53 protein-coding genes and 1 tRNA gene (2 of these 54 cut by a window edge) are annotated in these 57671 nt (G+C 33.6%); 20 read left to right on the top strand and 34 right to left on the bottom strand.

Annotated elements, in window-relative coordinates; all coding sequences use genetic code 11:
• The 4 genes in view from BLP60_RS05895 to BLP60_RS05880 are tightly spaced (at most 33 nt apart) and all read left to right on the top strand, a layout consistent with a single transcriptional unit that may run on beyond the window.
• A protein-coding gene (locus tag BLP60_RS05895) for an ATP-dependent helicase (protein WP_092064888.1) crosses the window boundary here: on the top strand, positions 1-138 show its 3' end. It extends 1986 nt beyond the left edge of the window; only the last 138 of its 2124 coding nucleotides appear in the window; the start codon falls outside the window, past its left edge; the stop codon is at positions 136-138.
• 2 nt (positions 139-140) lie between these two features.
• Positions 141-1079 carry a thiamine-phosphate kinase gene (gene thiL / locus BLP60_RS05890; protein ID WP_092064886.1) on the top strand — a complete coding sequence of 313 codons (939 nt, stop codon included), beginning with the start codon at positions 141-143 and terminating at the stop codon, positions 1077-1079.
• Between the two features lie 33 nt (positions 1080-1112).
• Positions 1113-2912 carry a translation elongation factor 4 gene (gene lepA / locus BLP60_RS05885; protein WP_200779110.1) on the top strand — a complete coding sequence of 600 codons (1800 nt, stop codon included), beginning with the start codon at positions 1113-1115 and terminating at the stop codon, positions 2910-2912.
• Positions 2913-2928: 16 nt separating this feature from the next.
• Positions 2929-3831: a hypothetical protein gene (locus BLP60_RS05880; protein WP_092064883.1), complete on the top strand. Its 903-nt coding sequence runs from the start codon at positions 2929-2931 to the stop codon at positions 3829-3831.
• Between the two features lie 10 nt (positions 3832-3841).
• Here BLP60_RS05880 and BLP60_RS05875 read toward each other — a convergent pair whose 3' ends face one another.
• A complete protein-coding gene (locus BLP60_RS05875; RefSeq protein WP_092064880.1) occupies positions 3842-4837 on the bottom strand; it encodes a FecCD family ABC transporter permease in 996 nt (331 codons plus the stop codon).
• 72 nt (positions 4838-4909) lie between these two features.
• Between BLP60_RS05875 and BLP60_RS05870 the strand changes: the two genes are divergently transcribed.
• Positions 4910-6250 (top strand): cobyrinic acid a,c-diamide synthase CobB, encoded by a 1341-nt coding sequence (locus tag BLP60_RS05870; RefSeq protein WP_143338917.1) that lies wholly within the window; start codon positions 4910-4912, stop codon positions 6248-6250.
• A gap of 13 nt (positions 6251-6263) precedes the next feature.
• Complete coding sequence (locus BLP60_RS05865) at positions 6264-7244, top strand: precorrin-8X methylmutase (protein ID WP_092064874.1); 981 nt, start codon at positions 6264-6266, stop codon at positions 7242-7244.
• Here the strand turns inward: BLP60_RS05865 and BLP60_RS05860 are convergent.
• The 11 genes from BLP60_RS05860 to fusA all read right to left on the bottom strand — a co-directional run bounded on the left by BLP60_RS05860 (position 7231) and on the right by fusA (position 20014).
• Positions 7231-7740 (bottom strand): tetratricopeptide repeat protein, encoded by a 510-nt coding sequence (locus tag BLP60_RS05860; RefSeq protein ID WP_092064871.1) that lies wholly within the window; start codon positions 7738-7740, stop codon positions 7231-7233. The two genes, BLP60_RS05865 and BLP60_RS05860, sit on opposite strands and share 14 nt — an antisense overlap.
• The gene (locus BLP60_RS05855; RefSeq protein WP_092064868.1) at positions 7737-8552 is read right to left on the bottom strand and encodes an LpxI family protein; all 816 of its coding nucleotides are present in this window, start codon (positions 8550-8552) and stop codon (positions 7737-7739) included. The genes BLP60_RS05860 and BLP60_RS05855 overlap by 4 nt, the downstream gene beginning before the upstream one ends.
• Positions 8549-9340, bottom strand: coding sequence for an acyl-ACP--UDP-N-acetylglucosamine O-acyltransferase (gene lpxA / locus BLP60_RS05850; protein ID WP_092064865.1), 792 nt, complete (start codon positions 9338-9340; stop codon positions 8549-8551). The genes BLP60_RS05855 and lpxA overlap by 4 nt, the downstream gene beginning before the upstream one ends.
• On the bottom strand, positions 9340-9804 hold the full coding sequence (gene fabZ / locus BLP60_RS05845) for a 3-hydroxyacyl-ACP dehydratase FabZ (RefSeq protein WP_092064862.1): 465 nt from the start codon (positions 9802-9804) through the stop codon (positions 9340-9342). The genes lpxA and fabZ overlap by 1 nt, the downstream gene beginning before the upstream one ends.
• Before the next feature lie 3 nt (positions 9805-9807).
• Positions 9808-10830 carry a UDP-3-O-(3-hydroxymyristoyl)glucosamine N-acyltransferase gene (lpxD, locus tag BLP60_RS05840; RefSeq protein WP_092064859.1) on the bottom strand — a complete coding sequence of 341 codons (1023 nt, stop codon included), beginning with the start codon at positions 10828-10830 and terminating at the stop codon, positions 9808-9810.
• The gene (locus BLP60_RS05835) at positions 10830-11366 is read right to left on the bottom strand and encodes an OmpH/Skp family outer membrane protein (RefSeq protein WP_092064856.1); all 537 of its coding nucleotides are present in this window, start codon (positions 11364-11366) and stop codon (positions 10830-10832) included. Before BLP60_RS05835 ends, lpxD begins: the two co-directional genes overlap by 1 nt.
• A gap of 23 nt (positions 11367-11389) precedes the next feature.
• Positions 11390-14047, bottom strand: a complete 2658-nt coding sequence (gene bamA, locus BLP60_RS05830) for an outer membrane protein assembly factor BamA (RefSeq protein WP_092064853.1) — start codon at positions 14045-14047, stop codon at positions 11390-11392.
• Positions 14037-14711: an ABC transporter ATP-binding protein gene (locus BLP60_RS05825; protein ID WP_092064850.1), complete on the bottom strand. Its 675-nt coding sequence runs from the start codon at positions 14709-14711 to the stop codon at positions 14037-14039. The genes bamA and BLP60_RS05825 overlap by 11 nt, the downstream gene beginning before the upstream one ends.
• Entirely contained in the window at positions 14704-15927 is a 1224-nt protein-coding gene (locus tag BLP60_RS05820; protein WP_092064847.1) for a lipoprotein-releasing ABC transporter permease subunit, read from the bottom strand. Before BLP60_RS05820 ends, BLP60_RS05825 begins: the two co-directional genes overlap by 8 nt.
• Before the next feature lie 8 nt (positions 15928-15935).
• Positions 15936-17441, bottom strand: a complete 1506-nt coding sequence (lysS, locus tag BLP60_RS05815) for a lysine--tRNA ligase (protein ID WP_200779109.1) — start codon at positions 17439-17441, stop codon at positions 15936-15938.
• Positions 17442-17956: 515 nt separating this feature from the next.
• Complete coding sequence (fusA, locus tag BLP60_RS05810) at positions 17957-20014, bottom strand: elongation factor G (RefSeq protein ID WP_092064841.1); 2058 nt, start codon at positions 20012-20014, stop codon at positions 17957-17959.
• A gap of 188 nt (positions 20015-20202) precedes the next feature.
• Here fusA and BLP60_RS05805 point away from each other — a divergent pair, with 188 nt between their 5' ends.
• Both BLP60_RS05805 and BLP60_RS05800 read left to right on the top strand, forming a co-directional pair.
• Positions 20203-21150, top strand: a complete 948-nt coding sequence (locus tag BLP60_RS05805) for a ParB N-terminal domain-containing protein (RefSeq protein ID WP_092064838.1) — start codon at positions 20203-20205, stop codon at positions 21148-21150.
• Entirely contained in the window at positions 21140-22225 is a 1086-nt protein-coding gene (locus BLP60_RS05800; RefSeq protein WP_092064835.1) for an SPL family radical SAM protein, read from the top strand. Before BLP60_RS05805 ends, BLP60_RS05800 begins: the two co-directional genes overlap by 11 nt.
• Before the next feature lie 25 nt (positions 22226-22250).
• On the opposite strand, the gene BLP60_RS05795 is transcribed toward BLP60_RS05800, so the two are convergent.
• A complete protein-coding gene (locus tag BLP60_RS05795; protein ID WP_092064832.1) occupies positions 22251-22769 on the bottom strand; it encodes a hypothetical protein in 519 nt (172 codons plus the stop codon).
• A gap of 193 nt (positions 22770-22962) precedes the next feature.
• Here BLP60_RS05795 and BLP60_RS05790 point away from each other — a divergent pair, with 193 nt between their 5' ends.
• The 5 genes from BLP60_RS05790 to BLP60_RS05770 are packed head-to-tail and all read left to right on the top strand — an operon-like array spanning position 22963 to position 30001.
• A complete protein-coding gene (locus BLP60_RS05790; protein ID WP_092064829.1) occupies positions 22963-24552 on the top strand; it encodes a carboxyvinyltransferase in 1590 nt (529 codons plus the stop codon).
• Entirely contained in the window at positions 24518-24769 is a 252-nt protein-coding gene (locus tag BLP60_RS05785) for a hypothetical protein (RefSeq protein WP_143338916.1), read from the top strand. Before BLP60_RS05790 ends, BLP60_RS05785 begins: the two co-directional genes overlap by 35 nt.
• Positions 24770-24775: 6 nt before the next feature.
• Positions 24776-26191 carry a PAS domain-containing protein gene (locus BLP60_RS05780; protein WP_092064823.1) on the top strand — a complete coding sequence of 472 codons (1416 nt, stop codon included), beginning with the start codon at positions 24776-24778 and terminating at the stop codon, positions 26189-26191.
• Entirely contained in the window at positions 26181-28106 is a 1926-nt protein-coding gene (locus BLP60_RS05775) for an aconitate hydratase (RefSeq protein WP_092064820.1), read from the top strand. The genes BLP60_RS05780 and BLP60_RS05775 overlap by 11 nt, the downstream gene beginning before the upstream one ends.
• Positions 28107-28117: 11 nt before the next feature.
• Positions 28118-30001: a SurA N-terminal domain-containing protein gene (locus tag BLP60_RS05770; protein ID WP_092064817.1), complete on the top strand. Its 1884-nt coding sequence runs from the start codon at positions 28118-28120 to the stop codon at positions 29999-30001.
• A 55-nt stretch (positions 30002-30056) separates the two neighbouring features.
• Here the strand turns inward: BLP60_RS05770 and BLP60_RS05765 are convergent, their stop codons facing one another.
• A complete protein-coding gene (locus BLP60_RS05765) occupies positions 30057-31040 on the bottom strand; it encodes a vitamin K epoxide reductase family protein (protein ID WP_092064814.1) in 984 nt (327 codons plus the stop codon).
• A 229-nt stretch (positions 31041-31269) separates the two neighbouring features.
• Here BLP60_RS05765 and BLP60_RS05760 point away from each other — a divergent pair, with 229 nt between their 5' ends.
• From BLP60_RS05760 to BLP60_RS05745, 4 genes are all read left to right on the top strand, one after another.
• Positions 31270-31977, top strand: coding sequence for a Bax inhibitor-1/YccA family protein (locus BLP60_RS05760; RefSeq protein WP_092064811.1), 708 nt, complete (start codon positions 31270-31272; stop codon positions 31975-31977).
• 8 nt (positions 31978-31985) lie between these two features.
• On the top strand, positions 31986-33029 hold the full coding sequence (lpxK, locus tag BLP60_RS05755; RefSeq protein WP_092064808.1) for a tetraacyldisaccharide 4'-kinase: 1044 nt from the start codon (positions 31986-31988) through the stop codon (positions 33027-33029).
• Entirely contained in the window at positions 32989-35085 is a 2097-nt protein-coding gene (rnr, locus tag BLP60_RS05750) for a ribonuclease R (protein WP_092064805.1), read from the top strand. Before lpxK ends, rnr begins: the two co-directional genes overlap by 41 nt.
• A 215-nt stretch (positions 35086-35300) precedes the next feature.
• A tRNA-Thr gene (locus tag BLP60_RS05745) sits at positions 35301-35376 on the top strand.
• 50 nt (positions 35377-35426) lie between these two features.
• Here the strand turns inward: BLP60_RS05745 and ahbC are convergent.
• Genes ahbC through BLP60_RS05730 form a run of 3 tightly spaced genes read right to left on the bottom strand, consistent with a single transcriptional unit; the run spans position 35427 to position 37853 of the window.
• On the bottom strand, positions 35427-36611 hold the full coding sequence (ahbC, locus tag BLP60_RS05740) for a 12,18-didecarboxysiroheme deacetylase (protein ID WP_092064802.1): 1185 nt from the start codon (positions 36609-36611) through the stop codon (positions 35427-35429).
• Positions 36612-36623: 12 nt separating this feature from the next.
• Entirely contained in the window at positions 36624-36959 is a 336-nt protein-coding gene (locus BLP60_RS05735) for a hypothetical protein (protein ID WP_092064799.1), read from the bottom strand.
• Between the two features lie 3 nt (positions 36960-36962).
• A complete protein-coding gene (locus BLP60_RS05730) occupies positions 36963-37853 on the bottom strand; it encodes a YIP1 family protein (protein WP_092064922.1) in 891 nt (296 codons plus the stop codon).
• A gap of 256 nt (positions 37854-38109) precedes the next feature.
• On the opposite strand from BLP60_RS05730, the gene ahcY reads away from it, so the two are divergent.
• Complete coding sequence (ahcY, locus tag BLP60_RS05725; protein ID WP_092064795.1) at positions 38110-39531, top strand: adenosylhomocysteinase; 1422 nt, start codon at positions 38110-38112, stop codon at positions 39529-39531.
• 36 nt (positions 39532-39567) lie between these two features.
• Here ahcY and metK read toward each other — a convergent pair whose 3' ends face one another.
• The 4 genes from metK to panC all read right to left on the bottom strand — a co-directional run bounded on the left by metK (position 39568) and on the right by panC (position 42660).
• The gene (gene metK, locus BLP60_RS05720; RefSeq protein WP_092064792.1) at positions 39568-40740 is read right to left on the bottom strand and encodes a methionine adenosyltransferase; all 1173 of its coding nucleotides are present in this window, start codon (positions 40738-40740) and stop codon (positions 39568-39570) included.
• Positions 40737-41390, bottom strand: coding sequence for a DUF502 domain-containing protein (locus BLP60_RS05715; RefSeq protein WP_092064789.1), 654 nt, complete (start codon positions 41388-41390; stop codon positions 40737-40739). The genes metK and BLP60_RS05715 overlap by 4 nt, the downstream gene beginning before the upstream one ends.
• A gap of 69 nt (positions 41391-41459) precedes the next feature.
• A complete protein-coding gene (gene panD / locus BLP60_RS05710; protein WP_092064787.1) occupies positions 41460-41807 on the bottom strand; it encodes an aspartate 1-decarboxylase in 348 nt (115 codons plus the stop codon).
• Positions 41800-42660 carry a pantoate--beta-alanine ligase gene (gene panC, locus BLP60_RS05705; protein WP_092064920.1) on the bottom strand — a complete coding sequence of 287 codons (861 nt, stop codon included), beginning with the start codon at positions 42658-42660 and terminating at the stop codon, positions 41800-41802. The genes panD and panC overlap by 8 nt, the downstream gene beginning before the upstream one ends.
• Before the next feature lie 72 nt (positions 42661-42732).
• Here panC and BLP60_RS05700 point away from each other — a divergent pair, with 72 nt between their 5' ends.
• Together BLP60_RS05700 and secA are read left to right on the top strand one after the other, a co-directional pair.
• Positions 42733-43737, top strand: coding sequence for a (Fe-S)-binding protein (locus BLP60_RS05700; protein WP_092064784.1), 1005 nt, complete (start codon positions 42733-42735; stop codon positions 43735-43737).
• Between the two features lie 2 nt (positions 43738-43739).
• Positions 43740-46247, top strand: coding sequence for a preprotein translocase subunit SecA (gene secA, locus BLP60_RS05695; protein ID WP_092064781.1), 2508 nt, complete (start codon positions 43740-43742; stop codon positions 46245-46247).
• 1 nt (position 46248) lies between these two features.
• Here the strand turns inward: secA and BLP60_RS05690 are convergent, their stop codons facing one another.
• The 13 genes from BLP60_RS05690 to rlmN form a co-directional block, all read right to left on the bottom strand.
• Positions 46249-47613: a sigma-54-dependent transcriptional regulator gene (locus BLP60_RS05690; RefSeq protein ID WP_092064778.1), complete on the bottom strand. Its 1365-nt coding sequence runs from the start codon at positions 47611-47613 to the stop codon at positions 46249-46251.
• Positions 47603-48853, bottom strand: coding sequence for a sensor histidine kinase (locus BLP60_RS05685; protein WP_092064775.1), 1251 nt, complete (start codon positions 48851-48853; stop codon positions 47603-47605). The genes BLP60_RS05690 and BLP60_RS05685 overlap by 11 nt, the downstream gene beginning before the upstream one ends.
• A gap of 79 nt (positions 48854-48932) precedes the next feature.
• Positions 48933-49763, bottom strand: coding sequence for a sulfite exporter TauE/SafE family protein (locus BLP60_RS05680; protein ID WP_092064772.1), 831 nt, complete (start codon positions 49761-49763; stop codon positions 48933-48935).
• 124 nt (positions 49764-49887) lie between these two features.
• Positions 49888-50982, bottom strand: a complete 1095-nt coding sequence (locus BLP60_RS05675; RefSeq protein ID WP_092064769.1) for a permease — start codon at positions 50980-50982, stop codon at positions 49888-49890.
• A gap of 2 nt (positions 50983-50984) precedes the next feature.
• Positions 50985-51329, bottom strand: a complete 345-nt coding sequence (locus tag BLP60_RS05670; RefSeq protein ID WP_092064766.1) for an ArsR/SmtB family transcription factor — start codon at positions 51327-51329, stop codon at positions 50985-50987.
• A 283-nt stretch (positions 51330-51612) separates the two neighbouring features.
• Positions 51613-52431: a DUF4405 domain-containing protein gene (locus BLP60_RS05665; RefSeq protein ID WP_092064763.1), complete on the bottom strand. Its 819-nt coding sequence runs from the start codon at positions 52429-52431 to the stop codon at positions 51613-51615.
• A gap of 31 nt (positions 52432-52462) precedes the next feature.
• Positions 52463-52903, bottom strand: coding sequence for a hypothetical protein (locus tag BLP60_RS05660; RefSeq protein ID WP_092064760.1), 441 nt, complete (start codon positions 52901-52903; stop codon positions 52463-52465).
• Positions 52904-52969: 66 nt separating this feature from the next.
• Positions 52970-53326, bottom strand: coding sequence for a hypothetical protein (locus BLP60_RS05655; RefSeq protein WP_092064757.1), 357 nt, complete (start codon positions 53324-53326; stop codon positions 52970-52972).
• A 174-nt stretch (positions 53327-53500) separates the two neighbouring features.
• Positions 53501-54871 (bottom strand): B12-binding domain-containing radical SAM protein, encoded by a 1371-nt coding sequence (locus BLP60_RS05650; protein WP_234970961.1) that lies wholly within the window; start codon positions 54869-54871, stop codon positions 53501-53503.
• Complete coding sequence (locus tag BLP60_RS05645; protein ID WP_092064751.1) at positions 54816-55583, bottom strand: tetratricopeptide repeat protein; 768 nt, start codon at positions 55581-55583, stop codon at positions 54816-54818. Before BLP60_RS05645 ends, BLP60_RS05650 begins: the two co-directional genes overlap by 56 nt.
• 1 nt (position 55584) lies before the next feature.
• The gene (gene hisG / locus BLP60_RS05640) at positions 55585-56463 is read right to left on the bottom strand and encodes an ATP phosphoribosyltransferase (RefSeq protein WP_434963931.1); all 879 of its coding nucleotides are present in this window, start codon (positions 56461-56463) and stop codon (positions 55585-55587) included.
• The gene (hisI, locus tag BLP60_RS05635) at positions 56463-56846 is read right to left on the bottom strand and encodes a phosphoribosyl-AMP cyclohydrolase (protein WP_092064745.1); all 384 of its coding nucleotides are present in this window, start codon (positions 56844-56846) and stop codon (positions 56463-56465) included. The genes hisG and hisI overlap by 1 nt, the downstream gene beginning before the upstream one ends.
• A gap of 36 nt (positions 56847-56882) precedes the next feature.
• Positions 56883-57671, bottom strand: the 3' portion of a protein-coding gene (gene rlmN, locus BLP60_RS05630; RefSeq protein WP_092064742.1) for a dual-specificity RNA methyltransferase RlmN. 243 nt of this gene lie beyond the right edge of the window; only the last 789 of its 1032 coding nucleotides appear in the window; its start codon lies off the right edge, out of view; its stop codon occupies positions 56883-56885.

The following is a 57671-nucleotide window of genomic DNA, read 5'->3' as shown; positions in this document are numbered from 1 at the left end:
CGAACAGGAGCCTATTGCTCTCATAAAATATTTGGTCAAGGTAAAATAATTGCTCATATTCCACCTAATAAATACAAAGTACACTTTCCCAAATGTGGTTTAAAAACAGTAATCAAAGACTTTTTAGAATTTGAATAAATATGCAAGAAGAAGATTTTTTATATTTAATAGATAAATTTTTTCCCAATATAGGGGCACGAGTGATTATCGGCAGAGGGCATGACTGCGCCCTAGTCCAAAGCGATAAACTAGCCCTTAGTTCAGATCTATTCTTAGAAAATACTCACTTTTCATTAAATTATTTTAAACCAGAAGACATTGGTTATAAAGCCTTGGCCATAAACTTAAGTGATTTGGCCGCATGTGGAGCAAAACCTATTTTTTTTCTCCTCAATCTTATTTGGCCTTCTTACTTAGATCTTAACTTTGCCCAGAAAATGTTTGCCTCTATGTCCCTTTTAGCCAAACAATATAATTTAACTTTAATTGGAGGAGATCTAAGTAAAGGAGAACGTCTTGGTATTTCTATTACCATCGGAGGAGAATGCTCACAAAATTTTCCTGGCAGAAAAAAAGCTAACCCAGGCGATATAGTCTTTGTAATAGGAGAGATAGGACTTTCCAAAGCAGGCCTTCTTATCCTACAGGAAAATCTACCTAAAAAAGATTTCCCCTTAAGTATAAAGGCCCATCTCCGTCCTAAATTCTACCTCAAAGAAGGAAGATTCTTATCTTCTCAAGTTAAAAGTATGTTGGATATCTCTGATGGCATAGCCAAAGACATACACAGGCTTTTACCTGTAGGACTAGGTCTAAAACTAGAACCTGTCATACCTATAAATAAAGAAATAATAAAACTAGCTAAACTAAAAGACTTTAATTCTCTTTATTTTGTATTAGAAGGGGGAGAAGACTATGGCCTATTGGGAGTAATAGAAAAACATCTTTTCCCCAAAATTCTTTCTAAGATACCTAATTGTTGGCCAATAGGATCTGTTATAAAAGGAGAAACAGGAATTTATAAAGAAAAAACAAAATTAAATCTCCAAGGATTTGACCATTTTGTAAAAAGAAAATAGAAACTACTCCACTTAAGAGAGAAGGAATTTATTATGGATATAAAAAAAATCAGAAATTTCAGCATCATTGCTCACATAGATCATGGAAAGTCTACCTTGGCTGACAGAATCCTAGAAATAACAGGGCTGGTTGGGGAAAGAGAAAAAAAAGATCAATATCTAGATAAAATGGATTTAGAAAGAGAACGAGGCATCACAATAAAAGCCCAAACCGTGCGTATTCCCTACAAATCTAAAGACGGAACAACTTATATCTTAAATCTAATTGATACTCCAGGCCATGTAGATTTCTCTTATGAGGTTTCCAGAAGCCTGGCTGCGTGTGATGGAGCTTTACTAGTAGTTGATGCCACCCAAGGAGTAGAGGCTCAAACCTTGGCCAATGTATATCTGGCTCTAGATCATGATTTAGAAATATTACCTGTTTTAAATAAAATAGATCTGCCAAGTGCAGAACCAGAACGAGTTATAGAAGAAATAGAAGAAGGCATTGGCCTGGACACTTCGAATATTACCTTGGTAAGTGCAAAAACAGGTGAAGGAGTACCAGAACTCTTAGAAAAGATTATAAAATTTATTCCAAGTCCTAAAGGTGATCCTAATGCACCATTAAAAGCCTTAATTTTTGATTCATGGTATGATCCCTATGTAGGAGTTGTAGTGTTGTTTCGCGTAATAGATGGAACTATTGTAAAAGGGCAAGACATTTTAATGTGTTCTACAGGCAAAAAATATGAAGTAATTCGACTTGGAGTTTTTTCTCCTGAAGCTGTGGATATAAATCAGTTGGGACCAGGTGAGGTTGGATTTTTATGTGCTAATATAAAAGAACTTAAAGATGCGCGAGTAGGAGACACTATAACTCATCCTAAAAAGCCCACGCCCAAACCATTCCCTGGATTTAAAAAGATAAAGCCAATGGTTTTTTGTGGTTTATATCCTGTTGACCCAGGAGAATACGAAGACCTAAAATTCGCGTTAGAAAAATTACAATTAAATGACTCCTCTCTATTTTTTGAAGCAGAAACCTCTCAAGCTTTAGGATTTGGATTTAGATGTGGATTTCTGGGCTTACTGCACATGGAGATTGTCCAAGAAAGGCTAGAAAGAGAATTCAAAGTCAATCTCATAGCCACTGCACCTTCTGTAGTTTATCAAGTGGTTAAAGTAGATGGCACAATTCTAGAAGTAGATAATCCTTCAAAGCTTCCCCCCCCTGTAGAAATAGAAGCGATTAAAGAGCCTTTTGTTAAAATGGAAATCCATGTACCTAATGAATATGTAGGTAATGTATTAAAATTATGCGAAGAAAAAAGAGGAATTCAAAAAGATATTCGCTATTTAACAACATCTAGAGTAATAGTAATCTATGAGCTTCCGTTCGCAGAAATTGTCTATGACTTTTTTGATCGCTTAAAATCAGTAAGCAGAGGATTTGCTTCTTTAGATTATGAGGTCATAGATTTTAGACCATCTAATTTGGTAAAATTAGATATTCTCATTAATGGATCTCCTGTAGATGCAATGGCCACGATAGTACACAGAGATAAAGCCTATTATAAAGGTAGAGCATTGGCTTTACGCTTAAAAAAAGTTATACCAAGACAACTTTTTGAAGTAGTTATTCAAGCGGCTATTGGAAATAAAATTATTGCTAGAGAAAGAATTGCTCCATTACGCAAAAATGTAACAGCTAAATGCTATGGTGGAGATATTACTCGGAAAAGAAAACTCTTAGAAAAACAAAAAGAAGGTAAAAAAAGAATGAAACAAATGGGGAATGTAGAAGTACCTCAGGAAGCTTTTCTGGCTGTTTTAAAAGCAGAAGATTAAAATACAGGAGGCAAAAATGCATTTTTCTTTCTTTTTTAGCGGACACCCAATAAAGCCTTTTGGTATTCTTGGCTTAGTATTATGGCTTATTTTGATCCCTTTGGGCTGTTTTAGTCTGTCCTGTATTATTGAAATTTTTTATTTAATTTACAAAAAATCTGTTCTAGATAAATTAAGCAATCAACTAGCTCGCTTAGGTTTTATTTTTCTTAGTGCTATTACTTTAAGCATAGCCATTATATGTCTAGTTCCTGGATTCCAGGACACAGCTTTTAAAAGTTTTTTTATTTTTAAACAAACTTTTCTTATATGTATAGCTACTGCCTTTTTATTAAGTGTGGCTTATATTTTTAGCTGGAAGGCCTTAAAAAATTTAAAAATTTTACATATCTTATTAGGATTTAGTAGCTTAGCTTCCTACAAAATATTTTTAAGCGGAATCTTTTTAATCCTATTTAACTTAGCTTTACCTCAACCCAAACTCTTACCACCCCTTCATTCTCTCTTTTATCCAATCTTAGGACAACTTTTTATTCTCTCTTTTGTCTTTGCCATTAGCGTAGCATGGCCTTATTTGATATTAAGACGCAATAAAGACGATTTTGGAAGAGATTATTATCGTTTTGCTATAAAACACTTAAGCAAATGGAACTTGATTATGCTTGGAGCTAGTTTTATTCCATGCACTATTATATTTTTAATGCTAAAAGAAAAATTCTTATTTAGTCCTCTTTTAGGACCAGCAAGTATGATTATTCTTGGAATGGGTCTTTTGGCAATTTTAAGTGTTATCTTGCTTAAACAAAATCAACCCCTGCGCTATAAAGCCTGGTTTTTTTTAGCACCTCTGCCTGCTTTAGTTATATTAATTTTTAGGTTAATATCTTATGTAGAACTTATAAAAATGTGGAGATTATAAAAAAACAAAATTAAAATTGTTTTTTATTTTTTAAAAGCAAAACACAAAAAAATGGGCCTCCTAAAAGTGCAGTGAGAGCTCCTACAGGGAGCTCTTCTCCGCCTGAAAGTATTATTCTAGCAAGAATATCTGCTCCTAGAGTAAGACATCCCCCTAGAAGAGCACTTAAAGGCAACAAATCTACATAACTTTCTATTTTTAACAAACGCAATAAATGAGGACTAACCAAGCCAATAAAACCAATTACTCCTGCGACACTTACGCTGGCCCCAGCTAAAAAACTAGTAAGAACAAAAAAAAGCATTCGAAATAAATGAGGATTTAAGCCTAAATTATTAGCTTCTATGTCTCCTAAGGTAAGAATATCTAAATGCTTTCTAAAAAACAAAAGCAAACTAAAACCAAAGATAAAAAAAGGAAAAAATATTTTTAACTCTTCCCACGAACGTCCTGCAAAACTTCCCATTAGCCAAAATACTATAGAACTTACGCTTTCCTCATCCAAAGATTTTAAAATAGAAATAAGGGCTGAAAAAAAAGTAGTTAGCACTATCCCAGCTAAAATAAGAGTCTCTGTCCTAAACTCGCCTTGATAAGAAGCAAGATAAAGCACAAAAATCAAAGTTATTAATGCACCAAATAAGCTCATTATAGGCAAAGAATAAATAGAAAACATATTAAATCCAAAAAAAAGACCAAGGGAAGCCATAAATGCAGCACCTGAAGAAATACCCAAGGTAAACGGTTCTGCTAATGAATTATTTAAAATTGCTTGCAAAGTTGCTCCGCTTGAAGACAAGGCAACTCCTATTAAATAGGCTAATATAGTACGTGGCAACCGAATATCCATCAAAATAAGATGGCCTGTAGAATTGGCAGATGTAAAAAGATAGTTTAAAGGGATGGAAACAGGACCTGCCCAAAGGGAAAGAATAAAAAGTAAACAAGAGCAAAATAAAAGAAGTATATAAAATACTTGTTTATTGCTTATAATTTTCCTAGCCATATTTTGTTACTTTTTCAATCTCAATTAATTATTTGTAACCTTATAAACAATAAATGCCTAGGAATTTTTAATATGTCAAAATCTTTCATGCTTGCTGGACTTTCTAGTGGAAGTGGTAAAACAAGTCTTAGTTTGGCCTTAATCTCAGCACTTAGCCAAAAGGGATATGAAATCTTCCCTTTTAAGGTCGGCCCAGATTATCTAGATCCTATGTATTTAAGCAAAGTTGCTCAAAAACCATGCCTAAATTTAGATTTATTTTTCTCTCCTTTGGCTCACATTAAATCCCTTTTAAATACAAAAGGTATTAACTTAATTGAAGGAGTAATGGGCTATTATGATGGAGACAAAACAGGCAAAAATTCTTGCGCAGATCTTGCCTTAGCCCTAGACATTCCTGTTTTTTTAGTTGTCAATCCTCTAAAGTTGGCTCAAACTTTTGGAGCTATAATTTATGGATTAATCAATTTTAAACCTGCAGGCAAACAAATAAAAGGTATTATTTTAAACAATTATTCTTCGGAAAAACAAAAAGAAATCTTTGCAAACATCCTAAAACAAGCAAATCTTCCGCCTTTAATTGGAGCAGTTCCTAAAGGGAAATTGCCAGAATTAAAAAGTAGACATCTGGGCTTAAAAAGTGAAGTGAATTTTTCAAAAACAGAATTAAAACAATTTTCTCAAAACGGAGAAAAATATATCAACTTAGACTACATTTTAAGCTCCTTAAAAAATTCAACAAAAACAACATCTATGGTTCAAAAATCTAAACCAATACAATCTAAACCCAAACTAATGATTATTAAGGACAAAGCCTTTAATTTCTATTATCAAGCCAATTTAAATGCCCTTCAAAGGGCTGGAGTAGAATTGGTCTTTGCATCCAGCTTTGATCAAAATATTTCTTTTAAAAATATTAATGGATTATATATCGGAGGAGGATACCCTGAATTATATGCAAAAGAACTTAGCCAAAATCAAAATCTTATTATAAAATTAAAAGACTTTATTCAACATGGTGGTAAAGTTTATGCCGAATGTGGGGGCTTGGTGTTCCTAAGTAACGGTTTAATTTTAAAACAAAAGAAATATCCTTTCCTAGAAATTTTACCTTTTTGGGTTAAAATGCAACCTAAAAGAGTCAAATTGGGTTATGTACAAGTGAAAGTAGTTCAAGATGCAGGATGGTTTAAGCAAGGCTCTATTTTAAAAGGACATGAATTTCATTATTCTGAAATAATAGAGCCGATACCTAAAAACTTAAACAATGTTTATACAGTATTTGACAGTGCAGGAAACAAACAAAATACCTTTGGTATAAAAATCAAAAATGTACTTGCAAGTTATGTTCATTTGTATTTTGCCCATGATTACAAGGTGATTACAGAGATGATAAATTTTTTAAAACATTAAAAAAGAGGGGAAAATGAACAAAGGAATTATAATATTAAGTCATGGGAGTAGAAATTTAGAGGTGCAAAAAAATTTTCTACAAATGGTAAATCGAATTGCTAAACGCTTACCCACACTTCCTATTAAACCAGCTTTTTTTTCCTTAGCCACACCAAATTTAGAACAAGCAATTAAAGACTTAAAAAGTCAAAAAATTCAAAAAATAATAATATATCCTTATTTTTTAAATACAGGGGTACATATTAAACATGATTTACCCAATCTAATTTCCCAGTTCAAACAAAAATTCCCAAACATTTCTTTTGAAATTACTTCTATCTTAGGAGAAGAGCCTCTTTTAGAAGAGTTGATTTTTGAAAAAATAAGTCTTCAGCTCTGGTCATACAATACAAAAAAACTTCCACAAGAAATAGAAAACCAAAGCTTTGAATTTATCACTCAATTTTTAACAAATACACCCTTTTCTGACGAGGAAAGAAGTGTTTTAACTAGGGTTATTCATGCTACATGTGATTTTTCTTATATTTCCACTTTAAAATTTCATCCTAAGGCTATAAAAATAGGAAACAAACTCATTAAAGAAAAAGCACCTATTTTTTGTGATGTGCAAATGGTCAAAGCTGGTCTTACAACTTTAGAAAATGTATTTTGTTTAATAAATGATCCCAAGATAAAACAAAAAGCTCTAGACAACAGCATAACTAGAGCTGTAGCTAGCTTTAGAGAATGGGGAGATAAATTAAATGATTCATTGATAGTTATAGGAAATGCTCCTACAGCCTTAGAGGAAGTATTGCGTTTATTTTATGAACACAGGATTAAACCAGCACTCATAATCGGAGTACCTGTTGGATTTGTTGGAGCTGCAGCCAGCAAAGAAATGCTTTTAAAGAGTAAAATACCTTATATTACTAACTTAGGCCCCAAAGGAGGTTCTTCTGTAGCAGCAGCTATAGTAAATGGAATAAAAAATCTTAAAACTAAGAAGAACTAGCTTTTCTCTGTTCTAAAATCGCATCTTCTACATTCTGAACCACTTCCTGATAATCCTGTTCCTCTCCAGCTTCATATAAGGCAATAATTGCATTCAGAGTGCGCTGAATGATAGGTTTTTGAATATTGAAATAAGATTTCCATTCCTCTACTGCCTGCTTTAAATTGCCTTCGTAAGCAAAGCTAAGACCCTTATATAAAAGACAAAATTGCTCTTTTGGCCTAATGTCCATTACTTTATCAAAATATTCTCTAGCTTGTTCAAATTCATGTAATCTAAAATAGGCATAGCCACACTTTTTTAAAATATCTACATCTTTACCTTCATCTTTTAAAACAATCTCATAATTTTCTATAGCTGTCCGATAATCACCTTGTTCTAAGGATCTATCTGCTTTTACTAAAATAGGACTAAGACCTGTAAAACCAGATTCTTCTGATCTAAATCTTTTAAAAAAGCCTGTTAAAAAATCACGCCTAGACACTTTAGGCTTCATATTTTACCCTCTTTTATTCCCACAATAGTTAAACCATGTTCATTTGCCAATTTTAAACTTTTATCTAAATCAAAAAACAAACTATATTTAGCTTCAAAAAATAAAGCTGTTGCCTTTGCTTCTATCATAGTTTTAATGGTTTCAAGCCCTAACGCTGGCATATCGATTCGCTCATCTTGGCCAGGTTTAAATGCTTTTAAAACCACACATCCTTTTCCTCCTAATTCTCCTGCTCTCTTTATAGTGGCGTTAGTACCTTCTATCCCTTCTACCGCTATTACTATCTTTTCTTTTACAACCAAACACTGTCCTATATCTAAATTTCCTATTTTCTTTAAAATAGGCCAACCAAACTTAAAAGATTCTAATTCTATTGAGCTGGGTTTTCTAAAACTAAGAATTCCACTCGGTGCGATTAGATCAGGAACGAATTGTTGCGGGCCAACAACTCTAAAACCCTCTGATTCAAATTCAGCAATTAAAGCCTTAAAGATAGCTCCATCATTTAGACTTTTTAACTTAAAGAGAACTTTTGCTGCCCGAAAATCTGGCCTAAGGTTAAGAGCTTTTGGTTTGCTTATAGGACCTGCAAAAATCACTTCTTGGACATGATTTTTTTTCAAAAATTTTATTACCTTTCCCAATTGGCCCAAATTTACCCACAAAAATTCATCTACTCTTGAAGCCAACAAAGGATCAGTATAATCTTTAAAACCAACTCCAACTGTTAAATATCCTTGTTTTAAAGCGCTATCACAAACTTTAAGAGGAAACTGTCCTCCTCCTGCAATCAACCCTAACTTTTTTCTCATTTGTCTTTAGAAAACGAGATAATTCCTCGTTTACTATCTTGAATAAATTTAATCAGTTCCAATACAGTCTTATATTGTCCTAATTCTTCTTTCATCTTGAGAATAGCTTGCTCTTGGGTAAGACCAGACTGCCATAAAATATAAGATGCCTTTTTAAGTGCGTATATCTCCTCACGCAAAAATCCTTTTCGCTTAAGACCAATAATATTCGGCCCATAAGCCTTAGCCCTTTCCCCAGCCACCAACATATAAGGTGGTACATCTTGAGCAACTCCTGTTTTGCCCCCAATAAAAGCATATTTGCCTATATGCACAAATTGATGAACAGCAGATAATCCCCCAATAGTCGCGTAATCTCCAACCACTACATGTCCAGCCAAAGTAGCACAATTAGCTAAAATTACCCCATCTCCAATCTGACAATCATGGGCTACATGAGAATAAGCCATAAAAAGGCAATCACTTCCTACTTTAGTTATCCCACCACCTTCTTCAGTTCCTCGATGAAGGGTTGTATATTCTCTTATTTTATTATTATCTCCAATAATCAACCAAGACTCCTCACCCTTAAACTTTAAGTCTTGAGGTATCTCTCCTACAAAGGCATAAGAGAATATGTGATTATTTGAACCTAACTTAGTATAAGATTTTATCTGCGCAAAGGCATCTATTTGACAATTATTTCCTATTTCCACTTTATCTTCTATAATAACATAAGGTCCAATCTTTATATTTTCTCCTAAAACTGCATTTTTACTTACTATGGCTGTAGGATGAATATCTATCACTACTTATCCTCCCTAGGAACAATGGCAGCAGAAAGTATCCCTTGAGCAGCTACTTGTCCATTAACAAGTGCTTTGCCATTCATCTTCCACAAATTAAGTTTATGCTTTTCATAGGAAACCTCCAAAGAAAGCATATCTCCTGGAAAAACAGACTTTCGAAAACGAACCTTTTCCATACCTGTAAAAAGAAAAATCTTATTCTCTACCTCTTCTGGAATACTTTTCATTACTAAAATCCCCCCTGCCTGAGCTAATGCTTCTAAAATCAGGACCCCAGGCATAACAGGATATGAAGGGAAATGACCTTGAAAAAAAGGTTCATTAATGCTCACGCATTTAATGGCTTTAATATATTTAAAAGGCTGATATTCTAGCACCCTATCTACCAACAAAAATGGATATCTATGGGGTAATAAATCCAAAATATCTTTACTTACAATCTCTCCCTGGACTTTTTCCAGCATTGGTTACTCCTCTAATTTTTCTTCTAACTCAACTATCTTTTTTTCTAAGTATCTAATCTTCTTTTGTAATTCTGGAAGTTTTGGAATAATAACAGAAGAACGCAAAAACAATTTATGAGGCATAGCAGGACTACCACCTACATCTGTTTTAGGTGGTAAATCTTTACCTACCCCAGATTGAGCCGCTACCCTACATCCATCTCCAATTGTAAGGTGACCTGCAATACCTACCTGGCCAGCTAAAATAACTTGATTGCCAATAGAAGTACTTCCAGCAATACCCACTTGGGCAACAAGAATAGAATTTTGACCTATTTTTACATTATGTCCTATTTGAACTAAATTATCTATTTTTGTACCTTTTCCTATCCTCGTTTCTCCTAATGCGGCCCTATCTATAGTTGTATTGGCACCAATTTCTACTTCATCTTCAATCACAACTCGACCTACTTGGGGGAACTTTTCCAATCCTGTTTGCGATTGGGCAAAACCAAAACCATCACTACCAATAACTGAGCCTGCATGAATAATAACCTTACTTCCTATTTTACTTTCAGCCAATAAACATACATTTGCATAAATAACACAATCCGTTCCTATTTTTACCTTTTCTCCAACATAGACACCAGGAAAAATTGTAGTTTTAGCTCCTATTTGAGCCTCTGCTCCTATAAAAACAAAAGGATAAATATTTGCTGTAGGATGTACTTTAGCTGTGGGATGAATAAAAGCCAAATCACTCTGTCCGCTAAAACAACCTTGAGGCTTAGCAAATAATTGTACTGTCCTAGCAAAATCAAGATAAGGATTTGAACTTAAAAGAGCAGTTTCTACCTTTGAAGACAAATCAGGATTTAAAATAATAGCCCCTGCTTTGGTTTTCTCTAAAAGAGACAAGTACTTAGGGTTTGCCAGAAAAGATATTTCATCTTCTCTGGCATCCTCTAAAGTATTTACCCCTCTAATTTCTTTATCCTTACCTTTAAATTCAAGATTTAACTTAGCAGCAATCTCTGACAACAACATTATTTCTTGCCTTTCCCATACTTTTTCTTCCAAGCTTTATTTAACTCTGCCATAATTTCATTAGTAATATTAACTTTTTCATTTGCATATAAAAGACCACTTGCTCTCATATCCCAAATAGCTGTATAACCATTTTTTTTCGCATAATTTTTAATTACTTCTGCCAACAACTGAATAATTGGGCGGCTTAATTTTTGTTCTTCTAGCTTAATTTTCCGTTGATATGCTTGCCAAGTATCTTGATAATCTCTTACTTTCTTTCTGAATTCCAATTCCTTATCCTGCTTGGCCTCTTGACTCAAAACTAACGCTTGTTTCTGCAACTCTTCTCTTAACGCCTGCAATTCTTTTTTTTGTTTATCCAAATCTGCTTTCATGCCTTTGGTTTTCTTTTTAAGCTTAGCCAGTGCTTGTTGACCTGGCTCAGATTGGGAAATTACCTTTTGCATATCTACTACACCAATCTTGGTAGCAGCCATAGCAACTCCTGCCCAAAACAATATTAACCCTACTAATAAACACAATAATTTTTTCATCTCTTAGCTCCTTTTTTAAAATTTTAATAAAATTGGCCAATGCTAAATTCTAATTTCTTTGTCCGCTCACCGTCAAGTTTGTCTAGAGCATAACCATATTCTAAACGCAAGGGACCAAGGGGAGAATACCACCTAATTCCTGTGCCTACGCTTTTATACAAATCTGTATCCATACTCTGGTCTTCATCCCAAGCATTACCTGCATCAAAGAAAAATAGCCCTAAAATGCCCATTTCTTTGTTCAAAGGGAACAATATTTCTACATTGGTAAAAAACTGTTTATTTCCACCTTTGTAATCACCATTATCATATTTAGGCGAAATTTCTCTTCCAGGATATCCTCTAACAGAATTTATACCCCCTAAATAAAAACGTTCAAAAGAAGGGATTTCTTCATCCCCATTTTTAGTAAGATAACCTAATCTAAAATGCCAATGAAAAATAAAATCTTTTATTAACGGCTGATACCAACTAAAATCATAAATACTTTTAATAAAATTATCGTCACCTCCTAAAGCCCCTCCTGCATATTCCAAAGACAAAGAATTCTTTGTACCTTTAGTTGGGTTCAAGTACCTATCTGTAGTATCTCGAGTTGCACTGATATAAAAAATACTTGCCCAATTATCACCTTCCATATCCTTTATAGTCTGGTCAGCATCTTTATCTACATTATAAATAGTATATCTTTCAGCTTTATAATTCCAATTTAAACTCGTATATTCTCCTAAAGGATAGGCAAAGCTTAACTTACCACCAATACTTTTTTTATCGTATTTAAAAAATTCTTCTTTAGAATTAAAAACAGATATTCCTACTCCAAGGTCAGAATCTTTGTAATAAGGATTCCAAAAAGACGCCACATAAGAAGTTCTTCGCCCACTAAAAGTACCAGACAGTCCTACGCTATACCCTTTTCCAAAAAGATTCCTCTGTTGAATCTTTGCAGTAAAAAACATCTTATCAAATGAAGAATACCCTGCTCCAGCAGAAATCATACCTGTTGGTTTTTCTTTTACTTTTACAATCAAATCCATTTGAGAACGATCATCCGTTGGAACTGTCTGAATATCTACTGTTTCAAAATAATCAAGCTTGTTTAAGCGCACATTAGAACGCTTTAATTTTTCTCCACTAAATAAATCCCCATCAGCTAAACGCATCTCCCTTCTAATGACATTATCTCGCGTACTTCTGTTTCCCTCTATAATTACTCTTCTTATATAAACTTTTTGCCCTTTTTGAGGGATATAGGTAACATAAACTAATTTAGTTTTCTTATCAGCCTTAACCTTTACATCACAATCAGCAAAAGCATATCCATAATTCGTATAATAATCAGCAATAGCTTGAAGGTCTTTTCTCAAAATAGACCTATTAAAATACTCTCCATCTTTTGCTAAATCATCCATTTTAATAATCTTTAAAAGAGTCTCTTCGGGAAAAAGCAAATCTCCTTCAAATTTTACACCACCAACTTTATAACGCGCACCTTCAAAGACGTGAAAAGTAATATAAATACCGTCATCTTTAAATTCTACATCAGGCTGCCCCACTTTAACATCAATAAAGCCTCTATTTGCATAATAAGCTTCTAAAGCAGCAGCATCTCTTTCTAAAAGCTCTTCTTTTAATATACCAGAGCCAGTTAACCAGGAGAAAAAGCCCCTTTCTCCTAAAGCCAACTGGTCTTTTAACTCATCGGCGCTTATTTGTTTAGCCCCATCAATAATAATTTTTTTAATATAAAGCTTAGGCCCTTCTTTGATTTTAAAAATCAACCTTGCCTGCTTATTATCAGAGCTCTCAACAACATAAGATACATCTGCCTTATAATACCCCTTCTTACGGTAAAGTTGACGAATTTTTTCCATATCTTCTGCTACAATGGAAGGATTAAATACAGAACCTGTTTTGCTTGAAATAGCCTCTAAAATATCATCTTCATCAATTTCTTTTGCTCCTTCTACAGAAATAGCTCGAATTAAAGGTTTTTCTTTAACTTCTACGATAATCTTTTTCCCTTCTTTAGTATCTTGAACAAAAAATTTAATATCATCAAAATATCCCAATTTATAAAGACGTTTTAATTCTTCATTTATCTTTTTTGGATCGTAAATATCTCCTTTTTGAATCTCTAACCTCAACAAAATAACGTCCTTATCTAAAATTTTATTCCCTCTTACTTCTATACCTACAATCTGCTCTTTTTTTAAAAGCTCTAATTTTATTTTAGAGACTAACTCGTCTACTGCAGGCAAAAGATTTATAAGTCCTTTTCTCACCACAAATAATGCCTTAGGAGACTTAAGGCCATATGCTTCTACTAACCTGCTATCTATACTTAAAGTCTCTCCTATTTTACTAAGACTACCATAAAGTCCATAGTTTGCATCTAAAAGCAAGGTTAAATTCTTAACAGTACTAATATCTAAGTACTCTACATTCTCCTGCTCCAATATCTCCTTTACTCTATTTAAATCAACTACTTCAAATCCTTTTTCTTTTAATCTATCTTTAATTAAAGATGGTAAACTCTCTTTCAAATATTGAAACTCCTTAGGAGCATTTATTTCAAAGGGGAAAACAGCAATTCTAATTTTTTCTGCTGCGTAACCTGACAAATTACTTCCCATAAGAATGAAAAATATTATTATGCTATAAAAAGCCTTAAAGCGCATGAAGCTCTCCTAACTTTAACTGATAAGTTTTTTGCATAAGGGAGGCGAGAGTATGGTTATGGGTTACAACCACAAGAGTAGTTCCCAGTTCCTTATTTAAATGACATAATAAATTCCCTACTTTCACACCATTTGCTTCATCAAGATTGCCAGTGGGCTCATCTGCTAAGATAACCTCTGGTTCTAAAACTATAGCTCTTGCAATTGCTACTCTTTGTTTTTCTCCTCCAGAAAGTACAGAAACTGGTCTGGAAAATTCTTCTAAACCAACCATAGACAAAGCTTCCTTAGCCAAAGAAAATATTCTACTCTTAGAGAGACCTCTTATTATCCCAGGCATAGCAACGTTTTCTAGCACACTAAATTCAGGCAAAAGGTGATGAAATTGAAAAACAAATCCTATTTTTTGATTTCTAAAACAAGCTTTCTGTTTCTCTGAAAACAACCCTATATTTTTGTCTTTAAAAAATATTCTCCCCTTTGTCGGGTAATCTAATGCTCCCATAATATGAAGTAAGGTAGATTTTCCTGAACCAGACGCACCCACAATAGCAACTGATTCTCCTGTATTTATTTCTAAAGTAATGTCCTTTAAAACTTCTACTTTGTCATCTCCAGACAAAAATACTTTTTCAATATGTTCTAAACGATATATTTTACTCATAGCGTAAAGCCACAGCAGGTTCTAACTTTGCTGCCTGTTTGGCTGGATAAAGAGTTGCAAAAAAACACAAAAGGATAGCCACTATGCCTATCAAAATGAGATCTGTACTTTTCAGTAAAATCGGCAAATGATCTAAATAATAAACATCTGCAGGCAACTTTATAAATTGATATCTTTTCAATAAAAAACATATACCCAATCCTAAGATATATCCCAAAAAAGTACCCACAAACCCTATAATTGTCCCCTGAAGCATAAATATCTTTTTTATTCTTTTTGGTGTTGCTCCCATAGAAATCATCACAGCAATATCTTTAGTTTTCTCCATTACTAACATAATAAGCGTTGTAACAATGCTAAAAGACCCCACAAGGACAATCATGGCCAAAATAACACCCATAGCTGTTTTCTCCAACTTCAACGCTGAAAACAAATTTTGGTTCATTTCTATCCAATTTCTAGTATAATACGGATAACCAATCTGTTTTAAAATCTTTTTAGCTAGTTCAGGAGCTTTATACACGTCAAATACACGAATTTCTAACGCACTCACACCGTTAGACTTAATACCTAAAAGCTTTTGAGCTTGTTCTAATGAAATATATCCCAAAGAAGAATCATATTCGTACATTCCTGTTTTAAAAATACCAACAAGCTCAAAAGTAGCCACTTTAGGTGTAAAGCCTGCACTTGTCCTTTTACTACTAGGAGCTAATATATTTACTTTACTTCCAAGAGTTAAATTTAATTGACTAACAAGTTCTTTGCCCAAAATAATCCCAGGGAAAGAAGAATTGTGTTCTAATCTCTTAATCTGACCAGAAATCAAAATCTTTGGTAGCTCAAATACAGGTGCATCTTGAACCCTAATACCTCTTAAAATTAACCCCTTAACCCCACCAGGGCCACTTGCCATTACTTCTGCATACATAAAAGGGGCAACACCTTTTACTTCTGAGACAGACTTTATCTTTTTTATTAACTCAGGATACTCTTGAACCAATCCTTCATAACTACCTACTAAAATATGCGCATTAACCCCTAAAATTTTATCTTTTAAGTTCTGACTAAAACCATTCATTACTCCAAGAACAATAATTAAAGCAGCTACTCCCAGAGCCACTCCTAAAATGGATATTAAGGTAATAACAGAAATAAAGGTCTGTTTTTGTCTAGCTAAAAGATATTTTTGGGCAACAAAGAGTTCAAAGTTCATTAGCTAGATCAGCCTTCTGGTCTAAGAAGAGGGAAAAGAATAACCTCTCTTATAGATTGAGAGTTGGTAAGCAACATTACTAATCTATCGATACCAATGCCTTCTCCACCTGCAGGAGGCATACCATACTCTAAAGCCCTAACATAATCTTCATCCATAAAATGAGCTTCTTCATCTCCAGCTTCTTTTTCTTTTACCTGTTCTAAAAAACGTTCTTTTTGGTCAAACGGATCATTTAATTCAGAAAAGGCATTTGCCATTTCCCGCCCTGCAATAAACAGTTCAAACCTGTCTGTTATGGTAGGATCTTCCTCATTTCTTCGTGAAAGAGGGGAAATATCTGTAGGATAATGATAAATAAAATGAGGTTGAATAAGTTTAGGCTCAACTAATAAATCAAATAGTTTAGCCTGCACCTTTCCCAATTTTTCTCCTTCTACAACCTTTTCTCCTAATTTTTTAGCCAAATTTTTTGCATTTTCATAATTTTGATACTCTTCTGGACGAAGACCACCTATTTTTTCCAGTGATTCATAAAATGAAAGCTTGTTCCACGGAGGGGTTAAATCAATCTCATGTTCTCCGTAAGGTATTTTCGTAGAGCCACAAACATCTTTAGCTAATGAAGAAAATAACTCTTCTGTTAATTCCATAAGCATGGTAAAATCAGCATAAGCCATATAAAACTCTAGCATAGTAAACTCTGGATTATGCTGAGTTGAAATACCCTCATTTCTAAAATTCCTATTTATCTCATATACTCGCTCAAATCCTCCTACTAAAAGACGTTTTAGGTATAACTCAGGAGCAATACGCAAATAAAGTTGCATATCAAGAGCATTGTGATGAGTAATAAATGGTTTAGCTGCAGCACCTCCAGGAATAGGTTGCATCATTGGCGTTTCTACCTCTAAAAAGCCCCTTGCATCTAAAAAATTTCTAATAAAACGAACAATCTTTGAACGCTTAATAAATATTTCTCTTACTTTAGGGTTAACAATCAAATCCACATAACGTTGACGATAACGCAACTCTACATCTTTTAAACCATGATATTTTTCAGGCAAAGGCCGCAAAGACTTAGTAACTAACTCTACATCCTCTGCTTTAATTGTAAGTTCGCCTGTTTTGGTTTTAAATAAAGGTCCTTTTACACCTACAATATCTCCTACATCAAATTTTTTAAAAATATTATATTTTTCTGAGCCTAAAATATTTTTTTGAGCAAAGACCTGGATTTTCCCTGAATGATCTTGAATATGAAAAAAAGTAACTTTTCCAAAAGACCTTAAAGCCATAATTCGACCTGCCACTACAAACACAGAATCTAATTTTTCTAAGTCCTCTTGGCTTAGGTCTTTATACTTATCTAAAATAGGTTTAATATCGTGTTTTTTGCGAAATGTATTGGGATAAATGGCAATTCCCTGCTCTAAAAAACGCTTGGCCTTTTCTTTTCTAGCTTGAATAAGACGATTTTCATCTTGTTGAGAAGAATTTTTTTGTGTACTCAATGTTCTAACCTCTTGACGAAAAATTAAGCATCTATAACTATTTTAATTTCCTCTGCTCGTCAAGAAAAGTAAACTTATACAAATTCGTTAAGCTCCTTCCCTCTTTTCTTCCTCTTAGCTAAAAGTTACTCAAAACTTCTCGATAAATTTTCTTTAAATCCCCAAAAACTCATAAAAAAATGCTAAAAAATCAAACCTACAACAACCATACTTTATTAATAGGGACAAAAAAATTACTTTGTACCTCAGCTCATTGCTTAAATTCTCAAAGAGAAAAATAAAGATATTTTGTCTCCAAAAAAAATTAGAGCATTTGAAAAATTTTTAAATCTAAAAATATTAAGAAATCACTTCAGGGTTCTAGAGGAATAACAACCTTACGAAAGTTGAGAAATTAAATAGACTAAGCTAAAAAAGTTTTCACAATATAAAAATTTTTCATTAAATAGACAGGAAAATAAAAAAGCAGGAGTATGAGCATACTCCTGCTTTTTTATTTTTAATTTAATTGTTTTTTAATCTTCTGCTTTGCTTTCTTCTATAATTTTTTCTGCAATCTGGCTTGGAACTTCTTCATAGTGATCAAACTCCATAGTATAAGTCCCTTGTCCACTAGTCATGGAAGTAAGACTTTGAGCATAACTCAACATTTCTGCCATCGGAACTTGTGCCTTGACTTCAGTAATACCATTCTTTGAATCCGAACCTAAAACTTTACCTCTACGCCCAGAAATATCCCCTATTACATCTCCCATATACTCATCAGGAATATATACTGTTACATTCATAATCGGTTCAAGCAAAATAGGCTTACACTTTTCTACTGCCTTTTTAAAAGCCATTGAACCTGCAATCTTAAAAGCCATTTCAGAAGAATCCACACTATGATAAGAACCATCATACAAAGTAACTTTAAAATCAACTACAGGATAACCTGCTACTACGCCCTTTCTAGCTGCCTCTTGAATACCAGCGTCAACAGCAGGAATATATTGTTTGGGTATAACACCTCCTACAATAGCATCTACAAATTCATACCCTTTACCTCTAGGCAAAGGTTCTAGCCTAATCCAACAATCACCATATTGTCCTCTACCACCTGTTTGCTTTTTATATTTTCCTTGGACCTCTGCCTTACCCTTTATAGTCTCTCGATAAGGAATCTTAGGAGTTTTTAAAACAATACCAACTTTATATCGCCTTTTCACCTTTTCAACTGTTGTTTCTATATGTAATTGCCCCATACCAGAGAGAAGCATATCCCCTGTCTCTTCATTCCTTGTAAGTTCTAAAGTAATATCCTCATCTAAAAGTTTTTGAACAGATGCAAAAACTTTATCTTCTTCTCCTTGTTTTTCTGCAGCCAAGGCATAAGAAATAATACACGGGGCAACATCTGGCTTTTTAAGTTTAAAAGGAGCCTTTTCATCGCACAAGGTATCTCCTGTAGAGGTTTCCTTTAATTTTGCTACAGCTACTATTGCCCCTGGTCCAACTTCTCCTTTTACTGGCACTTGTTTTTTCCCTTCAAAAACCAATAACTGACCCAATTTTTCTTTACTATCTTTGTTAGCATTTAAAAGAGTCATATCTGAACTAAGCACTCCAGAAAGTACTCGCATCACACTTAACTGCCCGGTAAAAGGATCCACAATAGTTTTAAATACAAAGGCAGCCAGTGGCTCATCAGGGCTAGAAGGTCTTTCTTCTCCATCTTCTCCTTCAAAAGGAGCTCGTTCTAATGGTGAAGGCAAAAGCCAATTAATGGTATCCAATAAAATATTTCCCCCTTTATTAACCAAAGCAGCTCCAACACATACAGGAAATAATTCCCTTGCTAAAATTCCCTTTTTTAAACCACTTAAAATTTCATCTTTGCTAAGCTCTCCCTCTTCAAGATATTTTTCCATGAGAGCCTCATCACTTTCTGCAATATCTTCAATCAAAGCAGTCCTAAGTTCTTCCACCTTATCTGCCAATTCTGCTGGGATGTCTCCACTTTTTACCTTGCCATCTTCAGTAAAAAAGAGAGCCTTTTGCTCTAAAATATCTACCACTCCTTGAAAATCTGCTTCTGCACCTATGGGAAGAAACAGAGGTATTGCTTTTATTCCTAAAACATTACTCAAACCTTCATAAGCCTGATCAAAATTAGCTCGTTCTCTATCCATTTTATTAATAAAAATAATAGAAGGAAGCCCTGCCTTTTCAACCTCTGCCCACATTTTCTTAGTTAAAGGCTTAACTCCATCTATAGCATCTAAAACAAACACAACACCATCTGCTGCTGTAAGCAAATATTGAATATCCCCATTAAAATTAGCATCACCAGGCACATCAATTAAATAATGATCTCCTTTTTGCCACTTAAAATAAGCAAAACCAGGTTGAATACTACCGCGTCTTTTAATCTCTTCAGGCTCATAATCTAAACAAGTGGTGCCTTCTTCTATTTTGCCTAGGCGTGAAATAACCTTTGCCTGAAACAACAGCATCTCAGCAACAGAAGTTTTTCCACAGCCACCATGGCCAACCAGTGCATAAGTTCTTTGTTTCTCAAGTTTCTCCCGCATTAATTAGCCCCCTTTCAAAATATTTTTCCCCTCTATTCAGGGATCTATTTACACACCCTATTGACTAAACCCTAAAACTCAGAAGTAAGATTTTAAATTGCACAAATTACTTTTTTCACATATTAATCTTTACTTGGATTTTGTCCTATATGTAGAGAAAAGAAAAGATGTCAAGTGATGGGAACAAAATGTTAGCTTTAAAAGAAAAATTATCCTTAATAGACCCTAATCAGATAATTACAGAAAACCCTTGGATACTCTGGCCTAAAGAGCCTTGCCCAGAGCTTTTAAAAAGTTTAGAATATTTAGGGCAATTAGAGCCAATCCTTATTTTTCAAGAACAGGAAAAAATTTTCCTTATCCATGGATATAAACGAACTTTAGCCTTAAAAAATTTAAAAAAAAATATCTTAGCCTTAAAAATAGAAAAAAAATCTCCCAAAAAGTTGGGCTTCATTTATTATTCTTTAAATAATCTACCTTATCCTGCCCAGTGGGCTTTAGTAAAAGCATTTAGATTTTTTTCTAAATTTAAACTGTCTTCCCAAGAATTAGCAATATTAGGGATCCACCCAAAAGGCCTACAATTAAAGCTGCTTAACAATTGGATAAAACTTCCTAAAAAATGGGATAACCTCCTACAATTGGAGCATCTTGACTTAGAGATAGGGGGCTTAGTTAAAAATTTCTCCCTAAATGAACAAGAGGTTCTTTTTTTATTGTTTAAAGATCTAAAATGGTCTAAATCTAATCAAAAAAAAGTTCTCCAATGGCTAAATGAAATCAGCCTAAAAACTCAAAAACAACTTAACTCACTCTTAGAAGAAATGAACATCTTCACTGTTCTGAGCTCTAACCTATCCCCACAAGACAAGATAAAAAAAATACTAAACCTTGTTTGGAAGTATCGCTATCCACTTTTATCTCAAACACATTCAAAAATACTAAATCATCTCAAAAACCTTCAAGCAGGCACAGGTTGGACTATTGACCATCCATTTCAATTAGAAAATAGCAACCTTATTTTTAAAGGAAAATTTTCAAATCCTAAAGATTTATCCCACGCAATCGAAGAGTTAAAATTGATTGCAAAACAAAATCCTTGGGCAAATTGGGAGAGTTTTCTTGACATCTAAACTTCCTTCTTATTTAAATTTAAAATACCTTTACCTTGATCCAAGCTTATCCACTACTAATCCTATTCTTCAAAATGTAAAAAAACATCTTCCTGACATAAAAATTTTGCCTTTAAGTTCAACGCAATCTTACCAACCTCAAAGTTTAATTTTGAAAAAATTTAAAGGCAAATTTTTACGCTTTTGTCCAGGAACAAGGTATTATAATTGCTGTGGATACAAAATAATTCATTTTGGGGAAAACTGTCCTTTAAATTGCACTTACTGTATTCTTCAAGCCTATTTTCAAGATAAAACTTTAAAAATATGGGCAAATATAGACGATTTATTCCAAGAACTAGATAAAACTTTTAAAACAAACCCTAATCTTCGTTTTAGAACAGGAACAGGAGAATTTACAGATTCGTTGGTCTTAGAACCCCTTACAGGATATGCTCAAAAATTAACCAATTTTTTACAAAACTATTCTAACGTACGCCTTGAGTTAAAAAGTAAAGTAGCAGATTTAAGTTGGACAAATGGTCTTCATAAAATTGACCATATCTTACCAGCTTGGTCCTTAAATGCTCCAGAAATAGTAAAAAAAGAAGAAAAACTCGTAATCCCCTTAGAAGAACGCCTCAGGGCAGCTCAAAAATGTGTATCACTGGGAATCAAAGTTTGCCTTCATTTTGACCCTATAATTTATTATCCAAATTGGGAAAAAGGATATTCAAAAACTATTGAAATGGTATTTGATTACTTAAAACCAGAACATATCTGCTACCTTAGTCTTGGATCTTTTAGAGGAATGCCAGAACTCTTTCATACCATCTCTCAAAAACACCCCAAATCAACTTATATCTACGAAGAATACATTTACGGATTAGATGGCAAGTTAAGATTATTTTTGCCTTTACGCCTCAAAATGTTCTCTTTTATAGTAAAAAAATTAAAAAAAGCTGGCCTTAAAGACCAAATATATTACTGTATGGAATCTGACTTAGTTTGGGAAAAAACTCTAGGATATACCCCCATTAAATTAGGTGGCTTGGATAAACACCTAGAAAAATTAAGTTTTAACAACCTACTTTAAACTTTTTTTAGCTAAATGGACTTACTTATTTACCAAATTGATTATTGGGCCCTGGACAATTTTCTTTTAACAAGCAAACCTCGCACCCCCCCTTATAGGGAAAATAAGTAAATACAGCATATTTATGATTTAAAATACCATTCTTTTTCATTTCTAAACCAACAGAAGCAATTTTACGTCTAATTTGCTTATTAACTTTTGGAACAGGAGCACATTTTAAAGTTGCAAGTTCTGGAATAAACTCTTTTACTGCAGACATAAGCATAGTTTTTGCCATCAAATCCAGTGCATAGCCTTTACTTGGACTTGTGACCCAAGCGGCTTCTATTTCTTTTTCTACCTCTTTGCCTAAAAAAATTATCAAAAAACCTTTTGGCTCGCCCAATGTATATGCATTAAAAAAAGAAAACCACGTTTGCCAATGTTTTGTAATTAGGCCTACCTCTCCTGCATCCAAGTTTGGCTTTCCGCTCATCTCTAAATAAAAAGAAAGGTCTATAGTTAAAAGTACCCCCTTTTTTTTAAGCTCCATCTTTTTTGACATATTCCAGCCCCTTTTATTTCATTTTTAAAAGTCTCTGAACTTTTTAAATAAAAGCCCTTTTAACTACCTATAAGAATCAAAGAAAAATCTTCTCTCTTTAATTCAGTCAATTCTAAAACTCTCATCATTTCCACTTGCCCAATAAAGCTTTTAATAGTAGGAAATACTTACTTTACTTGTCTAGGATATTTTTATGAAAGATAAAAAAAATAGTTCCCCTAATCTAAATGAAGAATTAAAACAAGTAGAAAAAAGGCTCTTACAACTCATCCAAAAACGTACTAAGCTTTTAAGTAAAATTGCTCGCCATAGAATGGAGCAAAATAAGAGCCCTATAGATACGTATTTGGAGAAGACTCTATGGAATATATGGAAGAAACATCTGCAAGGAGAAAATCAAAGATTCTTTAGACAGTTATTTTCTATTTTAAACAATACTAGTTATTCAAAGGCAGAAAGTAAAAAAAGTAGCGACAAGCCTTTTTGTCTTTATCCTAAGACTCATCCTATTAACTTTTCGACTTCTGCTCCTTTATCTCTTTTTCAAGCTACAGTATCTGTAGTCCTTTCTACTATATCTACAACAGAAACTCACATAGAACCATTCCCATTAAATGATCCGTTAGTGGAGCTGATAAAAGCCCTAAACCAAGCTGGCGGCAGAATCTCATGGCAAGAAGACTCCCTTCATGCAGGACCAGCTAATTTAACTTTTGAAGGAAAATCCTTCTTTTTAGGAGAACACGAAACCACTCTCTATTTTATGTTAGCTTTAGCCCTAACTGAAGCAGGCAGTTGCAAACTGAATGCTTCTCCTGGTTTAAAAATATTAAATCTAAAACCACTGCAAGATTTTCTTCCCCAATTAGGAGCCCGATTAACCTCTATAGAGCCTCAAAGCTACAATTTGCCGGCTAGGCTAGAATGTAGTGGTAAAATACCTTCTGAAATCACAATTCCTTCTACTATAAGCCCGTTTTTAGGAATAGGGCTAATTTTTACAAGCCTACTTTTAAATAAAAAGCTCAAAATTACTTTTGCTAACTTACCTAAAGAAATAGTTGAATTAGACTATCTTCTTCAAAAATGGGGAGTCTCTATTCAAACAGAGGATTCCACTATTACTGTAAGTCCATCTGAGTTAAAATGTCCTGTTCCATTTTCTCTAGAAGCAGATCCTCTTCTTAGTGCCCACCTTTTAGTACTGCCGTATATTACATCTGGCTCAGTCAAATTAGAAGGTATCTGGCCAGGCTATTCTCCTAGAGCCAAATTTGTAGAAAAACTTTTTCAAGAAATAGGCCTTAATTTCAATCCTTCTGATTTTACAAGCCAACACAATAAAGCACTTTCTTCTCAGTTTAGCTTTGACCTAGAGGACTTTAAAGAATTTTTCCCCTTTGTCTTAGCCCTAGCCATTATTCAAAAAAATAAAGCTATTATTTATCATCAATTAGAAGATAGTTTGTTGGAACCAGGATTAGAACTTTTAAGCTTTTTAAATTTCAATTTCAAAACCCATCCAGAATATTTAGAAATAGAATATAGTGGAGAAAAAAATAAAACAAACAAGGTATGGACCAGTCCCTCTGCCTTATGGACACTCAGTTATGGTCTTATTTCTTTTAAATTTAAAGGTATTTGTCTTGAAAATCCAGGAAGTATAACTCAAATTTGGCCTAAATTTTGGAAAATTTTTCAAAGTATTCCCTTTGGTCAGGTAGAAAGAAAAATAGAGGAGCAAAAAGGTGAACCAAGTAGACGACGCATCCGCATTGGCTAAAATTAAAAATTTAGAACAAGAAATAGAACATTTTAAGCAAAAACTTTCAGAGTGTGAAAAAAAAATAAAATACTTTAGAGAAAAAGAAGATCATCAAAAAAAAATTTTTTTTGCTCAAGAAATTTTTAATCTCCAACAAGAAAAATTGGTTATTCAAACCGAGATAAAATTCAGACAAAATAAAATCACTAAGCTACGCTTTGAACTAAATTCATAACTTAACATGTTAAAAAATTTTGCAATAATTGGCCCTAAGAAAAAAATTGCTAGCTTTGTACGAGCTTATTTACGTTCCAAAGATGCCTTGCGTCCGTTAGGACGCTTAGTAGCAATAACTATCACTGATGGAGAAGAGTTCATATCCAATTATCCATGCTATAAACATTGGGAAGAAATGCTCAAACATCATGTCATAGATAGCGTTTTTAACTTAGAAACAAACCCTGAATTTATATTCACTCTACGCAAAAAATTACCACCAAATATTCAATTAAGTGAATATTCTCCTTCTTATAGTTTTATCTCTTTACACCTAATGAAAACAGTATATCAAAAAAAAGCAGCTAAAAAAGAAAATTTTCTTTCTCAAATCTTAGAAAATACCCCTTTTGCCACTATCATCTTTAATGCCAAAGGAGAAGTAATCTATTGGAATAAGGCATGTGAAATACTTACTGGCATCCCAAGAAAAATGGTTATTGGGAAGTCGGATGTAGGTCTTGCATTCTATGATGAACCTAGGTCTCTTTTAGGACAAAATATCTTAAAATATGACCATAAAGAATTAAAAAAATTATACAAAGCTAATGACGTGTCCTTAAATTTTTCATCTATTCCCAATGGAGTCACTGTTTCTGGATTTTGGGATCTGCGGGGGAAAATTAAAGGATTCTATCAAATTATTGCAGTTAAGCTTATCCAAAAAGAGAAGGTAGTGGGTTCTTTAGAGATTATTCAAAATATAAGCAACATTTACCAACTCCGTTCTCAAGTTCAAGAATATGAAGAAATATTAGAAGTTCTATTAAATAGTCTACCCTATCCTCTAATCTATACCTTAAATTCAGGAAGGCTTGTTTATGTAAATAAAGCTGGCAAAAAATTATTTCAAAAAAAGCTTAAAAAACAAGGTTATACTATTTTTGATCTATTAAACACCTCTAAAAAAGAAGCTGTTTCTCCTGAGATACTATTATCTGGAGAAGAGAAAAAAGTACTCAATCTAACCCTTCAAAATGAAGAATGGGAGATAACGATTCTTTGTCTCTCAGATAAAGGATATTTGTGGCTTTTTCGAAACTTAACAGAAGCAGAAAGTAAACAAAAGCTTGATTTAGTTCTTTCGTTAGCTGGAGCCATCAGTCATGAATTATCTCAGCCCCTAACTGCAGTAGTTAATGCAGCTGAACTTTTAGCTAATACTCCTCCAAATAATCTAGAACGAATAAAAAAACATCAAAGAATTATTTTAAAAGAAGGAGAAAAACTTTTTCAAATTTATAGCAAATTAAGAAATATTGATAATATTAAATTGACCTCTTATCTTGGCGACACACAAATTCTAGACATCCATCAAGGTAGTGAAGACCTTTTTCAACAAATCTCATCCTCAACAAAAGGAGAAGAAAGTGACACTTAATCTAACCAAAAAAATTATCCAAAAACATCTGGTATCTGGCAAGCTTATTCCAGGAGAAGAAATTGAAATAAAAATTGATCAAACTCTTACTCAAGATGCCACAGGTACAATGGCCTACCTACAATTTGAATCTATTGGTTTAGATAAAGTTCAAACTGATCTCTCTGTAAGCTATGTAGATCATAATACCATTCAAATGGGATTTAGAAATCCAGATGATCACCAATATTTAAGAACAGTAGCAGCTAAATATGGCCTTATTTTTTCTCCACCTGGCACAGGAATCTGTCATCAGCTCCATCTTGAAAATTTTGCTAAACCAGGAAGCACCTTGATTGGTTCAGACAGTCATACGCCTACTGCAGGAGGAATTGGAGCTCTTGCAATGGGTGCAGGCGGTCTTTCTGTGGCCCTAGCCATGGCAGGAGAGCCATATACTATAACAATGCCCAAAATAGTTCGGGTTTATTTAACTGGAAAACTCAAAGGATTTGCCTCAGCTAAAGATATTATATTATTTCTATTAAAAAAATTTACTGTAAAAGGAGGCGTGGGCAAAATTTTTGAATATACTGGTCCAGGACTTAAATCACTCTCTGTACCTGAAAGGGCAACAATTACAAATATGGGAGCAGAACTTGGCCTTACCACTTCTATTTTCCCCTCTGACGAAAATACCAGACGTTTTTTAAAAGCAATGGGAAGAGAAGATGACTTCATAGAACTTGGTCCAGATCCAAATGCAGAATATGATGAAGAGGTGGAAATAGATCTAAGCTCAATAGAACCTCTTGCAGCTACTCCTCATATGCCAGATAAAGTAAAACCTATTAGAGAACTAGCAGGCTTAAAGGTTGACCAAGTTGCTATTGGTTCTTGTACTAATTCATCCTATCTAGATTTAAAAAGTGTAGCTCTTATTCTTAAAAATAAAAAAATAAATCCAGAAACAGACTTGCTCATTGCTCCAGGCTCCAAGCAAGTTCTAAAAATGCTTTTAGACGAAAATTTACTCTGGCCTATCTTGAATGCTGGCGGAAGATTATTAGAATGTGCTTGTGGACCGTGCATTGGAATGGGTGGATCTCCTCCATCTAAAGGAATAAGTGTACGTACATTTAATCGTAATTTTGAGGGCAGAAGTGGAACTCAGGATGCAAAAATATATCTTACAAGTCCAATAACAGCAGCCTTTGCAGCTTTGGAGGGGAAATTTACAGATCCTTGTACGTGGGAAGAGAAAATAAATTTCAAAGAAATATCTCTTCCATTAAAAACTCCGTCTATTAAACACCTTTTTATTTTTCCCCCTGAAAATCAAGCTGAAGTAAGAATTCGCAGAGGTCCCAATATTGTTCCTTTAAAATCCTTTTCTCCTTTACCTGAAAATTTAGAACTTCCAGTTCTAATTAAAGTAGGAGACAATATTACTACAGATCACATCTTACCTGCAGGACCTCAAATTACTGCCTTACGTTCCAATATCCCTGCCATAAGTGAATATATTTATTCCAGAGTAGATAAGGAGTTTGTTCAAAGAGCAAAGCAACACAAACAAGGAATAATTATAGGTGGAGAAAATTATGGACAAGGTTCTAGCAGAGAGCACGCAGCCTTGGCTCCACGCTATTTGGGAGTAAGGGTAGTACTTGCTAAATCTTTTGCCCGCATTCACAGAGCAAACCTTATTAACTTTGGCATTCTGCCTCTTATTTTCGTAGATCCCAAAGACTATGACAAAATTGAGTTAGAACAAATTCTTAGTTTAAATTTAAAACAATTGTCTTGTGGACAAAAAATGTGTATCCAGATTAAAGATTTTTGTATAACTGTCACCAATGACCTCACAACCAAAGAGCTAAACATTATCAAAGAAGGCGGCCTCTTAAACTTTGTGAGGAATAAAAGAAAATAAAGGAGTAATATATGTTAGACCTGATGCGAAAAAATGCCCAATCATGGGGAATAAAAATCCTTTTTGGGCTTATTATTGTGGTCTTTGTTTTTTGGGGAATTGGCAGTTTTAGAAGTAATAAGGCAGCAGTAATTGCTGAAGTAAATGGCAGACCAATTGCCGCCCAAGATTTTAGAATTGCTTATGAAAGAACGTTAAAATCTTTACGGCATAGAAATCCTAATCTCTCTCAAAAAGAAATACAACAAATGCGGTTAAAAGAACAAGTCTTAAATCAACTTATAAATGCTGAACTTCTAAGAGAAAAAGCAAAAGCCCTAGGAGTTGATATCACCTTGCCAGAACTCCGCAAAGCAATTACATCTATTCCTTTTTTCCAAAATAAAAATAAAAAATTTGATCCTAATTTATATAAAAAGATTTTAAAATTAAATGGACTGTCTCCTGCAACATTTGAAAAGGATTACTCTGAGAACCTTTTAATTGAAAAAATGCGCGCCTTTATTACGTTACCAGCCAAAGCTAACTTGGCTGAAGTGTACGATATGTATAAATTTGCTAAAGAGCAAATTCAAATCGAATACCTTTTATTTAAGCTTGATAATTATTTAAATAAAATAAAAATTTCAAATAATGAAATACAAAAATATTATAATGAAAATAAAGATAAATTTATGGATCCAGAAAAAATTAAAATTGCCTATCTCTTACTTACTCCTGAAAACCTAGCCAAACAAGAAAAGGTAAGTGAACAAGAGATAAAAGAATACTATGAGTCTCATAAAAACAGTTTTTTTCAACCAGAAAGAGTAAAAGCCCGTCATATTCTAATTCGACTAAATCCAGATGCATCAAAAAAAGAATTAAAACAAGCTGAACAAAAAATCGCTAAAATAGAAAAGGAACTCCAAAAAGGAAAAAATTTTGCAGAATTAGCCAAACAATATTCTGAGGGCCCAAGTAAAAAAAATGGTGGCGAACTGGGCTGGTTTACCAAAAGAGATATGGTAAAACCATTTGCTGATGCTGCTTTTGCCTTAAAAGTAGGTGAAATAAGTAAGCCTGTACGTACCCAATTTGGACTTCATTTAATAAAATTAGAAGACAAAAAGGCTGCAGGCATACTTCCTTTAAAAGAAGTTAAAGAGCAAATAAAAAATACTATTGCTCAAGAAAAGGCTTATGCTAAAATTCAAGACTTATTAGACTCCGCTTTAACAAGGCTAGCAGCGGGTGAAAGCCTCCAAAAAATTGCCACAGAATTAGGTTTAGAAGTAAAAACAACAAATCTATTTTCTAGAAAAAATATTCCTCAAGACTTAAAAGGATTAAAACCTAAAGATATTCAGGCTCTATTTGACTTGCCAGTTCACGAAACCACTAAAACTCCTTTCAACCTTCAAAACGGTTACCTCTTAGTATCTAAACTAGAAGCAATTTCTCCAAAACCATTGCCTTTAGAAAAAGTGAAAGAAACCATTAAAACCATATTAACCAGGCAAAAAGCTCAAAAATTAGCCCTTGAAGAAGCAACAAAAACTTTAAGTAAATTACAGAAAAAAGAAAAAATTAATATCAGTTTAAAAACATCTAAACCTTTTACTCGACAAGGATTTATTCCTGAACTGGGCTTTAACCCAAGCCTAGCTCAAGAAGCTTTTCTAGGTAAAGTAAACACTTGGTTAGATAAACCGTATGAAGTAATGGCAGGTTATATTTTAGCAAAACCTATCAAACACATTATCCCAAGCAAACAGGATTTTGCCAAAGAACAAGAAAAATGGATGCAAGTGTATCAAAACTTTAAGGCCAAACAATTATTTTCTGCTTTTATAAATTCACTTCATCAAAAAGCAGAAATAAAAATAATAAATCCTCGTTACTTAAAATATTAAAAAAAGGGGCCTTAAGGCCCCTTTTAAAAACAAAATTTTATTATCAACCTACAATCTATTCTATCTCTTCTCCAGGGATATAAAGAATCCTCTCAATAAAACCTTTCTCCTTTAAATAATTCAAAATATGCTTTCTACCCACTAAAAAAACTCTTTTGCCACTATTTTCATCAGCAACCAAAAGCGGAACCCCCATAATCCTATGTCCTCTTAAAAACGATTGAATCTTTAAAATATTTTCTTCAAGCTTTTTAGTTACTTTCTGTTGTTTAAGATCTTCCTTTTTTACCTTATCTGCTTCTAATTTTAAAATCTCTAAAAAAGGATTTTTAGGAGTATCTTTTGAGTTTAAAATATAGGCTATTTTACGCATATCTTTTTCTCCACTATCCACTATAAATATTTTCCAGTTAACAGTAGCTATATCTGGATTTACAGCTAAATTGGCAAGTAATCGGCTACAATGACCGCAATGTAAACTAATAAATAGATAAAATTTAGGCCATTCCCGTTTTTTTTCCTTAGGCCAAGATAATAATTCCAATTTAGTTATTCTAGGTGGTAACTCAGGATATTGTAAAAGATATCCAGAACTAAGACCAGCAAACCAAAGACTAAGCCCCAAAATTATAGGAAAAATTTTCTTTTGGCTAATTCCATATCCCAACACAGAAAAAAGTAAAATCCCAGCAACTGCAAAACAAAGTTGACACTGAGTTTTTAAGCCAAAAAGCTGAAACCCTATCAAAGCTCCATCAGCAGCCAAGGCTGTCCCAAAAAGAAATAAAATAATATTTTTTAACCAAGTTTTAAAATAGCGAAACCAAAAAAACAAAAAAATCCATAACAAGGCAAAAAAAATCAAACCTAAAACAATTAAGTTGGTTTCGCCTATACGAACATAATCACCAACAATTGCGCAGCTTTTTGTACTACAAACACTCTTATGCTTAAAGAAACGAAAATACAATTCTACGCTCAAAAATAACATGCCTAAAAAAGGTCCAATCTGTCCTGTAATCTTTTGCCAAACCTTCACCGCACCACTCCTTATTTTTTGTTATAGAAAATTTTACTGCTTTAGCTTAGCAATCGCAATGGTTATTTTCTTAATCCCACAAAAATTTTATTAACACTTATCTATTTTATTTATTTTAAGACTTGCCAATCTTTAAATATTCTAATTTTTTCTCTCAATTTCCCCCTTGCTATTTTTATTTCAAGGTCTTAATAAGTAAATATTAAAAAATAGATTAAGGAGGAAAGTAATGTCTAATGGACAATTTTATTCCCAGGCTCCAGCCAAAACCGAAGTTTTAAACGCATTTATGCGAGGAGTGTATCAATGGATGGCAATTGGCTTGGGACTTACAGGTATTGTAGCTTTTTATACCGCCTCAAGCCCAAAACTGTTGCAGCTTATTTTTGGCAATCCCATGCTTATGTGGGGACTACTTATAGGAGAAATTTTATTGGTAATAGGAATAAGTGCAGGAATTAGTAAAATGTCTGCCCAAATGGCAACAGGTTTATTTTTGCTTTATTCAGGATTAAATGGCTTAACTCTTTCAGCCATCTTTTTAGTGTATACAATGTCCTCTATTGCCTCTACATTCCTAATCTGTGCAGGAATGTTCGGTGCAATGTCCGTTTATGGCCTTATTACAAAAAAAGACTTAACTTCATGGGGAAGTTTTCTTTTTATGGGGCTCATTGGCCTTATTATTGCCTCTATTGTAAATATCTTCTTAAAAAGTTCTGGTTTAAGCTTTGTAATAAGCGGTATTGGAGTTTTAGTCTTTGTTGGTCTTACAGCTTATGATACCCAAAAATTAAAAGAAATGGGACTTAGTGCTCCCTATGAAGACAGTTTGGCTATAAGAAGAGGAACCATTTTAGGTGCTCTTACCCTTTATTTAGATTTTATTAACTTATTTTTAATGCTTTTACGCTTTTTTGGACAAACTAGAGAGTAGTCTATTTAATGGATAACCATTTGAAGTGGTTAAAATTATTAAAACCATGTGGAGAGCTTTATGCTCTATTAGGAAAACTTAGAGAATACGTTTTAAAAAGAAAACAAACAGCTTTTCCTATTCCTGTGCTCTCAATAGGAAACATTTCCATGGGGGGCACAGGAAAAACCCCTTTTTGTCTTTATCTTGCCAATTCTTTACAATTAAAAACTGTTATTTTAACCCGTGGCTATAAGGCTAAACCGCCATATTATCCTTTTAAGGTTCCTAAAAACGCGTCGCCTTTGATCTGTGGAGATGAGCCTTTGCTTCTAGCCAAGCATTCACCAGCTAAAGTTATTATTGATTCCAACAGATTAAGAGCAGCTCAATATGCCTTAAAACAACTAAAGCCAGATTTATTTATTTTAGATGATGGTTTTGGACAAATAAAGATAAAAAAAGATTTAGATATTGTAATCTTTAGTCCTAAGGATTTTTATTATTGGAATCAAGTTATTCCCTCAGGCATGTGGAGAGAAGGCAAAAATGCCCTTTATAGAGCAGACTTATTCTTAATTAACTTGCAAGGACAAGACAAAAATACCCTTTTACCTTTAATAGAAAAAAAGCTTGCTCCATTTAAAAAAAATTTTCTTTTTTTTGACTACAAACCCTCTTTTTTACAATCGTCCCTTACTCATAAAAAAACAAGGACCTTACAAAAATATATTTTAATTACCTCTCTTGCTAATCCTCAGAAAATAACATTGGCGTTATCTAAATTTTTGGGAACAGGTCCGAAAAAACATTTTAAATTTTCAGATCATTATAACTTTACATCAAAAGATTTAAAGCGCATAGTAAATACAGCCCGTGGACACAATGCTTCTCTTGTTTGTACACAAAAAGAAATTGATAAAATAAAAGCCATTGATCCAAAACAAGAATTTTGGGTTTTACATAGTAAAATTTCTTTTTCTACAGAAAAAGAAAAACATATTTTTTGGAAAATTATAGGAGAAAAATTAAATGAAAAAAATAAAACATCAAGATATTTTAAAGATATTTAAACATGCAGATAAGCCTTTAACCCCAAAAGAAATATACTCTCTTTTTGGTAAGAAAAAAAGTATTCAAAAACGCATTAAGCACATTTTAAAAGAATTAGAACAAGCAGGCAAAATTATAGCCACAGGCAAGGCTTTTTGTTTGGTCAATAAGTTACCTGTAGTTAAAGGTATTTTAGAAGTACAAAAATCTGGCATTGGCTTTGTTCTGCCAGAAGATAAAAGACGCAAAGATATTTTTGTCTTGCCAGAAAATTTTGAAGATGCCTGGCATGGAGATACAGTTTTAGTCGCAATTCTACCTAAAAGCAGGGGGAAAAACCCTGAAGGTAGAATTGTTCGTGTGCTAAAAAAAGAATTAAAGCAGCTTGTAGGTAGAGTAAAACGAAAAGTTGGTAAAAATACCTTTTTAATTCAGCCAACAGATTTAAGATTAAAATTTTGTATTTTAGTAGAAAGCGAAATAGATCTAAAACCACAAACTCTCATTAATTTAAAACCAACCCACAAATTAGAACCATTTCTTTGGCACGGAGAGTTAATAGAAATTCTTGGGACAGAAAACAGCTTAGAAGTTCAAGAAAAATTAGTTAAAATCAATCATCAAATACCTACTAAGTTCCCTCAAAAAGTTCTTGAAGAAGCTGCAAACTTACCTATGCACCCAACTGATAAGGACTTCAAAAATAGAAAAAATTTAACCCATCTCTCCTTTGTAACCATTGATGGCGCCAAAGCAAAAGATTTTGACGATGCAATTTATATAGAAAAAAAAGATAATGGATATATACTATATGTTGCTATTGCAGATGTGTCTCATTATGTAGATTTTGGTTCATCTTTAGATAAACAAGCACTGGAAAGAGGTAATTCTTACTATTTTCCTCTCTCAGTAGAACCAATGTTTCCCAAAGAATTATCAAACGGACTGTGTAGCTTAAACCCCAATGTAAATAGGTTAGTTATAGTGGCAGAAATGAAATTTTCTACTTCTGGCAAACGCATAAAAGAAAAATTTTATCCAGCCGTAATCCAAAGCAAATTTAGACTCACCTACTCCCAAGTTCATCTTGCAATAGAAAAACAAGACCCAGAAGAACAAAAAAGCATCAAACCTATTTTACCAATGTTACAGACTGCTTATGATCTTGCCAAAATTTTAAACCAAAATCGATCTGCAAGAGGTAGCATAGACTTTGATTTACCAGAGCCAGAAATCTTATTTAATTTTCAGGAAGACATCTTAGAGATCAAACCTAGGTTGCGCTACTTTTCTCATCAAGTCATCGAAGAATTTATGATTGCTGCCAACGAAGCTGTGGCAGAATTTTTAGAAGAAAAAGCAATGCCTTTTTTATATAGAGTACATCCTGCACCAAAAGAAGAAAAATTAGAAAATTTATTTAAACTGCTTAAAAGTACTAAGTTAGCTACAAAAATACCTAAAGATACATCCCCAAAAGACCTACAAACATTATTAAAACAAGCCCAAAACACCAACCTAGCCTTCCTAGTCAATAGATTGCTCTTACGTTCCATGATGCAGGCAAAATACAGTCCAATAAATGAGGGACATTTTGGACTGGCCTCTATGTCTTATTGCCATTTTACATCTCCAATTAGAAGATACGCAGATTTAGTTGTCCACAGAGCACTAAAAAAAGCTCTCCAAAACGAATATCCTCGCAAAAAGAAAATAAATAAATTAAAGAAACTTGGCGAAAAATTAAGTTTACTAGAACGTAAGGCAATGGAAGCAGAACGAGAAATTTTAAAGAGAGCTTCTGTGTTGGCCTTAAAAAATAAAGTGGGAGAAGAATTTACAGGAGTTATTTCCTCTTTATGCGATTTTGGCTTTTGGGTAGAACTAGAAGAAATAATGGCAGAAGGCCTTGTGCGTTTTTCTTCTCTTACAGATGACTATTATACCTTTTTGCCAGAACGCCAAGAACTGTTAGGAAAACGAACAGGAAAAAGATATACTCTTGGACAAAAAGTAAAAGTGCGATTAGAAAAAGCAAGTTTAGAAACTCTTCAACTAGATTTTACTATTTGTTAGTCCCTTTTATGAAACTAAAAGCTGCTTAATTAAAAACAGATAAAAATTCTAACACTGCACTCTTAATTTAAAACAAAAATTTATCTAATCCAAGCCTCTCCAGCCAAACGCCTTAACAACATAGATAAATTTTGTTTGTTAGTTTAAAAAATAAAACAAATTTAGCTCATTCTTTACAATTCAGCTACTTTTCTATATTTTTTAAAGCTACGTAAGCCGGGATAGCTCAGTTGGTAGAGCAGCTGATTCGTAATCAGCAGGCCGTGGGTTCAAGTCCCATTCCCGGCTCCAAACAACAAATACCAAAAATAAAATCCCAAAAATTTAAGTAAATATAAAAATCACTTTGCCCCTATTTCTTCATCTGTAAGATAACAAGCAGGATCTGGAGCCCAAATATCTCCATAATATGCCTCTGCTCTTGCCCTAAAATTCCCTGCGCAAATATTAAGATATTTACATTTTGAGCAACGCCCTTTTACATATTTCTTTTTATCTTTTAACTTAGCCAAAAGCTCTATATTAGGATCGTCCCAAATCTGAGAGAAAGGACGTTCAAGCACATTGCCAAAAGTATGATTGCGCCAAAATTGATCTGCATGCACACTCCCATCCCAAGAGATGCAACCAATTCCTCTTCCTGAATTATTACCTTCATTAAACTGTAAGAGTTCAAAAACTTCCTCTGCTCTCTTAGGGTTTTCTCTTAATAAGCGCAAATAAACATATGGACCATCTGCATGGTTATCCACAGTAAGAACTTCTTTTTTTAAACCTTTTTCAAACAATTTTTTAGTCAAATCCATAATCAAATCTACCATTTCTCGTGTTTCAACATGATTTAAGTCTTCTTTTATCAATTCTGATCCTCGTCCAGAATAAACCAAATGATAAAAACAAACTCTAGGAACTTCTAAATCTTCTAAAATTTGAAATATTTTAGGCACTTCTGATGCGTTCCGTCGATTAATAGTAAAACGAAGTCCAACTTTTAATCCTTCAGCCTGACAATTTTCTACACCTTTAAGTGCCTTTCTATAGGCTCCAGGCACTCCTCTAAACTTATCATGAACCTCTTCTCCTCCATCAAGAGAAATCCCCACATAAGATAATCCCACATCTTTTAATTCTTTTGCCTTTTCTTTAGTAATAAGTGTTCCATTAGTAGAAATGACTGCACGCATTCCTTTTTCAACTGCATACTTAGCCAATTCTGTTAAATCTTCCCTAACTAAAGGCTCTCCACCAGAAAAAAGCATTACTGGAGCTCCATATTGCGCCAAATCATCTATCATTTCCTTTGCCTGAGAAGTACTAATTTCATCTTTCCCAAATTCATCTACTGCCTGAGCGTAGCAATGCACGCATTTCAAATTGCATCGCCTTGTCATATTCCAAACAATTACAGGCTTCTTATCTTTGGAAAATTGAAGCAAATGAGAAGGCAACTTTCCCGAACACCTACCATAACGTAGAGCATCAGATGGTTCAATATTGTCACAATAAAGTTTAGAAATACCTATCATAAAAAACCTCTTTTATTGGATAATTTTAGTATGAGGTCTTGCAAATCCCAGCGTTTCTTCTAGCTGTTTTTTGGAAACCTCTAAACTTTTTTTCAATTCTAATTTAGTTTTTAAAGGAACTTTATTAAATGCAGATTCTTTTGTAAGATCTTGCAGTCTTAACATCTCTTGTTTAATTTTATCTAACCTTGACTTAAATTTCTTATCTTCTCCTAATAATCTTTCTGCCAATTTAGCCAGATATAAAATCTCCTCTGTCTCCTGTAAAAAATAAAAAGGTTTTAATTCCTTTCTCAATCTATAGGATTTATAAATCTTCTCAAAAAACAATCTTAATTTTCCAAACATAAGCTAAAATTTCATCTGATTTAAAAAGAAAATTACTCCCAAAACCAAGACAATAGGTGTTACCACTAAAGCCATAAAAACACGGCCATAAGTTGTTTTATGCACATGCTTATATGCCATAAAAGTTACGACAAAAGTCCATATTCCACCTATAAATTGCCCAATCACAGGAATTATACTCAAAATCATAGGGGCACTAGCATAGGCGATTGCTCGATAGGTCCCTTCAAAACCACTGTTCCCTGCTCTAAAAATAAGTAAAAGAAAGTGATTAATACCCGCCCCTACAAATAAAAAGAGTGATAAAATAATAGGGTAAAAAATTAATATAAAAAGAGAACCAAAAGTTGAGTATCCTAACATCCCTACTAAAGCTTCTTCTTGTTGTTGAATTATAGCACTACCTAACATCATCTGCCACAAAAAAACAAACACTGCTTGAATTTCAGCTAACAACAAATAAAAGACTAATGGTTTACCATATCCTTTAAATTTCATATTGGAAAAAAAATCTACAGGTGAAAACATGACTTTTTTTAAGGTCAAGAAGAATCCAGGGAAAAAACCGTATTTATCTAAATTTTCCCAAGGAATACTATCCGATTGTACTTCTTTATGCTTTGTTGAAGAAGAATCTTTTTGTTTATCATCCTTTTTTTGTGCTTCAGCTTTAGCTCCTAAATCTTCTAATTGTTCCCATATATTTTCTTTTTCTTCCTTGGAAACATCTCTTTTTATTTCCTCTCTTATCTCTACTTTATTTTCTAACTTATCTAATTTTCTAAATTCAAACTTATACCCACATTTAGGACAAGTAGCCCTAGTGGCTGTTTTAGGAATTTTTTCATCTGGCACATCTCTACTAAATTCACACTTTGGGCATGTAATTATCATCTGCAAGCCCCCTTCAGTTTAAAGCTAAAAAGCTAATTAAGATAAAAATCACTTCCTTTTCATTCCATTGCTTACCCATTTGAAGATAATTTATCAAGAATTCTATAAGTGCTTTTTTTTTCATAAATATTAAAAATAGTTATCAAGAAACAACAAAAACACTCCTCTAGTTTAAATTTTGATTTTTTTACCTTGCTTGCTTTTAAGATACACGCTAAAAACTCCTAATAAGAAGACTTATTCTAAGGAGGAACATATGTTTTTAGAACTTGAACCAAGTTTGGAATACAAGGTAAAAGATATGGAGCTTGCAGATCTAGGTATTAAGGAAATGCAACTATCAGAAAATGAAATGCCTGGCCTTATGGCTTTACAAAAAAAATACGAGGCATCTAAACCATTAAAAGGGCTAAAAATTACTGGCAGCCTCCATATGACCATTCAAACCGCAATGCTCATTCAAACTCTCTACAAATTAGGTGCAGACATTCGCTGGGCATCTTGCAATATCTTTTCCACTCAAGACCATGCAGCTGCTGCTGTAGTAAAACTTGGGCTAGCTAAAGTATTTGCTTGGAAAGGCGAAAGTATTGAAGAATATTGGTGGTGCACAGAACAAGCTCTTACTTGGCCAGATGGTTCTGGCCCAGATCTTATTGTAGATGATGGGGGAGACGCAACTTTATTTGTTCACCTTGGAGTAGATGCAGAAAAAGATCCAACTATCTTAGAAAAAGAATATGAACACAAGGATATGCAAGTTTTAATTGAAAGATTAAAACATAGCATTAAAGCAAATCCTCAGAAATGGACTACTATTGCTAAGCAAATAAGAGGTGTTTCCGAAGAAACAACTACTGGCGTCCACAGATTATATCAATTAGAATCAGAAGGAAAACTCTTATTCCCTGCTATTAATGTAAACGATTCTGTAACTAAATCAAAATTTGACAATTTATATGGATGTAGAGAGTCTCTTATTGATGGAATAAAAAGAGCAACAGATATAATGGTAGCAGGAAAAGTTGCAGTAGTGTGTGGTTATGGAGACGTTGGAAAAGGATGTGCTCAAGCTTTTAGAGGTATGGGAGCAAGAGTAATTATTACAGAAATAGACCCTATATGTGCATTACAAGCTGCCATGGAAGGTTATGAGGTAAAACGTCTAGATGAAGTTGTGGAATTTGGAGACATCTTTGTCACTGCCACAGGCTGCTGCGATGTTATCCGAGGTGAACATATGGAGCGGATGAAAGATGAAGCAATTGTATGTAATATTGGCCATTTTGATTCAGAAATAGAAATGAGCTATCTGGAAAATAACCCTAAATGTAAACGTATTAACATTAAACCCCAAGTAGATAAGTGGGTGTTAGAGTCTGGACGATCTATTATTGTCTTAGCAGAAGGGAGATTAGTTAATCTTGGATGCGCCACTGGGCACGCAAGTTTTGTTATGAGTGCAAGCTTTACTAACCAAGTATTAGCTCAATTAGAACTTGCTAAAACTAAATATGAACCAAAAGTAATGGTTCTTCCTAAAAAATTAGATGAAGAAGTAGCTAGACTCCATTTAGAACGTTTAGGTGTTCACCTAGAAAAACTTACTCCCAAACAAGCAGAGTATTTAGGTGTACCAATTGAAGGTCCATATAAACCTGATCATTATAGATATTAGAAAACAAAAAGCCCCACTTAGTGGGGCTTTTTAGTGTTATATTTTACACGCAGTTTTAAGATCATCTACTGCATCTGTTTTTTCCCAAGTAAAGTCTACATCTTCTCTACCAAAATGACCATAACAAGCAGTCTTTTTATAAATAGGACGAAGTAAATTTAAACGTTTAATAATGGAATAAGGTCTTAAATCAAAAACTTCTAAAACAGCTTTTTGTAAAACATCATCAGGCACCTCTCCTGTACCCCAAGAAGTTACAAAAACAGATACAGGCTCTGCTACTCCAATAGCATAAGCAATTTGCACTTCGCATTTAGGAGCAAGACCTGCAGCTACAATATTTTTAGCAATATATCTAGCCATATATGCTGCAGACCTATCTACTTTAGAAGGATCTTTTCCAGAAAATGCACCTCCACCATGATTTCCCATACCACCATAAGTATCTTGAATAATTTTCCTACCAGTAAGTCCACAATCACCTTGTGGCCCACCTATCACAAATCTACCAGTAGTATTTATAAAAATTTTTATCTTATCTTTATCTACCATCTCTTCAGGTAAAGTTTTAAAAATAACTTCCTCTTTAATGGCTTCTGCAAGATCATCATAAGTAATATTTTCATTATGTTGAGCAGCTACCACAACATTGTCTATTCTTGCAGGCTTTCCCCCTATATATTCCACAGTAACTTCTGTTTTCCCATCTGGACGAAGAAAATCTAAAATTCCATTTTTACGCACATAAGCTAAACGTCTTGAAAGCTTATGAGCAAAATATATAGGCGCTGGCATAAGAGTAGGAGTCTCGTTAACAGCAAAACCAAACATCATTCCCTGATCTCCAGCTCCTTGTTCTTCTGGATTTTTTCTGTTCACTCCCATGGCAATATCAGGAGACTGCTTATCAATAGAAGAAATAACTGAACAAGTAGCATAGTCAAATCCCATATTCGCATCTGTATAACCTATCTCTTTTACAGTGTTTCGAACAATTTCTGGGAAATCAGCATAGGCATTGGTAGAAATCTCTCCAGCAATAAAAGCCAAACCTGTAGTCACTAATGTTTCGCACGCTACTCTAGCGTTTGGGTCTTCTGCAATAATAGCATCTAAAATAGCATCAGAAATTTGATCTGCTACTTTGTCTGGATGCCCTTCGGTTACAGATTCTGAAGCAAAAAAATAATGGTCATGAGTTAAAATCATTTTTGTCCTCCTTTTTTACAAACATCCTCAGGGTTTATTATCCCCCCTGAAATTAAAAGTTTAAAAGAGTCTTCCACACTCATATCCAAAGGAATGACATCTTCTTCTGGCATAATTAAATAATATCCTGAAGTAGGATTAGGCGTAGTTGGCACATAAATATTTAAAACTTTTTTTTGGGTCTTGTCTTGAATTTCTCCTACAGCTACTCCTGTAACATAACCCAAAGAATAAACTCCAGATCTTGGAAATTCTACTAATACCACCCTTTTAAAATCTTTATTGCCCCCACTTATAATAGTTTCTACTAATTGTTTAACAGCTGTATAAAATTTATTAATAAAAGGAATTTTTGAAATAATATATTCCCACAAGCCAACTAATTTCTTCCCTAAATAATTTCTTACTAAAATACCTGTCATAAATAAAATAATAAATAAAATAATAATACCTAATCCAGGAATAGGAAATGGCAAAAAACTATCTGGTCTATAAGCAGGCGGAATAATATTAGTAATCTTATCCAACCACGAAATAACAAACTTTAAAAAATAAAAAGTTGCTGCTAAAGGAGTTAAAAATAAAAGGCCTGCTATTAAATTAGTCTTTAAAACATCTTTTACTTCTTGCAAAATTTTTTTCAGTCCCAAATATACACTCCTTTTTTTATTAATCTAAGATTTATCTCTCTAGTTTTTATGCAAAAATGTTGCTATAATTTATGACATTTTAAGTTCATTACGTTCATTTACCAACACTATTCGTGGCTTTAATGTTGCAATCTCTTCTGCACAAAGATATCCATAACAGGCTATTATTACTTTATCTCCTGGCTTTCCCTTATGAGCGGCAGCACCATTTAAGCATATTTCCCCTTTTTGCCCTTTAATTACATATGTGGCAAAACGTTCCCCATTAGTGAGATTATATACTTCTACTTTTTCAAAAGGCAAAATTCCGCTTGCTTTTAGCAAATCAGGGCAAATAGCAATGCTTCCTTCGTAATTTAAGTTAGCATCTGTAATAGTAGCTCTATGTATTTTAGCTAAAAGAAACTGCCTAAGCATTTTTTTCCACCTCAATTAAAATATTGTCAATAAGTCTAGCTTTACCCAAATACATTGCCACTGCCACTAATGCCTTATCTTTAATCTCATCCAAAGGTTCTAAGGTAAATGGATGAACTATCTCCAAATAATCTATAGAACCCAAGGGAATATTTCTAAAATAATAATCTATCAGTTTATTTTTTAAAGCCAAGCTTTCTCGCATACCTCGAGCACACAACTTTTTAACCAAACATAACCCTTCATAAATAGCAGGAGCCTGCTCTCTCTCTTCTTTTGTCAAATAAACATTTCTAGAACTCATTGCTAAACCATCTGGTTCTCTTACAATAGGATGCCCAATAACTTTAACAGGAATATTTAAATCTTTTACCATCTGTTTAATAATTACTAACTGTTGCCAATCTTTTTGTCCAAAAACAGCAATATCTGGCTGACAAATATTAAACAGCTTTAAAACAATAGTAGCAACTCCTCTAAAATGCGTAGGTCTACTTTTCCCACAAAGAACTTTGGGTAGTTTCTCCACTTCTACATAAGTCAAGTGATTAGGCAAATAAATATCTTCTATATTAGGCGTAAAAACTATATCAACTCCAACTTGTTTAGCTAAATCTAGATCTCTTTTTAAATCCCTAGGATAAGAATTAAAATCTTCATTAGGGCCAAATTGCGTTGGATTCACAAATATAGAAACAACCACTATATCTGAATATTTCTTAGCATAACGCATAAGCTCTAAATGACCTTGATGAAAATATCCCATAGTCGGGACAAGAGAAATCTTCTTGTCTTGTTTTTTCAAGGAATTAATTACTTGCCTTATCTCAGGAATAGTTGTTATCTGCTTCATAGACATTACTTTTACCTCTTGAATAAATTAAATTTTAAATATTATGCAAAATAAGTTTACTTGTCTAGGAAAATGAATCTAGCCAATTTGTGCATCAAGTGTGGCCGTTGTCTTGAAGTGTGTCCTCTGTTTACCTCCACTCTACGAGAAGATTTTTCTCCTAGAGGAAAATGGACGATACTTTCTAATTCTCCTAAGCTCTCTTTATCTGAGATAAAACATTTCTCTACCCTATGTTTAGGGTGTGAAAAGTGCGCTTTAGTTTGCACCCAAGGATTAAATTTTGCAGAATATTTGGCAGATTTCAAAGCTTGCTCTTCTGACTGGAAAATATTTGCTACTCAAAAACTTTTACAATTTATAAACTCCTCTAATTTATTGGCTCTAGGTAAATATAAATTTTCTTCACAAGACAAAAACGCGTACTTTTTATTAACCCCCTCTTCTAAAAAAATACCGTTTAAAAAAGCAGTCATTTTTCCTGGTTGTCTCGCTAAAATTTTTCCCAATTTAGAGGAAAAATTAAAGCAGCTTTTAGCTGCCCTTAAGATAAATATAATTCCTACTCCTAATTGGAAATGTTGTGGGAAGCCATTTCAACTTGCAGGATTAGAAGAACAGTCCCAAAATTTTGCGACTCATAATCTCAACCTTTGGGAAGAACTAGGAAAGCCTATCATCATTACTTTTTGTGCTACTTGTTTTAAAGGATTAAAGAATAGTTTTCCTCAAAACTCTATTTTATTAGCTGAAAATTTGCTAAAATACTTTTCTATCCAAACATTAACTAATCAAAACATACTTATCCATCAATCTTGTCATAGTATGGACATACCTCTTCATAAAATTTGGGCAACGTTGAAGATAATCTCTAAGTGTTGTGGATTTGGCGGGACCTTCAAAGTTTTACATTCCAAGTGGAGCAAAGAGATTAACAACCAGTTTTGGTCAAAAATTCCAGAATCATCTGTTGTCTTTACTAATTGCCTAGGATGTCTTATTGAGCTTAAAGCAACTTTACCTAAAAATTTACAAGTATTTCACTGGATAGAAAAAATTTCTTTAAAGGAAAAATAAATATGTTTAATTTTATAGTAAAAAAAGTATTTGGTACCAAAAATGAGCGTTATCTAAAATCCATTCAACCTCTAGTGGAAAAAATCAACTCTTTAGAGCCTCAAATTCAAAAACTCTCTGATGATGCAATGCGTTCTCGGATTAATGAACTTAGAGTCGAGGCAGAAAAGGGAAAAAGCTTAGACAAAATGCTTCCAGAAGTGTTTGCCCTGGTTAGAGAAGCAGGGAAAAGAACTCTAAACATGCGCCATTTTGATGTGCAACTAATTGGAGGTATTGTTTTACATCAAGGAAAAATTGCTGAAATGAAAACAGGTGAAGGTAAAACCTTAGTTGCCACCTTGGCCGTAGTATTAAATGCTCTCTCTGGCAAAGGAGTTCATGTTATTACAGTTAACGACTACTTGGCCAAGCGTGATGCTGAATGGATGGGGAAATTATATAATTTTTTAGGACTTTCAGTTGGTGTAATAGTGCACGGCCTTGATGATGAAGAACGCAAAAAAGCCTATAATGCAGATATTACCTATGGAACAAATAATGAGTTCGGTTTTGATTATCTAAGAGATAATATGAAATTTTATCCAGAACAGCTAGTGCAAAGAGAGTTAAATTATGCTATTGTAGATGAAGTTGATTCTATTTTAATTGATGAAGCCAGAACTCCGCTCATTATTTCTGGCCCATCAGAAGAATCAACTTATCTTTATACTAAGATAAATAGAATTATCCCAAGACTGAAAAGAGATAAAGACTTTGAAATAGATGAAAAATTGAAAACAGTAACTTTAACAGAAGAAGGAATAAAGCATCTTGAACAAATATTAAAGGTAGATAATCTCTTTGATCCCAAACATATTACCTTACAACATCACGTCTTACAGGCACTAAAAGCTCACTATCTTTTTAAAAGAGATGTAGATTATATAGTAAAAGATGGACAAGTAATTATTGTAGATGAATTCACAGGCAGACTTATGCCTGGAAGACGTTATAGTGACGGATTACACCAAGCCTTAGAAGCCAAAGAAGGCGTAAAAGTAGAAGCAGAAAACCAAACCTTAGCTAGCATTACCTTTCAAAACTATTTCCGTTTATATAAAAAGTTAGCAGGAATGACTGGAACTGCTGACACAGAAGCAGTTGAGTTTAAACAAATATATGATTTAGATGTAGTTGTTATTCCTACTCACAAGCCAATGATTCGTAAAGATTACCCAGATGTTATTTACAAAACCCAAGGAGAAAAATATCGAGCTATTGTTAGAGAAATAAAAGAAATGTATAAAGTAGGCAGACCAGTATTAGTGGGCACTACTTCCATTGAAAAATCTGAACTCCTATCCAAAATGCTCAAAAAAGAACACATTCCGCACGAAGTCTTAAACGCAAAACATCATGAAAAAGAAGCTGAAATCATTGCCAAGGCAGGAGAGAAAGGTAGGGTTACTATTGCTACTAATATGGCTGGACGCGGGACAGATATAGTCTTGGGGCCAGGAGTAAAAGAACTAGGCGGCCTTCATATTATTGGAACAGAAAGACATGAAAGTAGAAGAATAGATAACCAGCTTAGAGGACGAAGTGGCCGTCAAGGAGATCCAGGTTCTTCACGCTTCTTTTTATCGCTAGAAGATGACCTAATGCGCCTTTTTGGCTCTGAACGAATTTCCTCTTTAATGACCAAGTTAGGAATGCAAGAAGATGAACCAATAGAAAACAAACTGGTCACCCGAGCCATTGAAAACGCTCAAAAACGGGTAGAAGCTCATAATTTTGAAATTAGAAAAACTCTTTTAGAATACGATGATGTAATGAATCAACAAAGAATGGTTATCTACTCTCAACGCCGCGAGTTAATGTTTGCTAAAGACTTAGAACCGATTATTTATGACTTTATAGATGATATTTTAGATGAGGTGTATGCTCCCTTAGATGAGAAAAAAGATTTAGATCCAGAAACCACAAAATTAATTATTGCCAAGCTTAAGGAAATCTTTAACTTAGATAGGGTATTAAAGCTAAAAGAACTTCCCTCTAGAGAAGAAGCAAAAGAAAATATCCTAAAAATTCTCCAAGAGTTAAAAGAACAAGCAGGAGAGTATTATCAAGAAATTTTAAGATACTTTTTATTAGAAAGCTTAGACCGTAATTGGAAAGAACACCTTCTCAATATGGATCATTTAAAAGAAGGTATTGGTCTTAGAGGTTATGGACAAAAAGATCCTAAACAAGAATATAAAATAGAAGGCTATGAACTTTTTCAAGATATGCTTTTTTATATTAAAGAAAATACCTTAAAAGCTCTTTGTCATCTTAAAATAGAACGCCAGGTCAATGAAGAGGAGTTTCAGCATAAAGAAGAACAAAACCTAAACTTTGCTGGAGCAGAAAAAACAGAAAGTAAAAAACAGCCCATTAAACGAAAATCTCGCAAAATAGGAAGAAACGAACCCTGTCCATGTGGAAGTGGCAAAAAGTATAAAAAATGTTGTGGAGCAAATAAGTAATTTAAAAAATACTTTGGTTAAACTTTTCGAGCTTATAGCGTAAAGTTCTTTCAGAAATACCTAGCAATTTAGCTGCTTTAGTTTTTACACCCTTGCTTTCTTCCAAAGCCTCTTTAATGCGTAAATACTCCAACTTTTCAATAGCTTTAGGCAAAGGTAAGGTAAAAAGTTCATTGGTTTGAGAAAAAGATTTAGACACGTATTCAGGGAAATCTTCAGGACTCAAAAGTTCATTTTCTGTTACAATAACAGCCCGTTCTATAATATTTTCTAATTCTCGTACATTGCCCCAAAAAGGATACACAAACAGCATCTCTGATGCTTTTTTTGAAATCCCTTTTATCTTTTTTTGATATTTTTTAGCAAATTTTTGACAGAAATGCTGAGCCAAGGGCAAAATATCCTCTTTTCTTTCCCGTAAAGGAGAAATTCTTAGCGTAAAAACATTTAGCCGCCAAAACAAATCCTCTCTAAATTTACCTTCCTTGACTAATCTCTCCAAATCTTTATTAGTGGCAGCAATCACTCTAACATCCACTTTAATTTCTTTTGTTCCTCCAACTCTAGTAAATGTTCCATCCTGTAAAACCCTAAGTAATTTTGCCTGAAGTTCCAAAGGCATATCACCTATCTCATCTAAAAAAATTGTACCTCGATTCGCTGTCTCAAATAAGCCTTGTTTAGTTTTTGTAGCTCCAGTAAATGCACCTCGCTCATGCCCAAAAAGTTCACTTTCTAATAAACCTAATGGAATAGCAGCACAGTTTATTTTTACAAATGAGTTTTGTTTTCGCTCAGAAAGCTTATACACAAGATTTGCAACAACTTCTTTACCTGTCCCAGATTCTCCTAAAATTAAGACCGTGGCGTCTGTAGCTGCAACTTTTTTTACTAAAGCAAATAGAGACTTCATTTGAACACTTTCAGCAATTATATCATCAAAAATACAAGAATCTATCTCTCCTAACTTAGATTTAAGTTGAGCTACTTGTTCTTCTAATCTTTTTTCCTTTAGCGCTCTTTGCATCAAAAATAACAGTTCTTGTAGCTTTATGGGTTTTGTTAAATAGTGATAGGCTCCCTGTTTTAAGGCAGAAACAGCCATTTCCACCGAACCAAAAGCTGTAATAATAATAACTGGAGTAAGGGGTAAACTCTTCTTCAACTGAATCAATACCTCCAGACCATCCATATCAGGCAATTTATAATCTAACAAAATTAAATCTGGTCTAACTTCTAAGGCTAAATCCAAACCTTCTCTACCAGATGCTGCTTCTAACACAGTAAAATTCTTTTCTTTTAAATAACCTTGTAAAATTTCTCTCTGGCTTAATTCATCTTCTATTAAAAGAACCTTAACTTGCATCTATCCACAACCTTATTTTTGTCCCCTGTTTAGGTTTACTCCAAATATCTATTCCTCCGCCATGAGCTATTGCTACTTGGTGGGCTAAGTACAATCCCAAACCAAATCCATGTTTTTTAGTAGTATAGAACAATTTTTTTACAGACTTCTTGATTTCCTTTTCCATTCCAGGCCCATTGTCTTTTATAATAAAATATATCCTATTATTATTTTCTTCAATGTTTAACTCTACTTTGCCTTTTCTAGGTTCTACTGCCTCCAATGCATTCCTTAACAAATTCAATAAAGCTCTTTCTAACCAATGTTTATCCGCCTGAAATACAATATTCTTCTCATCTAAATAAAGTTCTAGTTCCTTTGCCTTTACAAGGGGTAAAAGTAAGTTATATATCTGTTCTGATAATTCTTTCCAAAAAATTTCTTTTTTAATAATTTTAAGCCCTTTGGTAACAGCTAATAATTCTTCCACTAATATATTTAGTCTATCAACTTGAGATAAAAGTGTTTGTAAAAAATCTTTTTTATCAGTTAAATCTTCTTGTAGATATTGGAGTCCCATACTTAATGTATTAAGAGGATTTTTAACTTCATGGGCTAAAAGAGAAGAAAATTTTCCCACTGTTGCCAATTTTTCTGTCTCAGCAATATGTTTTATCAATGTTTCTTCTCTTTTAAAGCTAAAAAAGATATACACACCTAATACAAATAAAATCACGGCTCCACTAAAAAACATTAACAGGCTATGAAACAAAGATTCTTTCCACAATTCTCTTTTAAAGTCTGTATAAATAGCAACTAATACCCCTATATCCTTGGATTTACTAAAATAAGAACTAAGATAAAATAAATTATCTTGTTCTAAGCCTTTTTGAGAGTTTTTAATAATCTCTACAGAAGGGATTTGACCGTGGGGAAAAGAACTTAAAATAATTTTGTTTTTAGACCAAATTAAAACACCATATAAAATAGGATGAGACTGAAATTCATCAATAAGCCACGCAGGATTCTTTAAGTAAGGAGGAACGTTCTTTAAAATAGAGATAGTTTCTTGATAACTTAAAAATCTAAGCTCAACAAAAGATAATGCTTCTCTAGCATCAAGATAAATATGTCGCTTTAATTGTTTAGAAATTAAAAATAAGTGTAATAAAGTAAACAAAAAAAGAAAAATAAATATCCCACTACTAATAAATAAAATCTTTTTTTTACTAAAAAATTTTTTAGGGACAATATTTTTCATAGTTAAAATTAGATATTTAGATAATTATATCTTCTATTTTGGTTAGGGCAAAATTTTTGCCCTAACCAGATAGTTAATTTTATATAGGCAAATTAAGCCACTGAAATACACCTATCATCTTTAATCCCATATAAATCATCACAATAATGAACAAGTATTTTAACTTCTGAGGAGACAACTTATGGGCTACCATTACTCCAACACGTGCCATTGGGACACTTGTACCTGCTAAAAGCACCCATTGCAACAAATTCACGTAGCCTAAAGAATAAGAGGGCAATCCACTTACAGAAAGACCATTCAAAATATATGACAATATCCCCCCAATAGAGGCAAAAATCATAAGTGCTGTAGAAGAACCAACTGCCTGATGCATATCAAAGCGGAGAGCTAAAACCATTACAGGAATCATTAGTACTCCTCCACCAATCCCAATAATTCCAGAGACAATACCCAACGGAAATCCCCACAAAATATATGCTAAAACATTATCTACTGGCTTTTGTTCTACTTTAATTGGTTTAGCAGTAAGCATTCTAATAGCTCCAGCTAAAATAGCCAAGCCAAAACCAATTTTTAAAATATTCCCTGGAAGATGAGAAGCAATATAACCACCAACAAACGCACCTATTAATGCAGATATCCCTAAAATAATTGCGGCCTTCCATAAAACCACGCCCTTTTTATGATGTCCTATAGCTCCACTAATAGCTGTTACTAGCACTACTGCCAAATTTGTTCCAAAAGCAATTCTAATAGCAATGGTGGAGTCAACTCCTATAGAAGTAAGAGCCCAAAATTGAACAGGCACCATAATAAAACATCCACCGACTCCTAATAGACCTGAAGCAAAGCCTACTCCTATCCCCGTAATTAATAAAGCAATGATCTGTATATAACCCATATGCATAATAAATTAACCTCCTCTTAAATTAAAAAATAAAAAAAATCTCTTTTAAATAAAGGAGGCTAACTAACTACCAACCCACCAACAAAAACATTTTTTGCCTTTTTGTTTAGCTAATTTCATATTTTTAAACTAAGTAATTAAATAAATATCCAACAAATAAAATACCTGCTCCAACGACACCAATAAAAATAAAAATGAGCTTTGGCTTTAACACCTTACGCAGAATAAGCATTTCTGGTAAAGAAAGTGCTATAACGCTCATCATAAAGGCTAGGGCTGTACCTAAACTAGCACCTTTCCCTAAAAGAGCCTCTACAACAGGTACAATCCCTGCCGCGTTTGAATACATAGGAATACCAATTAATACAGATAAAGGCACAGACCACCATGCTCCTTTACCCATTAAAGAGGCCAATAAACTTTGGGGCACATAGCCATGAATTATTGCTCCCACAGCTATTCCTAAAAGTATATATAACCAGACCTTGCCTACAATTTCTTTTACTGTTTTTATCCCATATTCAATTCTATCTGCCCAAGACTTTTTCTCTTCTATCATATCTTGAGGACTTGTCCTAATCTGCCTAACCCACTCCTCAATATACTCTTCCAAACCCAAACGTCCTAAAATCCATCCCGCAAAGATTGCAATTAAAATTCCTGTACTCATATAAATTAAGGCAACCTTCCATCCCACTAATCCATATAAAAGCACTACTGCTATTTCATTCACCATTGGAGCAGAAATAAGAAAAGAAAAAGTAACTCCTAAAGGTATACCCGCAGTAACAAATCCAATAAACAAAGGAATTGCAGAGCAAGTACAAAAAGGGGTTACTATTCCTAAAAGAGCAGCCAAGATATTTCCCATAAATTCTCTCTTACCTGCCAACATTGCTCTTGCCTTTTCTGGACTAAAAAAAGAACGAATAATGCCCACAAAAAATACAACCAAGCTCATCAACAAAAGAACTTTTGGAGCATCATAAACAAAAAATTGGATAGCACTTGCTAAATGGGTATTAGGTGGAAGTTTTAATATATCAAAAACAACATATTTAGAAAATTTTAGAAGATTAAGATAAACAGCAATCCATATCACAAGACTCATGATAATAAAACTAAGATACTTTCCTAAAGATGCTTTTCTTCTTTTTTCTTTTAATCCTGCTGTAGAGCTTTGCTCGTTAATAGATTTAAGCGGTTGTAATGGCTTCATACTTATCTCCTTTGGCAATCTCTAATAATGTTTTCAAGCTTTATTAACAGATTATCTACCTCTTTATCCTCATTTAACCACCTTTTTAAAATAGATAACATCATATCACTATACTCATTCCCTTCTCCTCTAATTGATAACCGATACAAAACCCACATTCCTTGTTTACGGCTTTTCACCAATCCAGCATCCTCTAATATCTTAAGATGTTTAGAAATTGTTGGTTGAGCAAGACCCAAAACTGCCTGAATCTCACAAACACACCTTTCACCCTTCTCAAGCATCTTAAGAATTTTAACCCTATTTTCTTCTGCCAACGCCTTCATTACTTTTAAAAATAACTTCATCTTAAACTCCATAGCTACATTTCCATATAGGAATATGGTCATAAATTAAACATGTCAATATATTTTATTACAAAAACAAAATTATTATATTTAAAGACTAAATTTGGTTTACAATTAGGTAGGAACTTTCTTATTGACTATTTTTTAGTTATCCCAGGGATTATTACAAAAATTTAAGAAATTTTTAAAAAGTGAAAAATTTATAACATAATAACCCTCAGTTGGAGAAGTGATTTTAAAAAAATTATACAGAAAAAATAAAACTAATTGATTAACAGTTTTTTTAGTTAAAATTTTGCTGTAATAGCTTATACAAATCAGACGGGGTTTGATTTCTGCTTGCAGCAATTTCTTTTAAGGTAGTATTTGCTTTAACTACATATCCATTTTTTTCTAACACTAAAACAACATCTTGAAGATTAAGTCCAAACTGCTGACAAAATTCTTTTAGAGTAAGCTTGCCTATACCTAAAGGGATAAAAGCAGATAAACCTGCTTTCTTTTTATCATAGTCTATCGCAATTTCATACACCTGCTTTGGGGTTAAGTTATTTATTCTAGCAATTTCTAAAATTGTATCTTGAGGTCCACTGAATTTAATATTTCTCTTTTTTAGGTTATTTAAAACTTGCTTCAAATCCAAACCTAAGCGTTGACACAAAACCTTAAGACTAGAAAGCTCTGCATGACCATAAGGAGGATTTCCATACTTTAAAGATGCTTTTTCTTTAATAACCTCGCTAAAATCTATAATTGTAGAAAATGGCGGGACCATAAAATAAGTCCCACCACTTACTAGTAAAATTATCAAAAGGGCAACGTTAAATTCTTTAGTAAAAATTATAAGCCTATTTAACTTATTTTTAAAATAATGTGTTATAGAATTCCAATTATAATAAAGATGGAAAAAGACAGATAATAAAAACAAAAAACCAAGATTAATATGCAAATTTTGCCACTGTGTTTTCGATAATCCCCAAAGAGTCCAATCTACCCAGTAGGCAACTCTACCATGAGGAACAATATAAAGGACAATACTAGTAACAAGTAAGAGTCCAAAGGAAAGCAATGATAATAAGGAAATTAATCGCCTAACTCTCATTTTTTCAACCCCTATATTTCAATATTAAACTTTAAGGTCTATGATTTCCACATCCATGTCCATATCTACCCCAACAACTACGCCATATAGGAAAACCTTGTTGATCTCGCAATACAATCTCTCTAGTAGCTGTATTTAATTTTACAGGAATAAAGTAGTCTCCATATTCATAACCCTTAACAGAGACATTCTCTCCTAGTTTAAGATTGTATCCTTGTTGCCGCCAAAACCACCATGGGCCAAGTCGCATATACACATCTCCGCTCTTAGTTTTTAGGATCGCAACTGGTGGAGAAAACTGTTTTATCTTCCCTTGTATTTCTATCATCTTAACCTCTTGCCCGCCTCTCCATGACCACCTAGGACAAGAAAAAACTGTACTGTTTTCTTTAGCATATCCTGTTATCTCTCCTAATGCAAGCCCTAGCGTTAAAAATACTCCCATTAAACCCAAAATAAATCTTTTTTTCATTATTACCTCCCTAATCTAAATTTTACTTAGAGGTGAGCTAAAACTCACCTCTATATCTTTAATCTTTTATTGGTTTGTTTCTGACAAAGTGCCCTCTGAAGGCATGTTTCTTAACTGATTCGTTGATTGCTGCTGAGTTCTATAACGATATCTTTGCTGAACTCCTTGTTGTTGGCTTTGATCTCCATATCTTTGACGAAACCGATGATGGTACATATTATTAGAATGCTGAGGAGAGGAATAACAAGGCCCATAATTATTGGAATATGTATTTCCATAACCTCCTCCGGCCATGCCTCCTCCACCACGGCTGCCACCTCCATGTCCTCCTCCTCGTGCAAAAACATTTCCTGAAGAGACAAACATTAAACCTACTACTAAGATAATACTTACAACTGCACTAACTATCATTGATTTTTTCATGACTACACCTCCTTTTTTTAAAAAATAGTCTAAAATCGATTAGACTTTATTCTTTGGTTATCACAAAATATGCCAAAGATTCCTTAAATATAATTTATTGAATTTAAAGTCTTTTTAAAAAATGAATAAAAATATTGTCGACAGAAAAGTCGAATGACTCGACAAAATTGTCGTTTATAACCTAAGCAAGCTTTTCCAAAAAGACGCCTTTTCCCAAGAAAAACCTCCTGGGACACAAGGCCAAATAGAATTATTTTGGAATAATGGTTCTTCACTTAAAGGATATGGGCTAACCTTTTTAGCTTGCTCAAAAATAGACGTATGAGGAATAGGAGTAAAATAGGCTAAATCAGGCTGAATCCCCCAAGTTTTTACAAAAGAAATTGCAGCTTTTATTTCTGCTTCGGTCTGCTCAGGTAGCCCAAACAAAATATAGGCTCCTATTTGTTCGGGTTTAAATCCTGCATTAAATAAATTACTTAATCCTCTCTCCCACTGTTCTTTAGTAAGCTTTTTATCTAATCTAGAATTAAAATTAGCTGTTTCTAAACCTAAACGAATAGTAGTAAGTCCAGCTTGATAAAAGAGTTTGCAAATATCTCTATTTAAATAACGTACATGCATTGCGTTAGGTGTATGTAAACGAATTTTTAATTTATTTTTAATGACGTATTTTAAAAACGGGATAAGCCATTTTTGAGGATTTACTAATAACGCATCATCATAAAAAGCAAAATTGCGTACCCCTTTTAAAAATTCATTTTCAAATTCCTGAATAAAGCAAGAATATTCCTTTTGTTGAAAATTATTATACAACAACCTACTTGCACAATATTCACAGTTAAAAGGACAGCCTCTAGACCCTAATAAGATAGAAAACTCCTTTCCTCTATATAAATCTAGGGCCATCTTTAGACCCGCACCGTTAGGTAGAGAAGGTGCACTTATTCCTAACAGTTCCCATAATTTAGACCAATTATCTGGGGTTTCAAGGGGACCCTTTAAAATTAAATCAAATCCCCACTGTTGAGCATGTTCAAAGCACAAAGTAGCATAAATACCTCCTAACACTACCTTAGCTTTAGGAAAAATATCCCTCACTAAATTTAAAGTGGCCACTACTCCTGGATACCAATAGGTCATAATAGAAGTAATCAAAATCAAATCAGGATGAGGAGAAATTTTTTGCAAAGCTCCTTTTACTGCTTCATAAGAAAGACCATAACGAGAGAATTTACGAGGAATATTTAGATAAACAAAAGGTTTTGGTAGGGAGCTTTTAGGATAATGTCCTTTTCCAAACAAATGAGGTTTAGGCCATGGATGGTCTTGCCATGTTTTATCCATGCAATCCAGGAGGGCTACATTTGCACCTGCCTCCCTTAGCATATCTAAACAAACTAATAAACCGACTGGCCTTGACCATAAGTTATAGGCTGCAAAATCATATATCCAAGGATTTATTCCTAAAATATAAGGGCCTATTTTTCTATGGGAGGAACTCCAAGTAATCTTGGGCCATTTTGGCCTCATCGCTTTTGGCATGATGAGTAATAAGTTCCTCTAACCATTTTCTGGCATCTTGATTTTGGCCAAGCTTAAGTAAAGTTTTTGCATATTCTAAAATTAACTTGGAGTTATCAGGGTTTGCCTCTACCCCTTCTTTAAGTATTTTTTTAGCTCCTTCTAAATCATTTTCCTCTTCTAAGAGTTTTGCTAAAAAAATGTATGCAGAAGTGTAGCGCCAGTTTTTCTGAACACTAATTTTCGCATATCTTTTAGCCTGCACTCTATCACCTTTTTTTAAGTAAAGACGTGCCAAATTTAAAGCAGGCAATTCTGGAGTTTTATAAGTAAGAATAGACAATGCTTTTTTAAAACACTTTTCCGCCTTCTGATTGTTTCCAGAAGCAAAATAAACAAGGCCTAAGTTATTCCACGCCTCTCCATAAGCTGGACTGAGCTTAACCGCCTTAGAAAAAGAATCTATTGCTTTTTGTCTTTCATCTAAAGCCAAATAGGCCATACCTAAATCAAAATGAAAGCGAGCATACTTATAAGCACTATTTTGAACGGTTAATAGCTGTCTTAATGCTTCCCTAGGACGCAAATCCATTATGTATCGCTCTGCTAATTCTATACGCACTAATATTGGCTCTGGGATTTTTTGTTCATAGATATCATCTATCCTGGCCTGTTTTGTGGCACAACTTGTTAAAATAAAAAATAATATACCAATAAAAAATAACCTTTTCATTTTAAATCACCTTGTTTAAAGGATATTCTATAATCGCTTCTGCTCCTTTTTGCAAAAGCAAAGGTATTAGCTCTCGCACAGTACTTTTTTCTACCACAATCTCTACAGAAAACCAATCACTATTGTAAAGAGGAGCTACTGTAGGAGAAGTCATTGCAGGGAGCACATTCATCACTTCATCCATTTTTTCTTTTGGGACATTCATCTTCATACCAACTAATTTTTCTGCTCTAAGAGCCCCTTGTAAAAGAGTATTTATTGTTTCAATCTTATGTCTTTTCCAAGAATCTTCCCATGCCTTTTTATTAGCAATAAACTGAGTATTTGTCTGCAAAATCTCTGCAATTATTTTTAAACCATGAGCTTTAATAGTAGTTCCTGTCTCTGTTACTTCCACAATCGCATCGCACAATCCTTCTACTACTTTGGCCTCTGTGGCCCCCCAAGAAAATTCAACTTCCACAGGTATGCCTGCTTTTTGAAAATATTTCTCTGTAAAATTTTTAAGTTCTGTAGCAATTTTCTTTCCAGCCAAATCCTCTGGTCTTTTATAAGGAGAATCCCCTGCTACAGCTAGCACCCACCTAGCAGGCCTAGCACTAACTTTAGAATAAATTAAATCAGAAACAATAACTACATCAGACTCATTTTCCAATATCCAGTCCTTACCTGTCAAACCTGCATCTAAAATCCCCTCTTCTACATAACGAGACATCTCCTGAGCTCTACACATAGAGCACTGTATCTCTAAGTCATTAATATCAGGAAAATAATTTCTATGATGTTCAGTAATTTTCCAACCAGCTTTTGCAAATAATCGAAAAGTAGATTCTTGTAGAGAACCCTTAGGAATACCTAGTTTTAATACTTTTGTTCCCATTATTTATATACCTCCTTTGGATCAAATACCTTGGGCGAACAGATATCTATAGTTCCTTTCTTGGAAATACGACGATAAAAACAACTTTTATAGCCTTTGTGACAGGCAGCTCCCCCTATTTGTTCCACTATATATAAAATAGTATCTGAATCACAATCTAAACGAATTTCTTTTATTTTTTGCACATGTCCAGAGCTTTCTCCTTTATGCCATAACTTTTGTCTGCTTCTACTATAGTAATGAGCCTCTCCTGTCTCTAAGGTTTTCTCCCATGCTTCTTTATTCACATAGGCTAACATCAAAACCTCTTTAGTTTTATAATCTTGAGCTATCGCTGGTAACAAACCCTTTCCCTTATCAAAATCAGGATACCAATTCTCCAATTCTACCTCCCCTTAAATTTACTCAATAAAGTTAGTTCAATTTACACTTGCCCTCAATTGGCCACAAGCAGCTAAAATATCCTCTCCTTTACTTTTACGCAAAATAGCAGTTAAATTATGATCCCATAACACCTTTTCAAAGGCGAGAATACGCTCTTCTGAAGGAGACTTATAGGCACTGCCAGGCCACGGATTATATTTTATTAAATTGATCTTACACCTAATTCCTTTTAAAATGCGAACAAGCTCTAATGCGTCTTCTTTAGAATCATTAACTCCATTTAATAAAATATATTCTATAGTGATCCTCTCTCTTGGTTCCAAAGGATATTGTTCTAAAGCTAATAAAAGTTCTTCTAATGGCCATTTAGAAGTAGCTGGCATTATTTTAGTTCGTAAAGTTGAAAAAGAAGCATGTAAAGAAACAGCTAATCTCCCTAATTTACTATCTCCAAACAACCTCAGTGTATCTAAAACCCCAATAGTAGACAAAGTAATTCTACGTTTAGAAAAATTTAAATACTTTTCATGATTTAAAATTACTAAACTTTTTTTTACTTCTTGCCAGTTTAATAATGGTTCTCCCATTCCCATATAAACAATATTACGCAACAAACGGGCTAATCCATGTTCTTGAATAAATTTCTTCGCCAATATTACTTGGGCTACAATTTCGTAAGCCTTAAGATTTCTTTTAAAACCCATTTGGCCAGTATGACAAAAGGTACATCCCAAAGGGCAACCAACTTGAGAAGAAATACACAGCGTATAATGATCCTTTTCTGGAATCAAAACCGTTTCTATTAGTTCATTATCTTCAAGTTT

Source organism: Desulfonauticus submarinus (genome assembly GCF_900104045.1).
GTDB lineage: Bacteria > Desulfobacterota > Desulfovibrionia > Desulfovibrionales > Desulfonatronovibrionaceae > Desulfonauticus > Desulfonauticus submarinus.
The sequence above is the reverse complement of the archived record's forward strand: the minus strand, read 5'-3'. Positions and strand labels throughout refer to the sequence as shown.

Excerpts from the sequence above, each read along its gene's own strand:
- thiL (WP_092064886.1), top strand. The coding sequence starts at position 141 with ATGCAAGAAGAAGATTTTTTATATTTAATAGATAAATTTTTTCCCAAT.
- lepA (WP_200779110.1), top strand. The coding sequence starts at position 1,113 with ATGGATATAAAAAAAATCAGAAATTTCAGCATCATTGCTCACATAGAT.
- BLP60_RS05880 (WP_092064883.1), top strand. The coding sequence starts at position 2,929 with ATGCATTTTTCTTTCTTTTTTAGCGGACACCCAATAAAGCCTTTTGGT.
- BLP60_RS05875 (WP_092064880.1), bottom strand. The coding sequence starts at position 4,837 with ATGGCTAGGAAAATTATAAGCAATAAACAAGTATTTTATATACTTCTT.
- BLP60_RS05870 (WP_143338917.1), top strand. The coding sequence starts at position 4,910 with ATGTCAAAATCTTTCATGCTTGCTGGACTTTCTAGTGGAAGTGGTAAA.
- BLP60_RS05865 (WP_092064874.1), top strand. The coding sequence starts at position 6,264 with ATGAACAAAGGAATTATAATATTAAGTCATGGGAGTAGAAATTTAGAG.
- BLP60_RS05860 (WP_092064871.1), bottom strand. The coding sequence starts at position 7,740 with ATGAAGCCTAAAGTGTCTAGGCGTGATTTTTTAACAGGCTTTTTTAAA.
- BLP60_RS05855 (WP_092064868.1), bottom strand. The coding sequence starts at position 8,552 with ATGAGAAAAAAGTTAGGGTTGATTGCAGGAGGAGGACAGTTTCCTCTT.
- fabZ (WP_092064862.1), bottom strand. The coding sequence starts at position 9,804 with ATGCTGGAAAAAGTCCAGGGAGAGATTGTAAGTAAAGATATTTTGGAT.
- lpxD (WP_092064859.1), bottom strand. The coding sequence starts at position 10,830 with ATGTTGTTGTCAGAGATTGCTGCTAAGTTAAATCTTGAATTTAAAGGT.
- BLP60_RS05835 (WP_092064856.1), bottom strand. The coding sequence starts at position 11,366 with ATGAAAAAATTATTGTGTTTATTAGTAGGGTTAATATTGTTTTGGGCA.
- bamA (WP_092064853.1), bottom strand. The coding sequence starts at position 14,047 with ATGCGCTTTAAGGCTTTTTATAGCATAATAATATTTTTCATTCTTATG.
- BLP60_RS05825 (WP_092064850.1), bottom strand. The coding sequence starts at position 14,711 with ATGAGTAAAATATATCGTTTAGAACATATTGAAAAAGTATTTTTGTCT.
- BLP60_RS05820 (WP_092064847.1), bottom strand. The coding sequence starts at position 15,927 with ATGAACTTTGAACTCTTTGTTGCCCAAAAATATCTTTTAGCTAGACAA.
- fusA (WP_092064841.1), bottom strand. The coding sequence starts at position 20,014 with ATGCGGGAGAAACTTGAGAAACAAAGAACTTATGCACTGGTTGGCCAT.
- BLP60_RS05805 (WP_092064838.1), top strand. The coding sequence starts at position 20,203 with ATGTTAGCTTTAAAAGAAAAATTATCCTTAATAGACCCTAATCAGATA.
- BLP60_RS05795 (WP_092064832.1), bottom strand. The coding sequence starts at position 22,769 with ATGTCAAAAAAGATGGAGCTTAAAAAAAAGGGGGTACTTTTAACTATA.
- BLP60_RS05790 (WP_092064829.1), top strand. The coding sequence starts at position 22,963 with ATGAAAGATAAAAAAAATAGTTCCCCTAATCTAAATGAAGAATTAAAA.
- BLP60_RS05780 (WP_092064823.1), top strand. The coding sequence starts at position 24,776 with ATGTTAAAAAATTTTGCAATAATTGGCCCTAAGAAAAAAATTGCTAGC.
- BLP60_RS05770 (WP_092064817.1), top strand. The coding sequence starts at position 28,118 with ATGTTAGACCTGATGCGAAAAAATGCCCAATCATGGGGAATAAAAATC.
- BLP60_RS05760 (WP_092064811.1), top strand. The coding sequence starts at position 31,270 with ATGTCTAATGGACAATTTTATTCCCAGGCTCCAGCCAAAACCGAAGTT.
- lpxK (WP_092064808.1), top strand. The coding sequence starts at position 31,986 with ATGGATAACCATTTGAAGTGGTTAAAATTATTAAAACCATGTGGAGAG.
- rnr (WP_092064805.1), top strand. The coding sequence starts at position 32,989 with ATGAAAAAAATAAAACATCAAGATATTTTAAAGATATTTAAACATGCA.
- ahbC (WP_092064802.1), bottom strand. The coding sequence starts at position 36,611 with ATGATAGGTATTTCTAAACTTTATTGTGACAATATTGAACCATCTGAT.
- BLP60_RS05735 (WP_092064799.1), bottom strand. The coding sequence starts at position 36,959 with ATGTTTGGAAAATTAAGATTGTTTTTTGAGAAGATTTATAAATCCTAT.
- BLP60_RS05730 (WP_092064922.1), bottom strand. The coding sequence starts at position 37,853 with ATGATAATTACATGCCCAAAGTGTGAATTTAGTAGAGATGTGCCAGAT.
- ahcY (WP_092064795.1), top strand. The coding sequence starts at position 38,110 with ATGTTTTTAGAACTTGAACCAAGTTTGGAATACAAGGTAAAAGATATG.
- metK (WP_092064792.1), bottom strand. The coding sequence starts at position 40,740 with ATGATTTTAACTCATGACCATTATTTTTTTGCTTCAGAATCTGTAACC.
- panD (WP_092064787.1), bottom strand. The coding sequence starts at position 41,807 with ATGCTTAGGCAGTTTCTTTTAGCTAAAATACATAGAGCTACTATTACA.
- panC (WP_092064920.1), bottom strand. The coding sequence starts at position 42,660 with ATGAAGCAGATAACAACTATTCCTGAGATAAGGCAAGTAATTAATTCC.
- BLP60_RS05700 (WP_092064784.1), top strand. The coding sequence starts at position 42,733 with ATGAATCTAGCCAATTTGTGCATCAAGTGTGGCCGTTGTCTTGAAGTG.
- secA (WP_092064781.1), top strand. The coding sequence starts at position 43,740 with ATGTTTAATTTTATAGTAAAAAAAGTATTTGGTACCAAAAATGAGCGT.
- BLP60_RS05690 (WP_092064778.1), bottom strand. The coding sequence starts at position 47,613 with ATGCAAGTTAAGGTTCTTTTAATAGAAGATGAATTAAGCCAGAGAGAA.
- BLP60_RS05685 (WP_092064775.1), bottom strand. The coding sequence starts at position 48,853 with ATGAAAAATATTGTCCCTAAAAAATTTTTTAGTAAAAAAAAGATTTTA.
- BLP60_RS05680 (WP_092064772.1), bottom strand. The coding sequence starts at position 49,763 with ATGCATATGGGTTATATACAGATCATTGCTTTATTAATTACGGGGATA.
- BLP60_RS05675 (WP_092064769.1), bottom strand. The coding sequence starts at position 50,982 with ATGAAGCCATTACAACCGCTTAAATCTATTAACGAGCAAAGCTCTACA.
- BLP60_RS05670 (WP_092064766.1), bottom strand. The coding sequence starts at position 51,329 with ATGAAGTTATTTTTAAAAGTAATGAAGGCGTTGGCAGAAGAAAATAGG.
- BLP60_RS05665 (WP_092064763.1), bottom strand. The coding sequence starts at position 52,431 with ATGAGAGTTAGGCGATTAATTTCCTTATTATCATTGCTTTCCTTTGGA.
- BLP60_RS05660 (WP_092064760.1), bottom strand. The coding sequence starts at position 52,903 with ATGAAAAAAAGATTTATTTTGGGTTTAATGGGAGTATTTTTAACGCTA.
- BLP60_RS05655 (WP_092064757.1), bottom strand. The coding sequence starts at position 53,326 with ATGAAAAAATCAATGATAGTTAGTGCAGTTGTAAGTATTATCTTAGTA.
- BLP60_RS05650 (WP_234970961.1), bottom strand. The coding sequence starts at position 54,871 with ATGCCAAAAGCGATGAGGCCAAAATGGCCCAAGATTACTTGGAGTTCC.
- BLP60_RS05645 (WP_092064751.1), bottom strand. The coding sequence starts at position 55,583 with ATGAAAAGGTTATTTTTTATTGGTATATTATTTTTTATTTTAACAAGT.
- hisG (WP_434963931.1), bottom strand. The coding sequence starts at position 56,463 with ATGGGAACAAAAGTATTAAAACTAGGTATTCCTAAGGGTTCTCTACAA.